The sequence below is a fragment of the Flavobacterium frigoritolerans genome (assembly GCF_025847275.1).
In the GTDB taxonomy this organism is placed as follows: Bacteria; Bacteroidota; Bacteroidia; order Flavobacteriales; family Flavobacteriaceae; genus Flavobacterium; species Flavobacterium frigoritolerans.
In genome coordinates this window covers 57,672-115,342 of sequence record NZ_JAOZEV010000007.1, presented here as the reverse complement: position 1 = coordinate 115,342, position 57,671 = coordinate 57,672, and the positions used below count along the sequence as shown (strand labels likewise).

The window sequence follows — 57,671 nt, the reverse complement described above, 5'->3', positions numbered from 1 at the left end:
AAAAAATCCTAGTCAAAAAATAAAAGGGGAATTAGTCAGAACCATTGAAAGAAAGTTTTATAAAAAGGAACTATCAAAAATTCTAAAAGTCCAAATTGAATTTCATAATGATATTTTTGGCGAAAGAAATCTTTATAAAAAATGTATTGATGAATTGTACAGACATAATGATTCTCATAAAAATAACATCAAAGACAAAGGATTTGACTATTTATTTTTAGATGATATTATCTTTTATCAACGTCCCCTTAAAAATAAGACTTCATTGATTAGTGATTGTAGTTTGGAATTTATTCCAATAAAAGATAAAAAAGGTGTTTTAGTAAAAGATGCTAACGGAAAACAAGTTGTAAAACCTTTAAAATGCATTGCAAAATCAAATCCTATTTTTCAGGAATTCAGATTGTTACAATTTGTGAAAAATCTAAAAATTTACAAGAAAGAAATTATAAATGAAATCGACGTTACGGATGATTATTTAAAAACGGAGGGAAATTGGGTAGAACTATTTAATTGGTTAAACGATAAAGCTGAAATTAGTCAAAAACAATTTTTGGCGTACCCAAAATTCAAATTAAAAGAAGACAAATTTAGATGGAATTTTGTAGAAGACAAAATCTATCCTTGTAACGAAACAAGAAATCAATTTTTGAATGCAATCGCAAAAATTGACGTAGATAAATCCTTTTTTGACAATAAAAACACCCAAGATTTATGGCATATTTTATATTCTGTTACTGATAAAATTGAAATCACAAAAGCAATTACAACTTTTGCCAAACGACATAATTTGCCTAATGAATTTATAACAAACTTTTCGAAATTAAAACCATATAAAAAAGATTATGGCTCTTATTCTGAAAAAGCGATGAAAAAATTATTGACTTTAATGAGAAGAGATGAAACTTGGAATCAACATGTAATTTCTGATAAAATTACAGCCAAAATAAGTGCTATTAAAGAAAGATTGGAATCTATAAATTATGACGCATCAATTCTTGAAAAAGTATCTGACAGCGATATTCCGAAACAAGTCTTAAAAAGTTTTATAAATTGTACTGAATTCAATAAAGGTTTAAATACCTATCAAGCATCCTATTTAATATATGATAAACATAGTGAAGCTAGTGATGTTTCAAAATGGAAAACCCCTGCAGATATTGAACACTTTTTAAAATATGATTTTAAACAACATTCCCTGCGCAATCCAATTGTAGAGCAAGTTATTACAGAAACGTTGCGAGTAGTAAAGGATATTTGGCAACATTTTGGAGAGGGAAAAGAAAATTTCTTTAATGAAATCCATATTGAATTGGGGCGTGAAATGAAAAACAATTCTGCAGATAGAAAAAGAATTACCGAAAATATAAATCAAAACGAAAACACAAACTTACGAATCAAAGCCATTTTAACCGAATTGAAAAATGATGGCATAAATGATGTTCGTCCTTATTCACCAAGTCAGCAAGAGATTTTAAAAATTTACGAAGAAGGAGTTTATAGTAGTGAAATCAGAAAAGAAAAATTAGAGGACATTGATAAAATTAGAAAAATTGCAAAACCAACTACTTCTGAAATTATCAAATACAAACTGTGGTTAGAACAAGGTTATATTTCTCCATATACTGGAAAGTTAATTCCATTAAGTGAACTTTTTACAACCAAATATCAAATTGAACATATTATTCCACAATCAAGATTATTTGATGATTCGTTTTCAAATAAAGTTATCTGCGAATCTGAAGTTAATGATTTGAAAGGAAATAAGACTGCATTAGAATTCATTCTAAAAAATGAAGACAGAATTGTAACCTTAACTGGAGGAAAAACAGTTAAAATTTTCACTAAAGAAGCCTATAGCCAACACATCACTAGTTATTACAGCAAAAATAAAAACAAGCAAAAAAGATTATTAAGTGAGGAAATTCCTGAAAAGTTTATCGAAAGACAATTAAATGACACTAAATACATCAGTAAAATTGTAAAGAATCTTTTGAGTAAAATTGTTAGAGATGATGATGAACAGGAAGTAACCTCAAAACATATCGTTTCTTTGAATGGATCAATCACTTCAAAAATGAAACAAGATTGGGGTTTGAATGATGTTTGGAATAACATTATTACACCTCGTTTTGAGCGTTTGAATGCGATTACTAATTCTAGTGATTTTGGTAAATTAGAACTCAAAAAAGATGAATTTGGAAACAGTGGAAAACAAGTTTTTCAAACCACCGTACCAGATGCAATTGCAAAAGCTTTTTCTAAAAAAAGAATTGACCATCGCCATCACGCTTTAGATGCTTTGGTAATTGCCTGTGTAACAAAAGATCACGTCAATTATTTAAACTCTATCAATTCAGAAAGAACAAATTATTCATTAGTTTCTAAGCTACGTAGAATTGAAGAAATTCAAATTAACGGAAAAACACAAAATATCGCAAAAGATTTTCACAAACCTTGGGATAATTTTACAAAAAAAGCAGAAGACCAATTAAATCAAACCATAATCAGTTTCAAGCAAAACACCAGAGTTATCAATAAAACGGTAAACAGATACCAAGTTTGGAAAGAAGAAGATAGTACGATGAAAAAAGTCATTATTAAACAAACTAAAGGAAACAATTGGGCAATTAGAAAACCAATGCACGCAGAAACTGTAAGTGGTAAAGTCTTTTTAAAGCGAATCAAACAAAGTCATATTACTATTGTAAATGCAACTGATCAAGTAGAACTTATTGTTGATACAGAAGTTAAAAAACAACTGAAAGAAAAAATCAAGCGACACCCAAACAATAGTGAAGGATTAAAAAAACACCTCAAAGATTTTCCTATAATGGTTGATGGAAAAGTTATTGACAAAGTTCAAATTTATGAAAATATAGAAGCCACAGCAACAAGAAAAACCCTTGATATTACCTTTGATGAAAAAAGAATTGAGAAAATTACTGATACAGGTATTCAAAAGATTCTATTAAATCATCTTCAACAAGAAATCTATCAAAATGCTACTGATGAAAATGGAAAAAAAATGCCCGCTAATGAAGTTGCTTTTTCTGAAAATGGTTTGGATGAACTCAATAAAAATATTACAGCATTAAATAATGGTAAAAAACATCAACCAATTAAAAAGGTTAGGGTTTTTGAAGAAAGCGGAAGATTTTCTCTTGGAGACACAGGGAATAAAAAAGACAAATTTGTAGAAACTGCATCAGGAACTAATTTATTCTTTGCTATTTATAAAGGTAATGATGGGAAAAGAAATTACAAAACTATTCCACTGAATGAAATAATTGAAAGTCAAAAATTAGGTGCTTTTGAAAAACTAAAAATAAATGAATGTTCTGTTCCAAAAAATTATATAGATGAAAAAACTAAAGAATTATCTCCACTACTTTTTTATTTAAATCCTAATGATTTAGTATTTGTCCCCACTATTGAAGAAATTGAAAATCCTAGTCAAGTAAACATTAAAAACTTTACAAAAGAGCAAACTGAAAGAATATATAAATTTACTGATAGTAGTGATACAACATGTAATTTCATTCCAGCTAGCACTTCAAGTTTAATATTTAATATCAATAAAAAAGACCAACAAAAAATAGGATTAAATTATCCAATACAAAATGAATATGGATTGGGAAGTCCTCAATCTAAAAATCAAAATACTATTAACGCTGTTCAAATTAAATCCGTTTGTTGGAAGATAGAAATTAATCGATTAGGTAAAATAATAAAAATTATCAAATGATAAAACGCACCCTTTTCTTCGGCAATCCCGCTTATTTGAGCACTAAAAATGAGCAAATTGTAATCTCTTATCCTGACAAAGAACAAGAGACCAAAACCGTCGCCATTGAAGACATAGGTGTTATCGTTTTAGAAAATCAACAAATTACAATAACCAATGGTTTATTAGAAAAACTCACTCATAACAATGTTGCTTTAATCAATTGTGACCAACAACATTTACCAATTGGTTTGTTAATGCCTTTAAGCGGACATACAGAACAAAGTGAGCGTTTCAAAAACCAGATTAATGCTTCTGTTCCGCTCAAAAAGAATTTGTGGCAGCAAACCATCAGTTCTAAAATAACCAATCAGGCAGGACTATTAAAAGAAAAGGGAATCCCAATGCGTAAAATGGAATTATGGGCAAAGGAAGTAACCTCTGGTGATTCATTAAACCATGAATCTAGAGCTGCTGTATACTATTGGCAAAGTCTTATAAAAATAGAGAATTTCACAAGAGGACAAAAAGGAATTCCTCCAAATAATTTACTCAATTACGGTTATGCGATTTTGAGAGCTATTACAGCAAGAGCATTAGTAAGTTCGGGAATGCTTCCAACATTAGGTATTTTTCATCGTAATAAATATAATGCTTATTGCCTTGCTGATGACATCATGGAGCCTTATCGGCCATATATTGATTTAATTGTATGTCATATTATGGAAACGGAAGATTCATATGAAGAATTAACAATCGAAATAAAAAAACAATTATTGAATATTGCAACAATGGATGTGAACATTGATGGTAAAAACAGCCCTTTAATGGTGGCTATGAGTAGAACAACCAATTCTTTGCATGAATGTTTTGAAGGAAGTTCCAGAAGAATTTTATACCCAATTTATGTATGATGAGCATTACACACGTTTAAATCAATATAGAAGTTTGTGGATATTAGTATTTTTTGATCTGCCCACCGAAACGCGCAAAGAGCGTAAAATTGCTAGTAATTTTCGTAAGAGATTATTAGACGATGGTTTTTCTATGTTCCAATTTTCGATATATATGCGCTTCTGTGCTAGTCGGGAAAATGCCGAGGTACATTTCAAAAGAATAAAAAACAGCTTACCTGAGCATGGAAAAATTGGTATGATGCAAATCACAGATAAACAATTTGGAATGATGGAACTGTTTTATGGAAAAAAACCTGTGGAAACAGAAAAACCATCTCAACAGCTAGAACTTTTCTAAAATTAGGATTGAAAAAGAACCTAACTAACTGAACTTCAACAGTCAAATTAATCGATTTTTTAATTTCAAAACAAACATATAACTACCAACATATCAAACGATTAACTCGCGGTATGTTGGGAATTATAAGTAAAAATACAATTTTGAAAGCAATTCACAACTAAACGCTGGTGCTGATATAGAGCTTTTAAGTTGGGAATTATAAGTAAAAATACAATTTTGAAAGCAATTCACAACTATGGCGTTGTTGCCGTTATTTCTGTTGCAGTTGGGAATTATAAGTAAAAATACAATTTTGAAAGCAATTCACAACTATTTGTTTGCGCTTTCATTAAGTCCATTTGTTGGGAATTATAAGTAAAAATACAATTTTGAAAGCAATTCACAACTCTCTTTCCTTACTTGCTCGATGAAGTGAGTTGGGAATTATAAGTAAAAATACAATTTTGAAAGCAATTCACAACTGTTAACGGTTCTTGACTTTTGTCGGCTTCGTTGGGAATTATAAGTAAAAATACAATTTTGAAAGCAATTCACAACCGAAATCGAATAGATTCCACGGGATTGATCGTTGGGAATTATAAGTAAAAATACAATTTTGAAAGCAATTCACAACGCCATCCTCTTGCTTTTTGTTTTTTGCATTGTTGGGAATTATAAGTAAAAATACAATTTTGAAAGCAATTCACAACATGAATAGCGCTACCATTGTTTCTATTGGGTTGGGAATTATAAGTAAAAATACAATTTTGAAAGCAATTCACAACTGTAGTTCGCTATTGCTCCTCCTACATTTTGTTGGGAATTATAAGTAAAAATACAATTTTGAAAGCAATTCACAACAAAACACTGGAGTATAAAAATCTGATAAAAGTTGGGAATTATAAGTAAAAATACAATTTTGAAAGCAATTCACAACACATCAAAGCAATTCTTTTCTACTTTTTCAGTTGGGAATTATAAGTAAAAATACAATTTTGAAAGCAATTCACAACCCACCCGACCACTCTAGTACAATACCCGATGTTGGGAATTATAAGTAAAAATACAATTTTGAAAGCAATTCACAACTGGTAATACATTTACTACCGATATGCCAAGTTGGGAATTATAAGTAAAAATACAATTTTGAAAGCAATTCACAACTCAAAGCACCTACGGAACAAACTTGCTCGTGTTGGGAATTATAAGTAAAAATACAATTTTGAAAGCAATTCACAACAGCATCTCTCTTTGGTGATGACAAATTACAGTTGGGAATTATAAGTAAAAATACAATTTTGAAAGCAATTCACAACTGTCAGAAGGTTCTTTAATTAAGGTTCTAAGTTGGGAATTATAAGTAAAAATACAATTTTGAAAGCAATTCACAACTAGCGACAAGGAAGGAAACAAAGATTTAATGTTGGGAATTATAAGTAAAAATACAATTTTGAAAGCAATTCACAACTAACATCAAATTGAAGTTTAATCCCTTCTGGTTGGGAATTATAAGTAAAAATACAATTTTGAAAGCAATTCACAACTTGGACGGTATTTAACTTTTGTCAATGTAGTTGGGAATTATAAGTAAAAATACAATTTTGAAAGCAATTCACAACTCTGTTATTGTTCCTTCTAAAGCTTTTTTCGTTGGGAATTATAAGTAAAAATACAATTTTGAAAGCAATTCACAACGGCATCTGTTTTAAACACGGTTTTGTTAATGTTGGGAATTATAAGTAAAAATACAATTTTGAAAGCAATTCACAACAAGCTCAGGATTTAAAATATATTAAATCTGTTGGGAATTATAAGTAAAAATACAATTTTGAAAGCAATTCACAACACAGTTCCAACGGCATACCAATAGGAAATTGTTGGGAATTATAAGTAAAAATACAATTTTGAAAGCAATTCACAACTAACCTTTGCAGATGCAGAGTTTATTGAAAGTTGGGAATTATAAGTAAAAATACAATTTTGAAAGCAATTCACAACTAATTCGCCGTTATCGTCCCCACTACATCTGTTGGGAATTATAAGTAAAAATACAATTTTGAAAGCAATTCACAACTAATGCCATAAAAGAAAAAGACACTAGTGGTTGGGAATTATAAGTAAAAATACAATTTTGAAAGCAATTCACAACCCTGCATTCTACGCATTTTCCGCATCCTATGTTGGGAATTATAAGTAAAAATACAATTTTGAAAGCAATTCACAACGGGCTAATATGTTCCAATCGATTTTATACGTTGGGAATTATAAGTAAAAATACAATTTTGAAAGCAATTCACAACTAATGTTATAGGCACTACAGCAAAAGATTTGTTGGGAATTATAAGTAAAAATACAATTTTGAAAGCAATTCACAACTCATAAATGTGAACGTTACCAAGAAACAAGTTGGGAATTATAAGTAAAAATACAATTTTGAAAGCAATTCACAACTGGACACAGTTCCATTGACAAATGAAGGTAGTTGGGAATTATAAGTAAAAATACAATTTTGAAAGCAATTCACAACAGGCAGGCTATGATGATGATTTAATAACTGGTTGGGAATTATAAGTAAAAATACAATTTTGAAAGCAATTCACAACCACGTTATGTTGTATGCTTCTTTTTCTGCTGTTGGGAATTATAAGTAAAAATACAATTTTGAAAGCAATTCACAACTTGCTCCTCCTACATTTTTTCCTTTTTTTTGTTGGGAATTATAAGTAAAAATACAATTTTGAAAGCAATTCACAACATAATTCTTCTCTCTCTTGTTCTGTCCATAGTTGGGAATTATAAGTAAAAATACAATTTTGAAAGCAATTCACAACGTGCGTTTGTTCCTGATTTTGTCATTATCTGTTGGGAATTATAAGTAAAAATACAATTTTGAAAGCAATTCACAACATAAACAACGCTACCATTGTTTCTATTGGGTTGGGAATTATAAGTAAAAATACAATTTTGAAAGCAATTCACAACCTAGTCTCCCTCCTTTGTGTCCGTTTCCTAAGTTGGGAATTATAAGTAAAAATACAATTTTGAACTATTTTATTTTGACAGAAAGTAAAATTATCTCTAAAAATCCTTTTTGGTTTTGGAAGGTAACCAAAATAGACTTTAATTCAATTAAAAGTATATCCATATTACAACCTCCAAAGACAGCAATTTCATTAGAAATTAAAATGGAGAATGCAACAAAACTTATACCCGCATCTAGCTTAAGAGATCATACTTGAAAAGAATTGAAAAAACATCTGATTAAAGAAAATATTGTGTTGTATGATAAAGTGGTTTTTTAGTAAGGAATTTTTTCTTGCTCATAATATAAAATTAAATTTTACAAGAGATAAAAAAATAGGAGTTAGAGCTTCCCATTTAAGGATTAGGGATAGTTTCTTTCTAACTAAAAGAACTTAGTTTATTCAGAAAACTAAGCCTGTCAAATAAAATTTAAATGATTGGCTTTCAGAAAAGAAATATGTTATTTTGTGAAATAAAATAGTCGATTTGTACCATATTTGTCCCATGTTTATGTAATGCATTGGTAATCAGTATTGTTATTTTCGAAGAAGTCAAATAATCTCTTTTAGATTATAGATTAAAGCCGAACTAGAAATAGTTCGGCTTTTTTTATGCCTTGTTGTTTTTAAACTAAAAAGCTAAAATAACATCGTATTATCTGCATTTCTGCATTAGTATTTGGTATCATTTATCGGAATAATTCATTTTCGGAAATGAAAAAATACGGTTGAGGTTAAAAAAATGATTATTCAGTCATTTTAGAAAGGATCTAAACGGTTAATTAAGGAACTTTACTCTTATAATTGTTTAAATGATATATTTATGATCTCACCCCTTACTATTATTGCCGCTACAAATTTTTCTGACATAGCAAATAATGCTGTTGCTTATGCAGCGGGACTTGCAAAAGCTACAAGTGCCAAGCTTATTTTGTTTAATTCTTTTTCTTTGGGTTTACATAGCTCTAATGCTCATATTACAGCCGAAGCTATGCAAAAGCAAATTGAGAAAGCTACCGAGAAATTAGAGACTTTTGGAAAAGAAATTTCGGATCGTTATAACATTGAAGTAAGTTGCTTTTGTAAATATTCTTTTTTAGAAGATCAGCTTTTATCGATAATTGAAGATACTAATGCTGAGCTAGTAGTTATGGGGATGGCAGAGCGGTCTTTTGAGCAGGAATTACTAGGTAATTCGACAACATCAGTAATAAAAAATTTAAATATACCTGTACTAGCAGTTCCTATAAATGCTCGTTTTCAGAAGATACAAAAAATACTCTACGCTTGTGATACTTTAAGTTTCTCTTCGATAAAAAGATTTAGTTGGTTAAAAGATATTGTAGGTAACCTTGGTGCCGAGCTAGAGTTTTTTAGTGTAGATAAAAAAATAGATAATCTTAAGCAAGAGCAGGGGGCGCAATTATTAAATTCGTCACTTGAAGAAGCGTTTAAAGAAGTTAAATACATTTATAAAACTGTTAAGTCTAATGCTGTAATTGATGAGATTAAGAAAGAAATCAAGAATTATAATGCAGATGTTTTAGTAATGGTACCACAAAGGTATGGTTTTTGGGATTCTTTGGTACATAAAAGTAAAATCAGAATTATGGCCGCAGGTTTAGATATACCGCTATTATCTTTTCCAAACTTCTGATGCTATTTTTATTTTATATAATGACAAAGTTTCGTTAGCTGATTTTTTATATAAAACAAGGAAGAAATAAAACAACATAATCAATTAAAAATGAATGCAACAATTACAGCTATAGGTGGCTTTGTACCAACTTCTATACTTAGTAATGAGACGATATCAGAAACAGTTGATACAACTGTAGAATGGATTGAAAAAAGAACCGGAATAAAAGAACGTAGATTGGCAACTAGCAAAGATCAAGCAACCTCAAACCTTGCTTGTGCTGCAATTGAAAATTTATTAGAAAACTATGATGTTGATCGAAAAGAAATAGACTGTGTATTATTGGCAACAACAACTCCTGACCATCTTTTGACTCCCACTTCAAGTAAAGTATGTGAAATAAGCGGATTGACGAATGCATTTGGACTTGATCTTAATGCTGCTTGTAGCGGTTTTCTATATGCACTCGAAATGGCTACGACTATGATTGAAAGTGGTCGATATAAAAAGATTATTGTGGTTGGAGCTGATAAAATGAGCTCAATTGTAGATTATGAAGATCGTAATACCTGTATCCTTTTTGGAGATGGAGCAGGCGCTGTACTTCTAGAAAAAACAGAATTAGGATACGGAATGATGAAAAGTATTTTGCGTACTGATGGTAGTGGTACATCAGCATTATTAGTACCTGCGGGTGGATCTAAGTTTCCTGCTACTATGGGAACTATTGTAAACCGAGATCATTATATTAAGCAAGAAGGAGCATTTGTATTTAAAAAAGCAGTTGAATCTATGAGCAGTGTTTCACAAGATGTTCTTGCAAGTAATGATTTAAGTGTCAAAGACATTGATTGGGTTGTGCCACATCAGGCTAATTTAAGAATTATCAACGCGGTAAGTGAAAGTTTAAATATTGGGATAGAAAAGGTTAAAGTTAATATTGAGAGATATGGTAATACAACATCAGCAACAATTCCGTTGTGCCTTTGGGATTTTGCAGCCGATTTTAAACAAGGGCAGAACATACTAATTACCACTTTCGGGGCTGGTTTTTCTTGGGGAGCTACTTGTATAAAATGGGGAGTTATGCGAAAACGTTTACCCGCAAAATCTTCCAAAAATGATTAAAAATCAGAATATACTTTTATGCATTAAGTAGGAGTAATTAATTACTGTAATAATTTTCTTAATTCAACAACTGTTCTTATATTAGCTTATGAATTCAAAGACACAAAATAAAACCAATGGTAAGAATTTTTTCTATAAATATTATAGAATTATCGTGATACCAGTTGTTTTTTTAGTGTATTTGTCGTCTTATTTTTTTTTAAATCCTTACCGGAATTTTGATGATGATACTTTATTTGATTTAGATTGGACTATTGATGTATTCTTAATTTTAGTGTATTGTGCTGTCCTGACAGAATTAAGTCTTTTTGTAGGACGCACACTAAATCACTGGATTAGTTGGGAGCAAAAACCTATTTTTAGAGCTTTTGTGCAATTTTTGTTTCTCATTATAGGCAATATTCTATTGAATTACCTATTCTCCTATTTTTGGTATTTTTTTTATCCTGGGACATCACTAAAAGAAAGTGAACTTCTTATTATATGGCAATCAAATTTGATGGCAGCTATATTATCACTTTTCATTAGCTTTATTCATACCAGTATATTTTTGCTTAATCGATGGCGCGTAACTTCTGAGGAAGCTGCAGAGCTAAAAATTAAAGCTTCTCAACTTCAGGAAGCTGTAACCCGATCTGAATTAGAATCTTTAAAATTACAGCTTGATCCACATTTTACTTTTAATAATTTTAGTACCCTTACCGAATTAATTCATGAAGACCCACTGTCGGCGGCATCATTTTTAGAGAATATTACAAAGGTGTACCGTTATATGATCTCTAATCTAAATAAAGATACAATTACAGTAAGAGAAGAAATAGAATTTTTAAATGCTTATTTTTATCTTTTAAAAAAACGACTTGGTGAGAAGGTTGAATTGAAACTGCAAGTTAATATGACTTGTCTGGATCGTCATTTACCTCCTTTAACACTGCAATTACTAGTTGAAAATGCTGTTAAACACAACGTTGCTACGGTATCTAATCCGCTTGTAATTTCTATTTATTCAGATGTTGGAGATATTGTTGTGAGGAATAATTTGCAGCCTACATCAGGTAAAAGCTTTGATTCTACAGGTGTTGGGAATAAAAATATTGAGTTTAGATATAAAATATTATTTGATCGAATGCCTATTTTTTCTGAGTCTAATGGTTTCTATTGTGTTCGTTTGCCTTTAATAAAATAATATGAAAATTTTAATTGTAGAAGATGAAATTATCAACGCCAATCGTCTTAAAAGACTGTTGGAAGAATTGGAACGTGACTGTAAAATTCTAGATATTATAGATACAGTTCAAGGTACAATAACATGGTTAAATGCCAATGCTATGCCCGATTTAATTACGATGGATATTCGTCTGGCTGATGGTATAAGTTTCTCAATTTTTGAAGAGGTGAAAATTACTTGTCCTATAATATTTACTACTGCTTATGATGAATATGCAGTGAGGGCTTTTAAAGTTAATAGTATTGATTATTTAATGAAACCGATTGAAAAATCGGAGCTTCAAGATGCTTTAACTAAATTTAAGTTTTTAGCAAGTGCTAAAAATGACAACGAGGATATTGCTGGATTCTTAAAAAAATTCATTCATAAACCTTCTTTTAGATTACGCTTTTTAGTTACTTATCGTGATGGATATAAAAGTGTAGATGTTACCGATATTGATTTTATATATTCGGAATTTAAAACGTCACATCTTTTTCTTAAAAATGGTACTATAATAGCAATTCCTCAAACAATGGAAGAGCTTGAAGAAGAACTTGATCCGGATATTTTTTTTAGAGCCAACAGGCAATTTTTTATACGAGTTGAAAGTATAAAATCTATTTCCAATTACTTCAATGCCAAGCTTAAAATACTACTTTACGGAGATTCTGAACGCGAGGTAATTATAAGCCGGGAAAAAGCACCATTTTTTAAACAATGGATGGATCGCTAGTACATTTAAAAATTAAGCTTAGCTTGTTATTTTAATAAGAACAAATCTTTTTGTTACAGGAATTACTTCTCATTTATTTAATGGTTGTGAAGCCAATCTACGTACACAAACCTGAAAAATAAGTTCGATTTTTATTCTTCATTGTAAATCGAATTAATAGCTCGAGAACAGATTGCAAATACAAATAGTATAAGCATTGCTAATGGTTTCAACCGTTGGAGCGCAATATATTATCGCAATCTGTATCATAAGGTAGAAATCGTTGGCTTGATTTTTTCCCTTTGGTAACTTACGTATTCGTTTCAGTATTGAAAAATTACGGTTGGGTAATCTTCCAACAATTAATGAGGGCTTTAGATTGTTATTTTGCATCAAATTCGATGTATTCATTAAAATGAAATAAAATGACAAAACAATTTTTCCAAAATAATAAAACACTCAGTAAGATGGTAGTTTTATTGATTATCATTAGCTTTTCTTCATGTGGAAAAGCTGGAGCAGAAGCTTTAGGAGCTCCAAAACCAGAAGTAGATTTTTTTCAAGCTAAATCTATGGCAGGTCAAGTAGAAAAAAAATACCCAGGAATTATCGAAGGTTCAGTTAATGTTGATTTAAAACCTCAGGTGTCAGGATATCTTGAAGCAATTTATGTAAAAGAAGGAGATTACGTAACTAAGGGACAATCGCTTTTTAAAATTAAATCGGATGTTTTTGTAGAACAGGTTAATAATACTCGTGCAGTATATAAGAGTGCATTAGCAAATCTAGCAAACGCCAAATTAGAAATTGAAAAGATTAAGCCTCTTGTTGATGCAAAAGTATATTCGGATATGCAATTAAAAACGGCACAGGCTAATTATGAAGCAGCTGTAGCACAAGTAGCGCAAGCAAAAGCAGCTTTAGGATCTTCGCAACTTAATGCTGATTTTTCTTTGATTAAAGCGCCGGTAAGTGGTTATATCAGCCGTATTCCTAACCGTGTAGGTAATTTGGTTACGCCAACAGATGCTGTTCCGTTAACTGTTCTTTCTGAGATTAATACAGTATTTGTGTATTTCTCATTGAGTGAATCTGATTATTTGTCTTTTTCAAAAGATTCACAATTAAATCAATCAGTAAGCTTGATTTTGGCAGATGATAGTTTATACGAACATCAGGGAAAACTAGAAGTTGCCAGTGGTAATATTGATCGTACTACAGGGACTATTGCATTAAAAGCAGTTTTTCCAAATCCAAAAAAACAGTTACGTTCAGGAGGTTCTGCAAGAGTTGTATTGAATAGTAGTTTGGCTTCGGTAATTACCGTTCCAATGGCTAGTGTAAAAGATATTCAGGATAAATTTTTTGTTTATGTTTTAAAAGAGGGCAACAAAGTTACAATGGTTCCTATTGAAATTGCAGCTAATACTGGAACAAACTATTATGTAAAATCTGGTTTGAAATCAGGAGACAAGATTGCATTAAATAATATCGATGCACTTTATGACAGTATGGAAGTAGTTCCAAAGGTAGTTGCAAAAGCGTTGAGCAATAAATAATTTTTGATTTTAATATAAATAACATTTTCTATGTTAAAAAAAATAATAGATAAGCCTGTATTGGCTACGGTTATCTCCATTGTATTGGTGATATTGGGTATCATCGGTCTTACAAGATTATCTGTAACAAGGTTTCCAGATATTGCGCCACCAACTGTAATGGTAAGTGGTGTTTATCCTGGTGGAAATAGTGAAACAGTTATTCGTTCAGTGGTAACTCCGCTTGAGGAACAAATAAATGGAGTTGAGAATATGCAGTATATAAAATCTACTGCCAGTAATGATGGAACTTTTTCTATCAGTGTAATTTTTAAACAAGGGGTAGATCCTGATCAGGCTGCCGTAAATGTGCAAAATAGAGTACAGCAAGCTACTCCAAAATTGCCACAAGAAGTTGTCAGAATGGGGCTTACGACCTCTAAGCAGCAAAATAGTATGATTGTTATTTTCAATCTTTATACAGAAGATAATAGCAAATACGATGAGTTATTTTTACAAAATTATGCCAATATCAACCTTGTTCCACAAATAAAACGTGTACCAGGAGTAGGTCAGGTACAGATTTTTGGACAAAAAGATTACTCGATGCGAGTTTGGCTTGATCCACGAAAAATGGCAAATGCGGGCTTAGTACCGTCTGATGTAAGTCAGGCAATTGCAGATCAAAGTTTAGAATCGGCTCCAGGAAAACTAGGAGAAGAATCAAAGTCAGCTTTAGAGTATGTTATTAGATATAAGGGAAAGAAAAATAAGCCAGAGCAGTATGAAAATATTGTGGTTAAAACAGATGGTAATAACATTTTAAGACTTAGAGATGTAGCCAGAGTAGAATTTGGTTCAATTTCTTATAGTGGTGACAATAAGTCAAGCGGAAAAAATGCCGTTACAATGGCTATATTACAAACATCAGGTTCGAATGCAAATGATATCGAAATCGGAATTAATAAAGAAGTAGAACGTTTATCTAAATCTTTTCCTCCTGGTATTAAATATGTTAATGTAATGAGTACCAAAGAAAGACTCGATGAGGCAATAGGACAAGTAAAATCGACATTGTTAGAAGCTTTTATTTTGGTTTTTATAGTAGTATTTATATTCCTTCAGGACATTCGCTCGACTATTATTCCGGCAATTGCAGTTCCTGTAGCGATTGTAGGAACGTTTTTCTTTCTGTTAGTCTTTGGATTTACAATCAATATTCTAACACTTTTTGCTTTGGTATTAGCCATTGGTATTGTGGTCGATGATGCTATTGTGGTGGTAGAAGCCGTGCATAGTAAAATGGAAGAGGATTCAGGACTTTCGGCAAAAGAAGCTACCCATAGTGCTATGGCAGAGATTACAGGAGCTGTTATTTCGATAACATTAGTAATGTCGGCAGTATTTATTCCGATTGGTTTCATGACAGGATCGTCAGGGATTTTCTACAAGCAATTTGCTTATACACTTGCTATTGCGATTATTATTTCGGCAGTAAATGCACTTACGCTTACACCAGCATTATGCGCACTTTTATTAAAAAATGACCATAGCGGTAAACATGAAGGGAATGCTCATAAAACGGGATTTAAAGAGCGTTTTTTCGTAGGATTCAATACAGGGTTTAACAACTTAACGGGTAAATATATTAAAGGAGTTCGTTTTCTTATTGGTAGAAAATGGCTTGCAGGAGGATTAGTTGTAGGGATAAGTGCTATTGCCATTATGATGATGATGTCAACTCCAAAAAGTTTTGTACCAATGGAAGATGATGGGTTCATGCTTTACAGTTTATCAATGCCTCCAGGAACAGCATTGGATCGTACTACAGCAGTAGTTGAAAAGATTGAAAAAGAACTTTCGACAGTAGAAGCAATTGATAATAATACCAGTATTACAGGTTTTAATATTCTTAGTAATAGTGCCAGTCCTGCGTACGGATTAGGGTTTATAAAATTAAAACCTAAGAAGGATAGAGGAGCAGTTAAAGATATTGAAGAGATTCTTAATATGGTTAGCGGCAAATTATCGGGTATAAAAGAAGGTTCAATAATGGTGCTAAGAATGCCTCCTGTAGAAGGATTTGGAGTAACAAGTGGTGCAGAGATAGTACTTCAGGATAGAACAGCGCGTGATCCGGCTACATTAAAAGCTATGACCGATAAAGTGATCGGGCAAATTATGCAGCAACCAGGGGTTCAATATGCCTATACGACATTTAGAGCAGACTATCCGCAGTTTGAACTTGAAGTAGACGAAGAGAAAGCCAGCCAAATGGGGGTTAATATACGTGAGCTTTTAAATAATATCCAAACTTATTTTGCAGGAGATCAGTCGGCGGATTTTACAAGATTCGGAAAGTTTTTTAGAGTTAATGTCAAAGCCGATGGTATTTTTAGAACTGATCAAGATGCGTTTAATGAAATATTTGTAAGGAATGCAAAGATGGAAATGGTTCCTGTAAAATCTCTTGTTAAGTTGCATAAGGTTTATGGACCAGAATCGGTAAACCGTTACAATCTTTATAATTCGGTTAATATTACTGCGGTAGCATTACCAGGATTTAGTAATGGAGAAATTATGAGTAATCTAGAAACAGTTTTAGATAAACTTCCGTCTGATTATAGTTATGAATGGACAGGGTTGAGTCTTGAAGAGAAAGAAGGAGGTAATCAGACTATCGCGATATTTGGCTTATGTCTTCTATTTGTTTTCTTTTTGTTGGCAGCACAGTACGAAAGTTATTTATTGCCTCTAGCTGTATTGCTTTCTATCCCAACAGGTATATTAGGAGCTTTTGCGGGCGTTAAAGCAGTAGGACTTGATAACAATATTTATGTTCAGGTTGGTTTAATTATGCTGGTCGGGCTTTTGGCCAAAAACGCCATTCTTATCGTAGAATTTGCTCTTCAAAGACGTCATGCAGGATTGTCTATTGTAGAAGCAGCTATCGAGGGAGCCAGATCGAGATTAAGACCAATTATTATGACATCTCTGGCTTTTATTGCAGGTATGATACCATTAATGTTTGCCACAGGAGGAACTGCAGTAGGAAACAGATCAATAAGTGTAAGTGCTGCTATCGGAATGTTTAGTGGCGTTGTTTTGGGAGTTTTTGTAATTCCGTTACTTTTTATACTATTTCAATACCTACAAGAAAAAGTGTCAGGTAAGAAGATTGTAATTAAAACTATAAAAGAATAATAATGAGAGTACTATATAAAATTGGGATTTCTTTATTTGCAGGTGTTTTGTTAACATCCTGCGTAGTAGGGAAAAAATATTCTCGAGCAGATTTAAATGTACCCGAAAAATATCGTGAAGAGATAACATTAACCGGTGATACTATTTTGCATCCCTGGAGAAATTACTATAAAGATCCATTGTTGGTTGATTTGATAGAAAAAGCCCTCGTTAAAAATAACGAGGTGCTTGTCGCTATGAAAAGTATGGAGCAGCTAGATCTCAATTATAAACAAGCTAAATTATCATTATTACCAACGCTGGATTTTGATGCAAATGCAAGTCGTAGTTATCAGTCTAAAAATTCACTTAATGGTTCTTTGAGTGCACAATTTACCAGTAAAGATTACATGGATGACTATAGCTCAAATCTTCGTTTGTCTTGGGAAGCAGATATATGGGGAAAAGCAACTATGCAGAAGAGAGATGCCAAAGCTAGTTACTTTGCTCAAAAAGAGAATCTTTCGGCCTTAAAGACTAGAATTATTGTTCAGGTTGCTCAGTCTTATTATAATCTTTTAGGATTGGATGAACAGCTTAAAATAGCACAGAAAAATATTGAATTAAGTGATAGCACTTTAAAGATGATGAAGTTGCAATATAATTCAGGAACGATTAGTTCTTTGGCACTTCATCAGACAGAAGCACAGAAAAAAACAGCCGAATTATTGGTTCCTTTAGCGAAAACGAATATTGCGGTTCAAGAAAATGCATTGCAAATTTTATGTGGAGAATATCCAGATAAAATAGTACGATCAGGAAATCTTGAAGCGGTAGAATTTAGTGTTGGTTTACCTTCTGGGATTCCTGCATCGCTTTTAAGCCGAAGACCAGATGTAAAAGCTGCTGAATATGCTGTTATGTCAGCTAATGCTAAAACAGGATTGGCTAAAGCTACAATGTATCCAACACTGAGTTTAAGCCCATCAATCGGGAAAAATTCGTTTGAGTTTGATACTTGGTTTAACTTTCCAGGTTCAGTCACCAAAACTATTGCTGCTAATTTAGCACAGCCAATATTTAGAAAACGTGCGTTAAGAACGGCTTATGAAGTAGCAGTTATAGAACAAGAAAAAGCAGTTATTCAGTTTAAGCAATCCTATATAACTGCAGTTGGAGAAGTGAGCGATGCCATGTCTCAATTAAAATATGCAGATGAACGTATGCAACTTGCAACTGAAAAAGCAGTTTCTTTAGATAAAGCAACTTCTGATGCTACATTACTATATAAAAGTGGTATGGTAACCTACCTGGATGTTATTGTAGCACAAAATGGTGCTTTACAAAATGACCTTGATGTTGTTGCTATAAAATTAGAAAAACTAAATGCTGCAATAAGTTTATATCGTGCCTTAGGAGGCGGAGTAGAATAGAAAGTTATTAAGAAAAAGCAAACCTTTTAGATATAATAATATTTAACACATAGTTAGAATTATGTGAAAGAAATGTATTTCTTTTTGAGCTCTTAATTACATATAAAATCTATGTTTTTATGTATTAAATGAAATTTTCAAGACGCAAAGAAGGGAACATACGAAGTAATTGCACCCAACGGGTTAAAATAGTCCATCATCTTTATAATTATTTGTAGAGATGATGGATTTTTTTTTGCCCATTATGCTAGGGATACAGCGTATATTCCGTTTTATTTTCTCAAATTTTACAGAAATTAAAAACCAAACCGAATGTTATAGCGTAAATGACTTTATAACTAAAAATTTAAATCATGAAAACGAAAAGCATTTTAGCAACAGCATTTTTTGCATTAGTATTTGGAGCAACTTCTTTCGCTCAAAAATCAGTTATGGTTGGTGGAGCAGCAATGTACCCAAACAAAAATATTATTGAAAACGCAGTAAATTCAAAAGACCACACCACATTAGTAGCAGCAGTAAAAGCAGCTGGTTTGGTAGAAACATTAGAAAGTAAAGGACCCTTCACTGTTTTTGCTCCAACAAATGAAGCATTTAACAAATTGCCAAAAGGAACAGTTGAAACATTATTGAAACCAGAAAACATTAAAACGTTGCAAAATATTTTGACCTACCATGTTGTGGCTGGAAAAATGAATGCATCGGATATTGCCAAAGCAATAAAAATGGGTGGAGGTAAAGCAACATTAAAAACTGTAAGTGGTGGGACACTAACAGCTTGGATGAAAGGAAAAGATTTGTATATAAGCGACGAAAGTGGTAATAAAGCTAAAGTAACCATCGCCGACGTAAACCAATCAAATGGTGTAATTCACGTAATTGATACGGTGTTATTACCAAAAAAATAATAACAAAACGATTGTCCCAATAATCAAAAAAAAGTCCTGTATGTTGTACAGGACTTTTTTTTGATTTATAGGAATGTATAGATTTAATCTAAAGCACGCTTTGTTACAAAGTAACGGTAACCTATTAACGCCATTTGCCATTTTTTTGCTTTTGTAATATCAAGTCCTTGCTTGGTAAAACTGGGTAAAATCAATTTATTTATCTGGGCTAGAATTTTATACATAAGAGTAGGATTTTTTTCAAAGATATAAAAAAAGACCTTGTAGTGATACAAAGCCTTTTTTCATTGAATTTTAACCCATTGGGTGCCTCGGGTCGCAAAATTTCATTTAACACATAGAGACATAGATTTCATTTGTAATTAAGAGCTCAAAAAGAAATACATTTCTTTCACAAAGCTAGTTATGTGCGTTTAAAACAAGTGTAATGCCTTTTTTGAGCGTGCAAAACCTATGTTTCTATGTGTTAGTTAATTACACCCAACGGGTTTGAATTTTAAACAAGTTTTAAATATTATTTTGCAAGTAGTTTATCTATTTTAGCTAGCATTTCTTTAGCGTTTGCGTTTTCTGGCGAAAGCGCAAGAGCTTTTTGATAAGTCTGTTTAGATTTTTCAAGCTGATTGTTATTAAAGTAGCTTTCGGCGAGGCTATCAAATGCATTTCCTGATTTAGGATTTTCTTTTGTATTTAATTCAAATACTTTTATAGCATCGTTTATTCTTCCGTAATTCATACATGTATACCCGATAACATTTAATCTGTCTTCAAACTTCCATTCAGGATGATTCTTTTTTAAGACAAGATAATTTAGCTCAGCTTTAGTAAAGTCTAATTTTAAAAAATCTTGAGTTATCTTTTCGTCAGCCAGTAAGTAAGCATCGACTAGGGTTTTATCTACAATTCCTGCTACATGATTTACCACTTGAGATTGTACATATAAATTGTCATATTTATGACCATTGGATAAAAAGATGATAGTTATATCGTTTTTAACGAATTTTCTAAAAGCTGTTTCATTTCCTCCAGTAAAGCCATACGAAATAACTTTGTTTACAGGATAAAAATCCCAACCATACCCAAAAGCTTCTTTGCTCTTAGTGTACTGAAAAGGCTCCCACATCGAATATTTTGTTTCGCTTTTTAAGAACGTATTTTTATCCAAATTTTCATTCCAACGAATAAATTCAGGTAGTGTAATATTTAAACCATTTGCAGAATGACCGTCGGCACCACTGTTTAAGGTGTTTTTTACATACTGATTAGTTTTGGTATTAAAGTTATATCTAAACGCACTATTCGGAACTGCTTTGCCAAAGTCTGATGAAAAATAAACACCCGATTTTACCTCTGGAAATTGATTTTGTAAGATGTATTCTTCAAAAGTCAAACCAGTGATTTTTTCAATAATCTTAGCAAGAAAAAAGTAATTGGTTTGATTGTAGCTATATTGTGCTCCAGTTACAAACTCCATTGGTTTCGTTGTTAATATTGCAATTTTTTCATCATAGGGTAAAGTAATCGGTATATCTTCGAACATTACAATGTCTGGTAAACCAGAAGAATGAGTTAATAAATTTTTTACTTTTATACTTTGCCATTCTTTGGGTAGATTATCTAGATATTTAGAAATAGGATCTTCTGGAGATAATTTCCCTTTCTCTATAAGTTGAAAAACGCCAACATTTGTTATTAATTTGGTTGTAGAGAAAATCTTAAAAGCTGTGTTTTTATCGACTGGTTGATTATCCTCAAAAGAAGCTTTTCCAGAGTATTTTTCGTAAATAACTTTTCCGTCTTTAATAACAGCTAGTGCCACTCCAGGAATTTCATTTATCTCAATAACTTCATTAATGTAGTTATCAATTTTTTGTTTTACTTCTTTTTGATTAACGTCTGTTTGTTGACCAAAACAGATGCTGAAAATGAGTAGAAATACTGAAATTAAAAATGTTTCTTTCATAGTAACAATTGAAGGGAAATGTATGTGTTTATATGATTTTTTATAACAGATTTGAGACGTTCTTATTTTTATTTATTTTCTTTTTCAAACGTCTTCATATCCTTCTCATGTTGTTTCATGTCTTTCTCATGTTGCTTCATGTCTAGATTGAATTTTTCCATTTCCTTATTAAATTGTTGCATTTCAATGTCGAATTTGGCCATTTCTTTTTCAAAAATAGCTTCTCGCTTTGCCATTACTACTTCAACTTCTTTTTCGTAAGCAGTCATATCTGGTTCAAAAGCTTCCATCTTTTTTTGAAATTCTGCCATTGCTTTGTTGAATTTTCGCATTGCTTTCTCATCGTTTACATCTTTTGGATGTACGGGAGGTTTTGGCATTTTAGACATGTCAACATTAGCAATAGGCATTGCGCCTTCTGGAAATGATGGTGGGGTTGGAGGTGTAGGCGGGGTAGGAAAATCTCCATTGATATTGTAATCGTCGGCTCCATCTGGACTTTCACTCATAGTTACAGGCTGATGGGTTTTTTCACCAGTTTGTAAATTAATAGATTCAGTACCATCTTCATTTTTTATTATAACAACACCAAAAGGTTTTATGGCTTCATTACCGCTAGTTTGCATGATTTGTGCTTTGCCATTTTTTCTTTTTATGTCAACTCTTATTCCAGTTAATTCATTAGCCGAATTTCTTGTTATATCACTAAATGCAATGATTACTTCATGATTTGTTTTTAATTTTTGTACAATTTCATCTAATTCCTTATCAGTTGTATTCTTTTTAATTTTGTACACTAATACATCTTTAGGATCAGATTTTGTATTTATAACAATATCTTCTTTTACTTCTTTTTGTTCTTTTTCCTGTGCAATAACTTTTACTTGAAATAAGAATATAAATGCTCCTAATACAGGAAGAATTAAGGCATACTTTAAATAATTCTTCTTTTTTGATTGATTTTTGTTTAACATGACGATTCGTTTTTTGATTAATGATTGATAAAAATGATTGGTGATTGCAACACAATTTTCGTGTGTTGTTATTTTTAAAAGAGTGTATTGATACGCCTTTTTATCGGCTATTTTTTTCAAGGCTTCGGCATCGGCAATGAATTCTAAATTTTGCATGATGGCTTTTTTATATAGCCAAACAATTGGGTTAAACCAGAATACAATACAGAATATCCTTGAAATCAATACATCTGTGGTGTGATTTTGTTCGCTGTGAATTTTTTCATGTTCAAGAATGTTTTCCAATTCTGTAGAATTGTACAATGATGAGTTGTACACAATATAACTGAAGAATGAAAAAGGAGCAATATTCTCTGAAACATCCACAAACTTAAAATCAGATTGATTTTGAATGGTTTGTCCTTTAATAACTCTTTTTAAACTATAAAAGTCGAAAGCAAATTTTAATAATAATATAGAGATGATCGAAACATACAATAGTACTAAGCACAAATTTAAATGTGTGTCAAACCAACTCTGTTCAACAGGAATAGTTTGCGTGGTAGTATTTATTGGCAAAGTAAAATTTGTACGAATAGGAGCAACCCAAACTATTTTGGTATAAACTACAAAAGGCAATACAATCGATGTGATTAATCCCGATAATAAAAACCATCTATTGCTATTAAAAAAAGTTTCTTTTCGCAATAAGAAGTAATACGCCAAATAAAACAAGGTGATTAGCCCACTAGTTTTAAGAATATAGATGAAAATTGCCTCCATAAATTATTATTTTTTGTTTTCTATCATATCTAAGATTTCACGTAACTCATCAGCCGAAATTTTTTCTTCTTTGGCAAAAAAGGAAACCATATTCTTGTATGAACTATTAAAATAATTGTCAATTGCAGTATTCATAAAGCGTTTGCTATATTCTTTTAAAGTCACGACAGGATAGTATTGATGCGTGTTCCCAAAAGGAGTATGCGCTACAAAGCCTTTTTCTTCTAGGTTTCGTACAATAGTCGATAGCGTGTTATAATGCGGTTGATCCTCAGTAATTTCTGCTTGGATTTCTTTTACAAAAGCTTTGTTTAGCTTCCATAAAATGTGCATTATTTCTTCTTCTTTATTGGTTAATTTTTGCATGTTTTTAGTTTTATTTTAGATGCAATCAGGAATGTTATTTTTTGGTTACAATTTCAATTACACCATTTTCACCCTGAGTTCCATATTTGGCTATTGCTTCTGATCCTTTAAATACGCTCATTGATTTGATATTTTGCGAATCAAGTTCATCCAGACTTATATCAGAAACTATGACACCATCTATAATTATTAGTTGTTCTGATTTTTTTGAATTTCCTTTTTTTGCAGAAGATACTTTAATGGTAGTTTCAGTTTTAGTATCAGTATTTACCTTATTTGCGCTAGCAATTTTATGGATTTTAATACTGGTAAAATTACTACTATTAGAATCAGAGTTTTTACCGTCTTTTGATTGAATAGTTATATCATGAGCATCTTCATCATTATTTTTAATAGTAATGTTAGCATTATTGCCGTTAGTAGTAGTCGAAGTAGTTTTAAAAACACTAGCGTTAGTATTACTATTGTTGTTTGGCTCATTTTTAAGTTCTTCGGCTATTTTTTTATCATCAATTTTATTATCAGTAGTAAAAACAACTTTTTTAGAGCCATTTTTGTATGTCATTACTATAATTCCGCAGTTTTTAATAGCTTTACTTTCATTCACAAGATAGGTTTGAGCTAATTCAGAGCCTTTTTTTACTTCTATTTTAATAGCTTTTAACAGGTTTTCAGAATTGCGTTTTAAATCTGAGAAAACAGCATCAATGTTGTGATTTTGTTTTAGAGTTTCGGCCATTACTTTTAATTCCTGATCTGTTATACTGTTTTTGATTTTGTAAATATCTACGGCAGTAATTTCTTCTTTTGGATCTACTTTCAGGGTTTCTTTTTTACTTAATCCTTTTTCTTTTGCTATAATTTCAACTTGAAATAAAAGCACAAAAGCTGCAAGTGCTGGAATTACAACATAGTACTTCCATGAGTTTCTCTTTTTTGATTGATTTTTGTTTAACATAATGATTCGTTTTTTGATTAATGATTGAAAAAAATGATTGGTGATTGCAACACAATTTTCATGTGTTGTTATTTTTAAAAGCGTGTATTGGTAAGCTTTTTTGTCGGATATTTTTTGTGCAGCTTCGCTATCTGCTATGAATTCAAGATTTTGTAAAATAGATTTTTTATAAAGCCAAATAATGGGGTTGAACCAAAATAATATGCAAAATATTCTTGATACCAGAACATCTATGGTATGATTTTGCTCACTATGCACTTTTTCATGCTCAATAATACTTTCTAGTTCTAAAGCGCTATACAATGATGAGTTGTAAACGATATAATCAAAGTAAGAAAATGGAGCGATGTTTTCTTTTATATCAATAAATTTAAAATCAGCTTGTTGTTTTATTTTTTTGCCTTTTAAAACAGAATTTAAACTATAAAAATCGAAGGCAAATTTTATTAAAAGAGCCAGGAATCCAATACCATAAATAGCAATTAAAGCAAAATTCCAATCGACAAGAGATATATCCAGATCATTTTGCGGTGTATAAATTTGATAATTGCTGATGTCTGAAGTTGGAGTAGAAGCAATCCAAACTGTTTTAGTATAAACAATAAAAGGTAATACAACCGAGGTAATTAGTCCCGTTAATAAAAACCATCTATTGCCATTAAAAAAAGTTTCTTTTCGCAATAAAAAATAATATGCCAAATAAAATACGGAGATTAATCCGCTAGTTTTAAGAATATAAATAAAAATTGCTTCCATAAATTATTATTTTTTGTTTTCGATCATTTCGAGGATTTCACGTAATTCGTCAGCTGAAATTTTTTCTTCTTTGGCAAAAAAGGAAACCATATTTTTATACGAACTATTAAAATAATTATCAATTGCTGTATTCATAAAACGTTTACTATACTCTTTTAAAGTCACTACAGGATAATATTGATGTGTGTTTCCAAATGGAGTATGAGCTACAAAACCTTTTTCTTCTAGGTTTCGTACAATAGTCGATAGCGTATTATAATGCGGTTGATCCTCAGTGATTTCAGCCTGAATTTCTTTTACAAAAGCTTTGTTTAGCTTCCATAAAATGTGCATTATCTCTTCTTCTTTATTGGTTAACTTTTGCATGTTTTCTAATTTTAAATCAAACTTACAACTATTTTTATAGTTACACAACTAAAAAAGCAGTTATTGAACTATTTTTTTAGTTACGATATAGTTTAAAGAAGTATAATTAGAAACGTATTTCTGGTTTAAAATATTGTTTAACAGGTTGTTAGTTTGTTTTTGGAGTGGTTTAAATGCTGTTTTCTTTTTGTAATTCTTTCTGAATCCAAAAACAACAAGCAGTTGCAGCTAGTCCGATAGTTCCCATTATGAACCAATTAGACTGATATCCTAATCGGGTAATGAATTCAAAACCTACTTTGGAACTAATAATATGTGCCAAACTAAAGCTCATTGTGTATAAAGCCATGTAGCGTCCTTCTTGACCGCGTGGAGCTCTGCTTAAAGCAAAAGCATTAGAGAATGGGAAAGCTAATATTTCTCCCAATGAAACTATAATCATTGCAAATACAAGCACTCCAGCCCAAACATTAATTAATAATAAGTAGAAGCTTGAAGCCATTAATATAGTACCGTAGATAATAATCTTTATTTTATGAATGGCATTTCGCTCTAAATAGCTCACAATTGGCATTTCGAGTGAAAATATCATAAGCCCGTTTAGCGTCATTAACAATCCTGTTTGCAATTCGCTTAAGCCAAATTTTTCATTGTGATATAATGGTAGCGTTGTAAAAAGCTGAAAGAAAATTATAGCAGTTGCAAAACTTACAAATAAAAACATCCAAAATATTTTGTCTTTAAATACCGATTTTGGTTCGCTTATTATATCATGACTACTATCATGAACTGGTTTTTTCTTTTCTTTTACTAATAATGCAAAAATTGAAATTGCTAGAATACAGGAAGCTCCATCTACCCAAAATAATCCTTGGTAACCAATTCCCATAATAATTAAACCTCCTAATGCTGGACCAGCAGCAAAGCCAAGATTTACTGCAAGACGTACCAGGGTTAAGGCACGAGTTCTGTTTTCGGGTTTGGCATAAGCACTTAGAGAAACATACATAGCTGGACGAAACATATCGGCGATAACCATAATACTAAACATTGCAAAGCACAATGCCCAGAAAGTGGTTATATATTGTAAAAAGAATAAGGAGATTCCGCTGGTAAATAAACTAAATACCATTATTTTGTAAAAGCCTATTTTATCAGATAACTTACCACCAAGCCAGGAACCCAACATAGAACCTAGCCCAAAAGCGACCATAATCCAACCCACTTCATTGTATGTAAATTGAAGGTCTTCTTTTAAGTATTTCGATAAAAACGGAAGAACCATTGTTCCGGCACGATTAATAAACGTAACAAGTGTAAGTATCCAAATTTCTCTAGAAAATCCTCTAAAATTGTTTATGTAGCGTTGAAAGGCGGTGATTAGCATTATAAATGGGTTATATGCACAAAGTTATAAAACTTTGTAACTTACAGTCTTTGTTGCTTTGTTACTTTTAAACTATTTTTGCTAAAATTTATAAGATGAAAAACCTAATTCTGTTTTTAGCCCTTTTTGTATTCAACTTTGGCATTGCCCAAGAAAAATTTGATCGTGTTGCTGCCGAAAATTTTCAAAAGACAATTAATAGTGAGTATGCAGATGTAAAAACAAGTCCATTGCTACCTGAAGATCTAAAAACTTTCGAGACATTAGATTTTTATCCAATAAATGAAAAATATGCTGTTGTGGCTAAATTTGTAAAAGCCAAAAAAGAGAAGCCTTTTGAGATGAAAACTTCTACAACAAGAAAACCAATGTATATAAAATATGGAACTGTATATTTTACCATTGATGGAGTTGATTTACAATTAAATGTATATCGCAATATTGACCTTTCTAAAAAAGAGGAATACAAAGATTATCTGTTTTTACCTTTTTCGGATTTAACTTCTGGAAAAGAAACTTATATAGGAGGAAGATATATCGATTTAAAAATTCCAAAAGGAAATACAATTGTAATTGATTTTAATCAGGCATATAATCCGTATTGTGCTTATAATCATAAATATTCTTGCCCGATTGTACCTTTAGAGAATGATTTGAACGTGGCGATAGAAGCAGGCGTTAAAAAGTTTCATGATTAATGCAATTCTTTAATTTCCATACACATAAATCAGCAAATCGTCAAGATGTTTTTGATATAGTTAATCAATATCCTAATGAGTTTGACGAAAGCACAGCTTTTTACTCTATAGGAATTCACCCTTGGTATATTGTAAAGGAACGAATTGAAGCTGACTTGGAAATTATAAATCAAAAATTGACTGCCAAGAATTGTTTAGCCCTTGGCGAATGCGGTTTGGACAAACGAGCAGAAGTTCCGTTTGAATTGCAGGTAACTGTTTTTGAAAGGCAATTGCATTTGGCAGAAAAACACCAAAAGCCTGTTGTGGTACATTGTGTAGCAGCTTTTCAGGAAGTAATAGCTTTGAAGAAAAAATTAGGAATTACAGTTCCTATGATTATTCATGGTTTTTCTAAGAATGAGCAAGTAGCGAAGCAACTTTTAGATAATGGATTTTATCTTTCTTTCGGAAAATATTTAATTAAGAATCCTTATTTAGAAATTGTTTTTAAAAGTATTCCTAATAATCGATTTTTTCTGGAAACCGATACAATCGATGAAACTATAGAAATAGTGTATGCTCTAGCAGCAAAATATAAAAATCTAACAGTTGATGAATTGCAGCAGTTAATGGCTAGTAATTATAAGACAGTATTTGACAAATAAAAAAAGGTTCAGATTTTAAAAACCTTAAGAATAGTAAACTTTAAACAAAATTATATGGCAGAGTGGACCGAAAGAGCCGAATTATTATTTAAAAAAGAAGGATTAGATAATCTTAAAAATTCACATGTTCTTGTTGTAGGATTAGGTGGAGTGGGGTCTTTTGCAGCCGAGTTTTTGGCAAGAGCAGGAGTAGGAACAATGACTATTGTAGATGGAGATGTAGTAGATATTACCAATATAAACAGGCAATTACCAGCTTTGCATTCGACTGTTGGGCAACCTAAAGTTACAATTGTAGGAGATCGTTTGATGGATATTAATCCAGAATTAAAATTAATACGTGTTCAGGAGTTTCTTTCGCCAGAACGTGCTTTTGAGATAGTTACAGAAGAGTTTGATTATGTTTTGGATTGTATCGATAGCGTTACTCCAAAACTAAATTTGATTATTGCTGCCAAACGCAAACGAGTAAAAATTATTAGCAGTATGGGAGCAGGTGGGAAAATGGAAGCTTCAAAAGTAAAAGTTACAGATATTTCTAATACTATAAATTGCTATTTTGCTAAAACAATTCGCAGAAGATTAAAAGAAGCCAAAATAGATAAATTGAAGGTGGTATTTTCATCAGAGATTCAGGATGAAGCAAGTTTAAAAATGACCGATGGATCTAATTTTAAGAAATCATTTTATGGAACAAATAGCTATATGCCAGGATTATTTGGTTTATACGCTGCCGAAACAGTGATTCGTTATTTGCTAAAGAAGTAGTTTTCAGTCGCAGTTTCAGTTTTCAGTACCAGTATTAAGTATTAAGATGTTCATTATAAACTTTGAGAATTAAGAATCTATATAGGGTATAATCTATCTCATAGTAAATACACTAAATCAATATTTTTAACATAATGCAAAACTTTTGAACCTTTGCTTCTTAGTGCCTCAGTACCTTAGAAAGAACCTTAAAAAGAAAAAAAAATGATTAAAACAGTAATTTTCGATATGGACGGTGTAATTGTAGATACAGAACCCGTACATTATTATGCCTATCACAAACAATTTTCGGAATTAAATATTGATGTAACCGATGAGGTTTATGCATCGTTTACAGGATTTTCGACGCGAAATACGTTTCAGAAATTGAAAGAGACTTTTGTAATAGAACAAGAGGTAGAAGATTTGATTCAGAGAAAAAGAACTATTTTTAATGATGCTTTCGATACCAAGGAAGATTTATACTTGTTAGATGGTGTCGAGGATTTAATTAAGGATCTATATGCTAATGGAATGCAATTGATTTTGGCATCGTCAGCTTCAAAAGTAACTATAGAACGTGTTTTTACACGATTTAATTTACATCAATATTTTACAGATATTGTTAGTGGAGAGGACTTCCCGCAATCAAAGCCTAATCCAGCAATATTCTTGCATGCAGCATCATTGTCTAAAGCACCAAAAGAAGATTGTATTATCATTGAAGACAGTACTAATGGTGTGAAAGCAGCAAAAGCAGCAGGAATATATTGTGTGGGATATAATAGCGAACATTCTAAAATGCAGGACTTATCAGATGCAGATGAGGTTATTAATCATTTTGATGAATTAAATTTTGAGAAAATAGTAGAAATAAAGTCTCCTATTAGGTAATTATTAACATTTCGAATTGAACGAATTCGTAATTTTGGGAAAACAAAAAAACTATAAATAATGAAAAAAGTACTTATTGCCTTAGCAATTGTTATTGCTCCATTTGTAGCAGAAGCACAAATAAAAACTCCTCAAGCGAGTCCGAAAGCAGTTGTAAACCAGATTGTTGGTTTAACAGATGTAGAAGTTACTTACTCAAGACCAGGTGCAAGAGGTAGAGCAGTATTTGGAAATTTGGTTCCGTTTGGTAAATTATGGAGAACGGGTGCAAACGAAAATTCAGTAATATCATTTAGTGATGATGTTGTAATTGATGGTAAAACGTTGAAAAAAGGGAAATACGCTATCTTTACTGTTCCAAGAATTGAAAGCTGGGATGTTATTTTCTACTCAAAAACAGATAACTGGGGATTGCCAGAAAATTGGAGTGATGCTGACGTAGCTTTAAAAACTACTGTAAAAGAAGATGCTTTAAATAAAGCAGTTGAAACATTTACAATAGGAATTAATAATTTAGATGCTAATTCAGGAACTATTGATATTGCTTGGGAGAACTCTTCTGCATCAGTAAAATTTGAAGTTCCTACAGATAAATTGGCTTCAGAAAGTATCAAAAGAGTATTGGCTGGACCATCATCAAATGATTATTTTGCAGCAGCACAATATACTTTCCAAGCAAAAGGGGGAGATATCGCTAAAGCAAGAGAATATGTTGATAAAGCAATAGAGTTAAGCGCAGATAAGCCTTTCTATTTCTACAGACTTAAATCATTAATCCAAGCAAAACAAGGAGATAAAAAAGGAGCTATCGAAACGGCTAAAGTTTCACTAGCTGCTTCAGAAGCTGCTAAAAATCAGGATTACGTAAAAATGAATAAAGACAGTATTTCTGAATGGAGTAAATAATAATTTATTCTATTACTGAAAAATCCCATTTTGATACTATTTCAAAATGGGATTTTTTATGTCTTATTAAAATTTAATCAACATATCGCCAGACGAAAGGATTCGTGCGGGAGCAGGGATTAATTCCCTCTCAAAGTTACATCAATTCTTTTTTTTTTATCGATTTTTACATCAGTCCAACTGAACTTAATTCTTTATTAGTTTTAAATAGATAGTATCATTCTTATGTTTATTGTTTTCTAGCCCTAGTTAGAATCTCGTGGTAGGATTTATTCCATAAAAAAATGCTGTAAAACTTATGTCTTACAGCGTTTATAGTAATTTGATATTGGCTAAGCTACTATTTCTTTTTGTTTTCTAAAGATAGTAAGTTGCATTATCATGGATAAGAATATGGTTAACATGGCACCAATAAAGTTGAGCCATAAGTAGCCTAGTTTTTCTTGACCGCTTGGATAAACCCATATGGTGTAATAGAAGATTATAAAAATGGTAATCTGGCTAATAAGTGCGCTATAAAATACCGCTTTAGACTGAACACGTTTGATATAAAAACCAATCAGGAATATTCCTAAAACAGTTCCGTAAAATATTGATCCAATGATATTTACAAGTTGTATTAAATTTTCGAATAAGGTTCCTATACAAGCAAATAGAATAGCAATTATTCCCCAGAACAGAGTAAAAAATTTAGTGGCATAAAGATAATGCTTATCTGATTTTTGGGTTTTAAGGTTACGCTTGTAAATATCGATTGCTGTTGTTGATGCCAAGGCATTTAGTCCTGAAGCGGTAGACGACATTGCTGCCGAAAGTATTACTGCTAATAACAATCCTATTAATCCTTTTGGTAAATAGTGCAGGATAAAATGAAAGAATACATAATCTTTATCATTTGTTTCGCTATTGCTGTCGGCTTTTAAGATAATTTCTTTCGCTCTTTCGCGTAAGTCTCTTTCTTTATTAGATAGTGTTACTAATTCTTTTCGTAGAATCGGATTGTCGTAATCTTGATTTAATTGATCAATGTATAATAAGTTAATTACTTTTTTATCTTCAGAAAGTACATCGAGTTTTTTCTCTAGTGTGTGATATTCGTTTTTATACGCAGATTTCTCGATTATAACTTTGTTGTTGGGATTAAAGTTTAAGGGAACAGGATTAAACTGAAAGAATACAAAAACCATTATTCCGGTTAGTAAAATAAAGAATTGCATTGGAACTTTTAAAAGTCCATTCATGATTAATCCCATTTGGCTTTCCTTAACTGACCTACCAGATAAATAACGGCCTACTTGCGATTGATCTGTTCCAAAATAGGCGAGGGCAAGAAAGAATCCACCAGTAATTCCGCTCCAAAAGGTATATTTTTCTTCGGGATTAAAAGAGAAATCTACGATATTCATTTTGTCATTAGCTCCAGCAATATGCATAGCATTGGTAAAAGTCATATCATTTGGTAAGTAATGTAATATCAAGAAAAAGGTGATAAACATTCCCGACATGATAACAAACATTTGTTGTTTTTGGGTAACGTTTACTGCTTTTGTTCCTCCTGAAAATGTGTAGATAATTACTAGTACTCCAATCATCACATTCATTAAAGTAAGATTCCATCCTAATAGTGCCGATAATATTATAGCAGGAGCATAAATGGTTAATCCAGTTCCTAAACCTCGTTGAACCAAGAATAAGATTGCTGCAAGAGAACGAGTTTTTAAATCGAATCGTTTTTCTAGGAATTCATAAGCAGTATATACTTTGAATTTATGATATAATGGTATGAAGGTAACGCAAATAACAATCATTGCAATTGGCAATCCAAAATAGAACTGTACAAAACCCATTCCATCATGGTAAGCTTGTCCTGGAGTAGATAAAAATGTAATGGCGCTTGCTTGTGTTGCCATAACCGAGAGCCCAACAGTGTACCAAGGAGTTTCATTATTGCCTAAAATAAAATCTTCGACATTCTTACTTCCTTTGGTTTTCCATGAGCCGTAACCAACAATAAATAAAAGTGTAACTATGAGTACAATCCAATCAAATAGTTGCATATGTTATGAGTATAATTGCATTATTAAGTAAAAAAATAGAATATAAATAGCATTGGCTACAAGCACATAGGTGTAGCTTTTTTTCCATGTTTTTATTTTTTTTGTCGTCATATTAAAAAGCTATTAATTTTTGATTTCTTTATTTGGTATTTGTACTGGTTGTTTTAATGAGATTATATTTGAGAACAATCGATATGCCCCGGGAACTCCTTCGGGTAATTCTCTAAAAAAACTTAAACCAGTGTAAATGTAATATCCTTTTCCGTATGGAGCGACTAATAAAGCGCCCTTTTTGGCGGATTCTCCTTTATCATGTGAGGATAAGATAGGAGTGAAAGCTTTGTCATATTCATTTGGATAATACAATCCCTGTTCTTGTTTCCAGCCTTCAAAATCTTTAGCTGTAATTTTATTTGGCGTACTTAAAACGGGATGATTTGGTGCTAGAAAGGTAACTTCAGCATTTTCTTCGGTTACTCTATCTCTAGAAATTTTTAAAGGATAAGGAGCAATACTATCAGTTACCACATCGCCCGCTGTATTGTATTGTACAATCATTGTTTTTCCATTTTTAACAAAATCAAAAAGTACAACTTGTTTATTAGCAAGTGCCTGAATTGTGTTGTAAGCACGGATTCCTGTAATTACCACATCAAAATTGTCAAGTCGAGTAGGAGTTATTTCTTCGGGTTTTAAGATGGTAACTTTATACCCCATTTGCGCTAGGCTATTTGGGACTTCATCACCTGCACCCATAATGTACGCAATTGAATCTTCTGTTGTTTTTAAGTCAAATCGGATGCATTTGGCTTCAGATGGAGCCAAAACTTGCTGTTTGGCAATATGGTTATAATCAATAATTGTTTGATCTTTATCGTAACGTTTATTGCCTACAATTGCAACACTTTTTAATGTAGCATTTTCAGAATTAACAGGAGGTGTAACTTCAAAATAAACAGTTTGTTCCATTCCTTTTTTGGCTAAACTAAAAGGAATTTGTTTTGGAGATATAATCCAGCTTTTAGGTAATTCTAATTGTAAATTACCGTTTACAACATCTTTTCCTGCTTTAATTTTTACGGCAACAGTTTTCGTTTGTGTGTCTTTAAACAATAACACTTTTTCAAGAATAGTGGTAGTGACTTCTGGAACAATATCTAAAAAATCATACATTTCACCTTTTACATCATCATTGTATTTATAAACGACAGTTCGTTCAAACGGAATCTCGACATTGTTTATTTTAACATTAAAAATAACTTTTACATCACGAATAATATCCGGAATACCAATGTTTTCCTGATTCGAAACGGTGTACATTCCTACGGTGGCTTTTTCGGCTAACCAATACGGTTGTGTATAGGGAATTGCAGTAGGTAATTGGATTTTTAAATCGAATTTTTGATCTTTATTATTAGTTAAATTAATGTTTTTTGGCGTGTTTTTTTGATCTGGTAAAGTTGTTACATTTACTAATTCCATAGCAACAGAGCTACGATTAATAGCTTCTAGATTAAGGTTAACAGTACCTCCTTGTATCGTTTCTTGTTGTTGGGCAACTGCTTCAAGGTATAAGCCAGAACTGGCTGCTATAATTTTTTTAATTTCTTCAGATTTTACAACTTTCCAATGATTTTCGTTTAGAGATTGAATCATTGTGTAGGCTTTTACCAAATCGGGTATGCTTGCTGCTGGATTATTAAAATTGTATTGTGATAAGATTGTATTAATTAATTCTCCAATAGGTTTTCCGCCCTTAATACGGTTCCAAGTGGTATCAATGCCATCAAAAATAGTAGTTGGATCTTTTGGAGCATCGCCGTTAATGAACTCTAAATATTCGGTATCCTGACCACGACTTCCGGTTGCTCCAAATCCTTGGGATTGATGGCGACTGCGACTCAATGCAGCAATTTCCTGATTAGATTTTCCTATTCCGGCATAATAAACGCCAGTTTGCAAGGTTGTGAATTTTGATTTATTAGCTGCTTCAAATTTTTCCTGACTACCATAAAACCACCATGAGGTATTAAAATATTGACGTTTAGGTTGCCAAGGAGTTACGTATTTTAATTGTTCAGGATAGATATTAGGATTATTGGCTAAATCAAAACTCTCGACGCTTAACATTGCCGATGCTGTATGATGTCCGTGAGTTGTACCAGGTGTACGATGATCAAAACGATTGATGATTACATCGGGCTGAAATTTACGAACAGTCCATATTATATCAGCAAGAACTTTTTGTTTATCCCAAATAGTCAATGTTTCATCTGGCGTTTTGGAGTAGCCAAAATCATTTGCACGTGAAAAGAACTGTTCGCCACCATCAATTTTTCTAGCTTCAATAAGTTCTTGAGTTCTAATTACTCCTAATAATTCTCTTAATTGTGGCCCTATTAAATTTTGACCACCGTCACCTCGAGTTAAAGATAAGTATCCTGTTCTGGCATTAACTTCATTAGATAAATAAGAAATCAATCTAGTATTTTCATCATCAGGATGTGCAGCAATATAAAGTACTGAACCTAAGAAATTTACTTTTTTTATTTGATTGTAAATTTCAACTGAATTAGGCTTTTGCGGTTTTTGGGCAAAAGTTGCTTGGAAGCTAATAAGAAGTAAAAGAATAATTTTTAAACGAAGTTCGTGCATTTGAGAATTATTTAATTTAAGGATTATTTTCAAAAATAGTAATAATTGAAACTGGTAGTTGTTAATGAGTTGTAAAGATCTTAAAAATTTTATCAAAAAAAAGAGAGTGCCTTTTATTAGGCACTCTCTTTACATTTTGAAAAGTGGTTTAATGTCTTCCATGTCCATTACCACGCCCTCTGTCATGGTCGTCATCATGGTCGTCACGGTCATGTTTATTGTGTTTGTTGTGTTTGTCGTGACGATCATTTTTGTAATAATCATGACGATCTTTTTTATAATAACCGTATGTTCTTTGAGGATTACCACGATATCCTTTGCAATATTTAACTTTATGTCTGTCAAAATAAGCATAAGGAGTTCTACCGTGATAATCGTTTAAAACAACTTTGTATCCTCCGTACAAATCATAATTTCTATATTGTCTAGGCAAACGGCTTGATCTGATCCATTTTCCTCCACCAAAATAAATAAATTGTGTAGCACGAACATCATAATAAGCTTCAATGTCTGGCAAATAATAGTATTCCATTTCAGTATATCCTACAGGACCCCATTGCGGTGGAGAACCAATGTTTACGTTTATTGAAACTTGAGAATGGATGGTACTTGAAATAAAAAGAAATATTCCGAAAGTAATAATTTTTAATGTTTTCATTTTTTCTGGGGTTTTTGGGATTCCTATTCTAAATGTTGAAATGATTGATTATTTCGACATCTGATTTGTAAAAACCAAAAGTTATGCCACAATATATTTTTTAAACAGCAACAAAAGGTAAAATTTAATAATGATATAGTAAAAGTATTGATATGTAGTGGATTATGTTGAAGGGCTTTTAAATAAAAAAAACATAAGATATGAGAATATTCTGTTCTTTATTTATAATCGACTAATCTAGGTTTAGCCAATTCGAAATTTTGTAATCCAAAATCGGTAGTTTCAAATGTATTTGTTTTAAAAACACGATCTCCTTCAAAAGGAATCGATGGATAATAAGAAATAGACAGCTGAAAGGAGCTAAACACCAAATAATCATTACTTATCAATAATCCCAAAGTTATTTTAGAATAGACTTTGTTTCTCATCATTGCATCACCAGGACCTCCTAATATAGCAGCGGTGTAATTAAAGAATGGATTCACACGAAATCCCCACAGTGCATGCGGAGCATAAGTTTGTGTTTGTAATGATAATACCATTTTGCTAGTGCCATATAGAGCACTGCTAAAACCTTGTAAACCATTGTCTTGATTTATATTTAGTTTATCACCAATAGAATTTTCCCGATTAGAACCAATAATTAGTGCGGGTTTTACAAATTGCCTTAATTTCCAGTTTCCTATTTTTACCAGATTAGTAAAATAATTGGCTTCAAATACAAATGCACTTTGGTATGTTTTAGATTGATGAAAGAAAGTCCCAAACTCAAAATCAGCGCTCAGATATCCCCATTTATTGTAATCCCCAAATGAAGCTTGTGCGCCTAAATAAGAGCGCCAGGATGTGTTTTTATATTGATAACCAGCTGTTATCCCAAATATCCTACCAGTTGCTACATCTTCAGTAGCACCATTTCTAAATATATAGTTGTCTTTAACAAATTCTCGGGTATTAATTCCGATTCCGGTAAGTAATAATTTTTCATCTGAATAAAAACTCGCTGGATCGTATTCAGGAGTGGGAGTTTCGATATAATCTACATTCAAGAAGCGACCCGATAAAATTAAGTTTGTTTTTCTTTCTTTTTCTTTAAAAATAGGAAATGCTTTTGCTAGCCATATATCTTGAGAGTTGGATTTAAAATTCTGAAATTCATATTTTAAATCGGGACCTTGTAAGCTATCTTTTCTAAAATTCTGTCCAAAATATACTCCACCTGCCCATTTCGCCAAGGGAGAGTAGAAAGGGCGCTCCAAAGCAATGCTTTTATTGTAATTGTTATCTAAATCGATATTATATTTAGCAGTTGCATTAACAAAAGAGTTTCTAATATTAGGAACTGTATAGGTGAAATTATTCGCATTTTTCCCATCACTAATACGATTGGTGAATTTATATTCTAACTGCTGACCTGTTCCAAAAAAGTTTTTATCTTTTATTCCTACACCAACCTGACTGCTAGAAATCGAAAATTTAGGGATAGAGCTCCAGGAATCCAGAACACGAATAGTTACATCTACTGAATCGGATTCTACATTTGGTAATTGCCCCTTAATACTCACTGTATTAATGTATCTTTGAGATCGGATTATACGCTCAGATTCTTGTATTTTGTAGGCATCGTACGGAGTGTTTTTTTTGAATAATAATAAATTGCGTATTGCGAATTTTTTTGTTTTCAGATGTAGTTTATTTCCAGTTCTTTCTCCCCAATTTCTTGGTGTAATAGTTGTATCACTTTCAGAGTATCCAAAAGGATCTAAGACTACAATATTAATTTTACGTATGATTTTTCCATTATAATTTGTTGTATCTACTTTTTTAATTAGTTCATTATCTTTTTTTGGACGTGTAGATCTAAAAACTAAGCGATGAAAGAAATTTGTAAATTTATGCTTTTTAGTATAAGACTTAATTTTAGAATACATTTCAGTACTATCTTTTTTAGTTTCTTTTACCTGCGAAAAAGAGCTAGTATAGCAAAAGCATACCATAATAAGTGATAGAAATGTTTTATATTGAAATAGTTTTATAATCAAAGTGTAATATTTATAAATTCATTTTAGATAGTATATAAAACAGTATTCTATTCTTCTAATTTTATTTTTTTGATTTTCCAGCTAAATTTTTTTGGCAAATCATTACCTATCAAATATCCCCAAGGTTCAAGAGATTCAATCCTGTCAAAAATTATTTTAAGAATAGCTAATAATGGTATTGCCAGAAACATTCCGGATATGCCTGCAACTCCACCCCCTATAATGATTCCGACGATAGAGAAAAATGCATTTATTTCTACTTTAGTATTTATAATTAAAGGTACGAGAATATTATTATCGATTAGCTGAACAATTATGTTTACTATAAGGATTCCTAAAATAATTGATATTCCAGGAGTTCCTGTTAATGATGCTAAAACTGTTAAAACACCTGCAATAAAAATTCCTATGTATGGAATCATATTTAAAATCCCTGTAATAAGACCTAATAAAATAAAATATTTTACTCCAATGATATAAAGACCTATGCTGGTTAATATAGTAACAACAAGCATTTCTATAATAAGACCAACAATATAATTGTTTATAGATACTTTTATTTGGGTTAGGATTTCTTTTAATTTATCATGATGTTCTTTCTTGAATAGTTTTGCTAAAAATAGAATGAAATGTTTTTTATATAGTAAAAACAGAAAAATAAAAATTGGGATTATAGTGCAATCTAAAAGAACATCCGAGAGAGAGCCCAAGGCAGTACTTATTTTTTGACCGCCATTTTTTACAGAATCAGAAGTGACATTTTCAAGATATTTTTTTTGTTCTCCAGTGCTAATGTTAAAATTGGCTTTAATAAAGTTTTGAAAATCATTAAAAACAGCGAGTGCATTTTTCTTAATTATAGAAAAGTCGTTGGCTATATCACTAATCTGATAAGATATAAAGGTAAGTATTCCTATTATGATTAACACAAAAATGAGAACTGTGACTATAGATGCCAGGAAATGAGGAAAGCGTAATTTTACGTGCAATAATGTAAATAATGGTAGCAATAGCACCGAAAATAAAAAAGCTAATAATATTGATGTTAGGATATCTTTACCAATAAAAAATATAAATCCAATACAAATTATACTTATTAAAACACACATTAGTTTTACATAAAAAGGCAATTTAACTGTTTCCATAACTAATTTATTGAGATTAAAAGCTCTTATTACGACTAATAAAAACTAAGTTAAACAAATGTTATGTTTTATTTACTTTTTTACGTTCTACATTTTTAAAATTAGCTTATAAAATTCCCATAAAGTTTAAAATCATATAAGCTATTTAAGTAAATATAAGTTTTAAAGTCCTTCCCTTAAATGAGCTTACATAGCTTATATGGTTAGTAATTTTTAATCAAAAAACTCTTTGTCTTCAAATTGAGCAGATATAATCGAGATTCCTTTTTGCAAAAGCAAGTTATTAGGATAGATTATTTTTTCCCCTTCTTTGGTTTTTAAACTTACGTGAAAAGCATTTATATCTTCGATTTCGGCCTCGATTGGGAAGTCTTTATCATGAATTTTAATAGAATCTCCAATTTTAAATGGAAAAGAGAAAAACAAAATAACTCCAGAGGTAATGTTGCTTAAAATAGACCATTGTGCAAACATTGCTACACCAATAACAGTTGCTATAGAAGATACTGTGAGGAAAATATCATCGGTTTTGACTCCCCAAACAATAAATAACCCTATTATGAATAAAATATTGGTGAGTAAATGGATATACTTGATTATTAAAATGGTTCGATGTTCTAAAAAATGTTCTTTTCTAGCATATCTTCGAACTATTTGAGTAACAATGACTCTTGTAGAAATTGTTACAGCAATAAGAATTCCTGTTGCAAATATTTCTTTGGCATAATCGGTAAAAAAAGTCATCATATAATTTATTTTAATCTAATGTACTTAAATATTCGTAAACTTTGTGTGTAGGTAAGCCCATAACATTGGTGTAAGAGCCTTCTACTTTTGCAACAGCCATAAAACCAAACCATTCCTGAATGCCATATGCACCAGCTTTATCGTATGGTTTGTAATTTTTAAGATAATATAAAATAGCCTCGTCACTCAATTCAACCAAAGTAACTTTAGTAGTTTCGTTTATAATTACCGATTTATCACTGGTTTTAAAACAAACAGAAGTGATCACATCATGAGTTGCATTCGATAGCGATTTTATTATATCAAAAGCGTCTTTTTCATCTTTTGGTTTACCTAAAGCTTTGTTATTATGCCAAACAATGGTATCGCTTGTAATCAGGATTTCGTTTGGTTTCAGCTCACCTTCAAAAGCAGCCGCTTTAAGCTCAGCCAGATAATCGGTAATTTCACTTCCCTTTAATTCTGGTGGATATATTTCCTCAACATCTTTTAATCGGATTTCGAAATCTAAATCTAAGTCTTTAAAAAATTGCTGACGTCTTGGAGAACCAGAAGCCAGTATTAAAGTATATTTTTCTAATTTTTGTTTAAGCATTGTATTTAATATTAAGATTGATGATTAAAATTGATAAAATTCCGAAGAATAAAATCCATTTTAAAATAGAGCTCAAGTTGTGAAACTCTTTTTTTGTTTTAGCAGTTAAAATTTTTGCCATAAAGTAAAGTAGCGGAGCAAGTACAAATACAAAGGCATATAGCGTAGCGATATAAAGATTGTAGGCAACAAAATAGTTATTGATATAAATTAATAAAAAAATAACTGGAATAATTGAAAGAGCAAAAACAATTTTGGCAGTTCGGCTAGTGCCAATAGCAATAGGCAATGTGTTCATTCCTTGGTTATAATCCCCATTTACATCTTCGATGTCTTTTACAATTTCTCGTATAAAATTAATCATAAAAGCAAAAATGGCATAATCAAAAAGGATAGAGAACATACTTGCCATTTGTGCTCTGTTTTCAGTATCAGTAGCAGGAAATAGGTCAAATACACCAATTATTATAACACTAAAAGATAATAATAAAGCAACAACAATATTTCCTAAAATCATAATTTGCTTTAGGGTTGTAGCGTAAAAATAAAGACTAGCTGCGACTAGAATAAAAACGGTTGCAAAACCAGGTCTCATAATTACATTTGATAAATAAAAACCAATAGCAACGCCACTAATATTAAGAGCAACATATATATTATAGGCTGCAGTTTCAGAAATGCTTTTGCCAACCACAACATCACTTGGTTTATTGATTAAGTCGGTTTCCTGATCAAAAATATTATTAATCACATATCCGGCAGCAGCAATTAAAACGGTACTTAAAACCAATAGCGCATATTGCCAATGAGCTAGTGCCAAAGGGATATTTTGCAATTTTAAGAAACCATAACGAAATAATAGTTGCATAAAAGCAAGCATCAATAGGTTTTGGTAACGAATAAGTTTGAGGTATTTCATTTTTTCTTTTTAAGGTACTAAGGTTTCTTTTAAGGGATTAAGGTTCTGATTAACAAAGGTTCAAAGGTTTTCTGTAGAAGACACACAGCAGTACGTCTTTATACGAGAATCTAAGGTTTAAAAGGTTCTTATATTGTGAACCATCAGGTAGATTATTAAACCGCAAAGCCTATAATGAACTTAATACATAACCCGTTGGGTGCAATTACTTCGTCTACTCGCTTAGCTCGGGTCGTAAAATTTCATTTAACGCATAGAAACATAGATTTTATTTGTAAAAAAGAAAACAAAAAGAAATACATTTCTTTCACAAAGCTAGCTATGTGCATTTAAAATAAGTGTAACGCCTTTTTTGAGCGTGCAAAACCTATGTTTCTATGTGTTAAAATTAATTACCCCCAAGGGGTTAATACATAATATTAAAACTGTAAACTGTTACTGAATATTAATCGTGTTTCCCATTAAAGTGCTCCATCCATTTTCCTTGTACTTTCATAACTTGTTCGATTACATCACGTGCAGAACCTTTTCCGCCTTTTACGTGTGAGATATAACGACAAATTGTTTTTATCTCAGGGCTTGCGTCTTGAGGACAAGTAGGCAGTCCTACCAATTTCATTACATGATAATCAGGGATATCATCACCCATGTACAATACTTGTTCAGGGTTAATATTATATAGCTCAGTATATTCTTTAAAAGTTTCTACCTTATCTGGAGTTCCTAAGTGGATATCTTTAATTCCTAAATTGCGTAATCGTACGCGCACGCCTTCATTGCTTCCGCCAGAAATAATACATACATTATACCCACTTTCAACAGCTGCTTTCATAGCATAACCATCACGAATATTCATCGTACGAAGAATCTCTCCTTCATTGGTTACAAAAACCGAACTATCAGTAAGTACTCCGTCAACATCGAAAATAAAAGTGGTGATGTCGTTCATTATTTCTTTATAACTTTTTGCCATTATTTTGTATAGATTTTGTTAGTAATGTGTATATTTTTTTTTGATTTTCATTTGATAAATAACTCAAATGTGATTCGATTGTTGTAATGTCATTGCGTTTTGCAGGGCCAGTTTGAGCATCAATAGGCGAAAGCGTATTGATTTTATTGGCAGTTTCGGCGATTAAAGGTTTTAATATATCAAATGAAACCTGATGTTCTTCGCAAATTTCTTGTCCGATTTGGTATAAATGATTGGTAAAATTATTTACAAATACAGCTGCAACGTGCAATGCTTTGCGTTGTTCAGAGTTGATAGGATATACCGCATCCGATATGCTTTTAGCAACTGTTTCAAGTACCAAGTAGTCGGTATTATTTTCAGCTTCTAAACAAAGCGGAATCACTTTAAAATCGACTTCTTTATTCTTAGTAAATGTTTGTAAAGGATAAAAAACACCACTTCGGTTTTTTAGATTAATTGACTGTAATGAAGCAGTTCCAGAAGTGTGAGCTACCAGTTTATTTTTAAAAGGCAATTGTTCAGAAACCATCGATATTGCATCATCAGAAACAGCAATAATATACAAATCGGCTTCTTTTAAAAGAGCAAGATTAGTTACAATTTTATTAGAATCGAGTAGTGGAGATATTTCTTTTTTGGTTCTAGAATATACTTCAATAAGTTCAATCGCACTGTTTTTTGCGAAAGCATTTATTAAATGTTGCGATACATTTCCGGATCCAATAAGTGTTATTTTAATCATATTGCAAAATTAGCAAATTTTTAAAAAGAACTGGTCTTGATTTTTTAGGATATTTTTTTGTCTTTGAATATTTAAAATAAAAGATGTCTTAATTAAATAATATAAGAATATGTCACTTGCTTTTATTTTTATATTTGTAGGAAATAATTCTAAAATTAAAATAATGAAAAAAATTGCAACATTACTTTTTACATCATTCTTAGTAATATCAGGATCAGCTCAACAAATAGGGGATGGTTTAGCAGCGCCTTACTTAACAGATTTTTCTGGTTTACTAAAGTCCGGAGTATATGGTGGGCATGCTCAAACTCTTGGTAAGGTTCCTGATGTTAGTGCAGATTGGAATCATTTATTTGTGATAAGACATGCTAATCCAGATAATAACTGTCAGCTACAAATTGGCTCATCATATGCAGAGAATGATAGATTGTTTTTCAGAAAGATTGCAAGTGACCTAACACCTTCAAATCCTTCTTGGGTAGAACTGGCTACAAGAGGAACTAATACTTTTATAGGAAATCAAATTATGAATGGAAATTTAGATATTTTTAATTATACAAATAAAATTACTGGGTTTGGTGACCCAAATAATTATTACATTGGATCTTTTCCTGTTGCTGGATCTGCAGGTTTAGATATTCATTATTATGGAGGCATTCGTTTTGGAGATTATACAAGCAATAGTGTTATGCAGATAGCTGATGGTAATGTCGGTATCGGCACAATAAACCCAAAAAACAAACTAGATGTAAACGGAACAATTCACTCAAAAGAAGTAAAAGTTGATTTATTAGATTGGTCTGACTTTGTATTTAAAAAAGAATACAAATTACCAACACTTGAAGAAGTAGAAAAGCATATCAACGAAAAAGGACATCTAGAAAATATTCCTAACGAAGATGAAGTTTTAAAAAACGGAATAAATTTAGGAGAAATGAATGCTAAGCTCTTGCAAAAAATTGAAGAGTTAACACTTTATATGATTGAAATGAAGAAGAAACAATCAGAATTAGAAAACACAATTAAAGAACTTAATACTAAATTAAAATAATGAAAAAAAGAATTACTCTAATTGCCCTCTTGTTTATCTCTTCATATGCTTTTTCTCAGCAAATAGGGGATGGATTTGCTCCTTTATATACTCCTGATTTTACTGCCCCGTTAAAGTCTGGTGTATATGGCGGTTTTAATGCCATAGGTAGTAATCCTGATTTAAGTTATTCCGGTCAGCAACATTTATTCGTAATAAGACACACTAGCCAAGTAAACAATCATCAATTACAAATATCATCTTCATTTATAACGAATGATAGGTTGTTTTTCAGAAAAATCGCAAATAATTTAGTAGCTTCAAATCCCGGATGGATAGAAATAGCAACAAGAGGAGATAATACTTTTGAAGGAAGCCAAAATATTAATGGAAATTTAGATATTTTTAATTATACAAATAAAATTACTGGGTTTGGTGACCCAAATAATTATTACATTGGATCTTTTCCTGTTGCTGGATCTGCAGGTTTAGATATTCATTATTATGGAGGCATTCGTTTTGGAGATTATACAAGCAATAGTGTTATGCAGATAGCTGATGGTAATGTCGGTATCGGCACAATAAACCCAAAAAACAAACTAGATGTAAACGGAACAATTCACTCAAAAGAAGTTAAAGTTGATTTATTAGGTTGGTCTGATTTTGTATTCAAAAAAGAATATAATTTACCAACACTCGAGGAAGTAGAAAAACACATTAACGAAAAAGGACATCTGGAAAATATTCCTAGTGAGGAAGAAGTTTTAAAAAACGGAATAAATTTAGGCGAAATGAATGCTAAGCTCTTGCAGAAAATAGAGGAGTTGACATTATATTCAATTCAGCAATCAAAAGAAATTCAGACTTTAAAGGAAGAAAATAAATCTTTTAAGACGTTATCCGAAAGGCTTTCTAAAATTGAGCAACAACTTAAATAGTTTCAATGTCTTAATCCAAATGTAATTAATAATTTTTTTAAAGGACTCCCGTTACTAGGTAAGTTCGTTCATAAAATGATTTTAGTAAGAAAAATAATGTTTTAGGTTCCGTAGAAGTGTTTTATTTTGGATTTAATTAACAAAAGCACGAATATTTGAGTCAACATTTTTAAGTACTTTTGTGCCACTTTATAAAACGTAATTCCTTAGTAATGGATAAAAAAATATTCTCCTTTTTGTTTTCTACACGATTAATGGCTGTCCTTTTTTTAACATTTGCAATTGCAATGGGAGTCGGGACTTTTATAGAAAGTAAATACAACACCGACACAGCTCGAATTTTTATATACAACTCATGGTGGTTTGAGGTCATAATGGTCTTCTTCTTAATTAATTTCTTTGGAAATATTAAAAGATATCAATTACACAAAAAAGAAAAATGGGCAACTTTACTATTGCACTTGGCTTTTATTTTTATCCTTTTAGGAGCTTTCATAACACGTTATATTAGTTATGAAGGGATGATGCCAATTCGCGAAGGAGCTGCCGAAAACCAAATATATTCAGATAAAACATTCCTTACTGTTTTTGCAGACGGGGAGTTTAAGGGCGAAATGAAACGTCGTGTTTTTGAGAAAAACTTACTATTATCTCCAGTAGCTAATAATGATTTTAGTATTTCAGGTAAATTCGATGAAACTCCATTTGAAGTTGAATATAAGGATTTTATCATGGGAGCTAAAGAGGTTGTGAAACCAGATGCTAACGGAATTTTATATTTAAAATTGGTGGAAGCCGGTGAAGGCGGGCGTGAAGAGCATTTTCTTAAAGATGGTGAAGTGCAAAATATTCATAATGTTTTATTTGCATTAAATAAACCTACAGAGGGAGCTATTAATATCAATACAACAGGTGAAGCTTATACGATTCAAACCCCATTTGAAGGAGATTTTATGCGTATGGCAGATAAACTTAAAGGAAAAGTAACCAAGGATAATGTACAGCCATTAATGATGCGTTCATTGTATAGCATCGGAGATATACGTATTGTATTTCCAGATCCAGCTGTAAAAGGAGTTATTGCTTATGAATCAAATAACGATTACAAGGCAAAAACACATGAAGATGCTTTGACAGTAACGCTAAAAGCCGAAGGACAGGAAAAAGAAGTAACATTATTAGGATCAAAAGGTAAAATTGGAGATTTTAAAACAGTTAAAATTGGAAAAATTGATTACACTTTCTTCTACGGAAGTAAAGCTTATATACTGCCATTCAAGGTTAAATTGAATGACTTTATTGCTCAAAAATACCCAGGAACAGAGAAAAGTTACTCTTCTTTTGAAAGTAAAGTTACTGTTATAGATTCAACTAAAACATTTGATGCCAGAATTTATATGAACAACGTATTAGACTACAGAGGATATAGATTCTTTCAATCTTCATTTGATCCAGACGAGAAAGGAACAGTTTTATCAGTAAACCACGATTTCTGGGGAACTAATATCACCTATTTTGGTTATTTTCTGTTGTATTTTGGATTAATGGCAATCATGTTTACTAAACATTCTCGTTTTGCAGATTTAAAACGCAAACTAGAAGTAGTAAAAAATAAAAAAGCAAAATTTATTACTATTTTAGTTTTAATGTTGAGCTTTAACGGATTTGCACAAGAGCAACATGACCACGATCACGATCACGACCATGATCATGCAGCACATAGTACTGATCCGAATCATGACCATGCAAAAGATCATGACCACAATCATGCAGCAGAGACAAAGGATCCAAAGAATCATGCAAATCATGTTACAAAACCACCAAGTCAAAAACAACTTGATTCATTAATAAATATCTACAAAGCACCAAAAGAACATGCAGCCAAATTTGGTCGTTTGATTATTCAGGATGCAGGCGGAAGAATGAAGCCTATTAATACTTTCTCATCAGAATTATTGAGAAAAGTAAGTCATGATGATACTTATAACGGAATGAATTCTGATCAGGTATTTTTATCAATGACACAATACGCTCAGGTTTGGATAGAAATTCCGATTATATACATTAAGTCAGGAAACGATAGTATTCGTAAAATTATCGGAGTCGATAAAGATGCAGGGTTTGCTCCATTTATTAAATTCTTTGACGAAAAAGGAAACTATAAATTATCACCTTATTTAGATGCAGCTTATAAAGCAGCAAATCCGAATCAGTTTGAGAAAGATTTTATCGAAACTGATAAAAAGGTAAACTTAATGGAATCGGCTTTAAGCGGAAGTATATTAAAAATATTCCCTTTACCAAATGATCCAGGTAATAAATGGATTTCATACTTAGAGATTAGCAATGCTGGTTTAAAAGGAATGGACGAAACATATGTGAAGCAAATTTTACCAATGTATTTTGCAGCTTTAAATAATGCTTCGATTACCAAAGATTTCAAACAAGCCGATGAATTGCTAGAAAGTATCAACGGATTCCAAAAGAAATTTGGTAGTAAAGTTCGTCCAAGCGAAGAGAAAATAACATCGGAGTTATTGTATAATAAATACGATGTATTCAAGAAACTTCCGTATTGGTATATAACGGCTTCAATTTTAATGTTTATTTTTACTATAGTAAATATATTCTTTGAGAAAAAAGCGTTGCGTATTACGATAAATGTTTTTCATGTAATAATTGGGGCCTTATTTGGTTTACATACATTAGGATTAATAGCACGTTGGTATATTGCAGAACACGCACCATGGAGTAATGCGTATGAGTCCATTGTTTATGTGGCTTGGGCAACAATGTTCTTCGGGTTGGCTTTTGATAGAAAATCAAAATTAACCGTTGCATCATCTGCATTTGTAACAGCAATGATTTTAATGGCGGCTTACATGAACTGGATTGATCCAGAAATAGCCAATTTACAGCCTGTTCTTAACTCTTACTGGTTAATGATACACGTAGCGGTAATTGTTGCTAGTTACGGACCATTTGCATTAGGAATGATATTAGGATTTGTATCGTTGTTATTAATTTTCTTTACCAATAAGAACAACAAAGCCAAGATGGATTTAAATATTCAAGAAATTACATACATCAATGAAATGGCATTGACTATCGGTTTGATTATGCTAAGTATAGGAAACTTCCTTGGAGGACAATGGGCAAATGAAAGCTGGGGACGTTACTGGGGATGGGATCCAAAAGAAACTTGGGCATTAATTAGTATTATGATTTATGCATTTGTAATTCACGCTCGTTTTGTACCAGCTTTACGCGGAAAATGGTTTTTTAACCTAATGAGTATGTTTGCATTTATTTCTATCCTGTTTACTTATTATGGGGTAAACTTCCACTTAGTAGGATTACACTCTTATGCAAGCGGAGAAGCGCATTCATTAGATTGGATTTGGTATTCATTAGGAACAATTACCTTGATAGGAGCTGTGACTTACCCAAAATACCGAAAGTATTATAAAAAATAAGAGATTATTAATTCACATAAAAATGGTTCAACTTTGCAGTTGAACCATTTTTTTTTATTTAACATTTGTCATCTTGAGCGGAGTCGAAAGATTTCCAGTTCCAGTTCCAGTTCCAGTCTCAGTTTCAGTATAGCTTTGCGAACTCTTTGCGGTAAAAAAATCTCAGAACCTTAGTGTCTTAGCTCCTTAGAATCTCTATTCATAAAATAAGAAGCTATTTCCTGCTGTCCACTATATCTTTTTATTTTTAAAGAAAAAACAAAAAGGATGCCGTTGCCATCAGGGCTAGGACATTCATTTTCATAATAAACTAATCAATATAAATTTGCTCAATCTGCTCAATCTGCGGGAGTCATTGAGAAAGAAATTTCACTGCTAGTAAACAGTTGTGGTAATGGCTCTCCAAACTGTGTAAAATTAACAGCAAAGAGCGCAGTCCCGATAGCTATCGGGATACGCAAAGTTCACAAAGGTTTATACACAAACTAAGCAACCTTAGAACCTTTGTTACTTAGCGCCTCAGAATCTTAAAGAAATCCGTTTTTATCCGCGTTTTCGTCTATGCGAATCCGTTTAATTCGCGTCCAAAACCAGAGTAAGTTGTTCAATAATAATAATAATAATAATAATAATAATACGATTCTAAGAAATTAACCGCAAAGAGCATGAAGATTTTCGCAAAGTTCACAAAGTATTATCGCAATTATTTTATACACAAACAAAGCAACCTTAGAACCTTTGCAACTTAGAGCCTTAGCACCTTAAAAAAAGAACCTTTTTCTAAACCAAAAAGCAACATTAACCAAGGCAATCAAAGCAGGAACTTCTACCAGAGGACCAATTACGCCAGCAAAAGCTTGTCCGCTATTGATTCCGAAAACTCCAATGGCGACTGCAATTGCAAGTTCAAAATTGTTACCTGTAGCTGTAAATGCAATAGCTGTAGCTTTAGAATAGTCGGCACCAAAATACTTGCCAGTAAAAAAGCTAAATACAAACATTATTACAAAATAAAGTACCAGAGGAATAGCAATTCGTATTACATCCATAGGAATTTGAACAATTAATTCTCCTTTTAGACTGAACATGATTAAAATGGTAAACAACAATGCAATTAATGTAATAGGAGAAATTGTAGGTACATATTTAGTCTCAAACCAAGTTATTCCTTTTAGCTTAATAAGAACATAACGGCTGCTAATACCAAGTGCAAAAGGAATACCTAAATAAATACCAACGCTTTCGGCAATTTGACCAATAGAGATGTTTACATTAAAACCAGTATAACCAAAATAGGGCGGTAAAACAGTAATAAAAAACCAAGCATAAACGCTATAGAGCAAAACTTGAAAAACACTATTAAGCGCAATTAAGCCAGCGGCATATTCACGATTTCCATCAGCAAGGTCATTCCAAACAACAACCATTGCAATGCATCTGGCCAAGCCTATTAAGATTAAGCCAATCATATATTCAGGATAACCATTTAAGAATAATAAAGCTAAACCAAACATTAAAAAAGGGCCTACAATCCAGTTAAGAAATAGAGAAGCGCCTAAAACTCTGGTGTTTTTAAAAACGTCTCCTAAGAGTTCGTATTTAACTTTTGCCAGCGGAGGATACATCATTAGTATTAATCCAATTGCAAGCGGAATATTAGTAGTTCCGCGCGAGAAAGAATTGATAAAATCTCCGCTAGATGGAATAAAATAACCAATTGAAACACCTATAGCCATAGCGAGGAAAATCCAAAGCGTTAAAAAACGGTCAAGAAAACTTAGTTTTTTCCTTTCGGCAGTTGGGGAGCAAGTATTAGCAGACATATTATTTGTTTATTTGTGAGAAAACATAAAACATTTCGGTAGTAATTTGTACACTACGTTCTTGATATTTCTTTAATTGTTGAGGTGTATTATCAAATGCTTTTGGATCATCATAAGTAATCGGAATACGTTTTTCTGCACCAGCAATAAACGGACAACCCTCGTCGGCCTGCGAACACGTCATTATAGCTGCAAATTCACTTTCGGGATTAAAATTAGCATCAAATGATTTAGAAAATCCAAGAATAGGATGTTCATTAGATGCAAATTTTATCGAGTAAATAGGGTTTTTACCTTCTGAAAGAGCTTCGACTTTAAAACCCGATTCTTCCAGCGTTTTAGCAACCACAGGAAATAAAGCAGTCGCTTCAGTTCCTCCCGAATAGCAAGAAACATTTTTTATACCAAAATGTGCAGCAGCAGTCTGCGCCCAAACTTGTGCTAAATGGCTTCTTCTCGAATTATGAGTACAAATAAAATTCAGTCTAATTTCTTGTAGCGTATTCACTCTATTTTGTATAAAAACTACCAAAGGGAGCAAAATATCTTTGCGCTCAGCAGAAATGTTTTTAAAATCAAAAGAACGAATTGTGTTTTCGATTTCGGGAAATAGTGTGCTCATATTTAAGATATTTTAAAAATTAGCAACAGCTTCCGCCTGGAGTACAAGAGTTGGATTGATTTGATATATCCGAAAGATTTACTTTTTGTTTTTCAGATGGAATTCCGCATTGATCCATAGCAAGGCAAGCCGTTTGTTTATTTAGTAAAACAAAATCTTTACCGTTAAAGTCTAAATCGTATTTGCCGATAGTAGTATCTTGGTATTCAACTTCAATTTCAAAATCTTCGATGCCTAAAACCTTTTCCGAAAGCTCGATGATATGAACTAGTTTTTGAGGTTTTAATCTGTGTTCGTAATCATTAGCATCCCAAAGCTGAAAATTGACAACTGTTTCCTTGCGAACCGTCCCGCCACAATCGATAAAGTTTTTGGTTATTAAGCCAACTTCGGTTACGTGAAAATATTCGGGTACAAAAGTCCCATTTGGAAGCTGAAAATTAATTGCTTCAACTGTTTTTAATATGTTTTTAATTTCTGAAAGTTTCATAGTTTTTATTTTTTAATAGTTAGCAACATTCATTATTTCTTTTCTCCAAATGCGTTTCAATATGTTGGAAAAAAACTTTAATTTTTTCAAAGCCAGATTCATTAATACAATAGCAAATTGCATTTCCTTCGATACTTCCTTTTATCAATCCCGCATTTTTAAGCTCTTTAAGGTGCTGAGAAACTGTTGGCTGAGAAAGAGGTAATTCGTTTACAATATCACCACAAATGCATGCATTTACCTTTAGTAAGTATTCTATAATAGCAATTCTTGCAGGATGTCCTAATGCCTTTGTCAGAATAGCCAGTTCATTTTGATTGTCTGTAAAGAAATCAGATTTAGTTGCTCCCATTGTTATATTTTTATATTGCAATATTACGATATAGATTCATGTGACAAAAGAAAATTAAGATAAATTTATTATAATTGGTTTGTATTGATGTGTATAGACTTAAAAAGGTATTACAATAAATAGTATTCTTTAGATCGCTTTTAGCCGATAATAGTAGTTATTTAGGGCAAGAAATAAATTATGAATTAAGTATTTTTGTGTACCGATTAAAAAAGTGTGCTTATAAATTAAATTTAGCGTAGCAATAACTAATTAAAAAATATGATAAAACAAGTTGCTGAAAAACTATTAGGACGTTCATTAACAAATAATGACGGATTTGATGTAAAAATAATTGAAAATGCAGAAGCTAGGCTAGGGCATACTATACCAGCAATATTGAAAGAATTTTATATTACAGTAGGTAAATTAGATGTTTTTATGTCTTCATTTCAGCGATTCCTAAAACCCGAAGATTTGTTTTATGAAGATGGAAAATTAGTTTTTCTAGAAGAGAACCAAAAGGTTTGTTATTGGGGAGTTGACAAAGAAAGCAAAGAAAATAATCTTCAAGTCTATCAAGTTCAAAATATAGACAAAGCAGTATGGTATCCAGAAGAAATTTTACTTTCAGACTTTTTACAAATGATAATGTACGGACAATGTGCAGAAGGAGGGTATCCGTTTTCTGGGGCAATTTACGATATGGGTCAGGATGAATTACCAGAATTTATAGAAGAGATTACCACTAATAATTGGCAAAAAGTTGTAGACCATAATAACTGGATCATTTATGAAAATGACAGGAAGCTAATTTGGTATTATACAGATGATAATGGAGATTTATCAGAAGATTATCCCTTATTTGTTTCTACTCAAACCAAAGAAGACTTTTTAGAGATGGAAGAAGATTTTGGTTTTTCAGATTTGGATTAATTTTTTTTTAAAGTACTATGGTTCTGAGTTGCAAAGGTTCAAAGGTTGCTTAGTTTGTGTATATGCTGTAACCTTTTGAACCTTATAATCTTTTAAAAACAATAAATAAAAATCCGTTTAATCCGCGTGCAAAAAAAGAGCAAGTAGCTCTATAAGCTATATCGAGCTACTTAATGAGACCCTTCCTCCGTCTGGGTTGACAAAATTGAGAGATGCTGTGACTAAACAATGCAAAGAACGCAAAGTTCACAAAGCACACTCATAAAGATTTATACACAAACTAAGAAACCTCAGAACCTCCAAAAAAACCTTTTGGAAACATAATTGCCAATAAAACGCAAATCAGTAAAAAGTTATATTCCATTCCGTTTCTTCCACCGCCTACAACAAACCAACCTTCTTTAAAATGTACTAAAATAATCCCCATAATAAGTACTAAAATAGTAACGATTGCTGCAAAGTTGATATATTTATTGATAAGCAAAAGTACAGCAGCTACAATGTGCGATAATTTTATAGACCAAGCGAGGAATACGCCAAAAGGAGCAAACCCAATTTGGTTTAAATAAAGATTTCCAAAATCATTAATACCATTGTCGAATATTCCGAAAACGCTATGTGTAAGTAAGATTATAGCAACTGCAACTCTTAAAATTAAAGTACTGTTCATAAATTAAATAGGTTTAGTATTGGTTAGTTTCGATTTTAAAAATAATAAAAAAACGCATATTAAGTTGTTTTAATATGCGTTTTTAAATTTGTAATAAGTTGAATTTTAGACTTTTCCTAAAGTGTACAATTGATCCATTGTAGGACTTGGACTTCCGCCTTCAGGCTCAAGCGTGATTCCAAAAGCTTCGGCATAACCCGTATTTTCTACCTTGAATATTTTTTGATTATTAGCGTCAAAGTCAGTTAACAAACCAATGCTTGTAGGAGTAAGTACAGGACTTAGTTTTAAAGCCCAAACCTGATATACTTTGCCTTTTGGAGGTTTTGGTAATCCAGCAGCATCAATATAGGTTACTTTGGTGTCTTTGTTCCAATATGCTTTGGCAAAAGATTGTGGTGCCACAGCTTGTCCGCCTAGTGTAACTCCAGTGTTTTTTATATCCCTTACAATGGCTAAACTTTGCTCAGTAACTTTATTTTCTTGGTCTAAAAGTGCATAATCATTTTTTAATTTGTCTTTTTCGCCTCCAACAATTGCTATTGCTTCTTTAGTTTGAGTAAGTTGCACATATTGGTAAGCAAAACCTAATAAGAAGAGTACAGCAGCAGCCCAGCCTAGGTATTGCGACCAGCTTGTAGCAGGTTTCATATCGACAACTTTGCCGTGTTTAAGTTCTAGTTTCGCTTTTATTTTTTCAAAATTAGCTACCGAATGAAAAGGAGAAAAGCTAGAAGATAGCGCTACAATTGCTTTTTCGATGGCTATAATCTCATCGTTAATTTCTACATGTTTTTTGGCCATAGCAGCTACTTCCATGCTTTCAGATTCGGTAAGTAATCCATAAACATAAAGCTCTAAAATACCTGATTCTATATATTCTTTTGTTTCCATTATAATTTCAAATAAATTCGTAAGTCATTAATACAGTTTCTGTTTTGTGTTTTTATAGTTCCCAAAGGTATCGCCAACTCTTCTGAAGCTTCTTGTTGGGTATATCCTTTAAAGAATAATAAATCAATTATTGCAATACATTTTGGTTTTAGTTTTTTTACAAACTCTTGAATTCCAATAGTATCAATTTTATTGACGAGTTTATTACTGTCGTCTAATAGATGTACGAAATTATCTGAAGAAAGGTTTTTTTGACTGTTATTAAAGTTTTTAGAACGAAGCTTGTCAATAGACGTATTTCGGGCAATATTAAGGATCCAGGTGTAAAAACGACCTTTGTTTTCATGGTAGGAATCGATGTTTTTCCAGATTTTTACAAATACTTCTTGAAGCACATCTTCGGCTTCTTCTCTATTTTTTATAAGAACATTGATAACGGCAAATAAACTTTTGGAATACATATCATATAGATATGTAAAAGCCTTTTCGTCTTTCTTATAAATTAATACCAATAATTCGTCTTGACTCATATTTTGTAGATTTAGGGTGAAAAAACTTGTATTTTTTAGTTTAAAAACTATGAATATTGTTAAAGCTGGTATAAATATAATTCAAAAATTTAAAGAAATTGTAATTTATTTATAACTATAATGCTTTTAAAAAGTGATAAAAAATAAAATATTAACTTTTTTTGATTTTTTAAAACCAAGCATGAACTAATCTCGTATATATAAATTATGATAGTCTAAATGGGGGATAATTTAGACTAGAATAATTGGTTAAATAAGGGATAGGTTTCCATTCTAATGCGATTTAGGAATAGTTAAGGCAAATATGGGGGATAATATTTAGCCCGATTCTAGAAAAAAAATGATGGAACGAATTTGGAAACCTTTTCCTATTTTATGATTTTAATACAAGTAGCATACGGCTAAAGTTTCTTTTTTAAAAGAAGAATTTAATGAGAATAATTTAATTTGTTTATTGAAGAAGCCTAATGTTTAAAAGCATTAGGCTTCTTTGATTAATTAACAATTGTTCAATCATAAAATAAAGTGAAGAAAGAAATCAGGTAAATCAATTTTGATTAATTTTATAAAAAAATAATTATGAAAAAAATATTGTTTCTATTCTGTGGAGTTATGTTTTTATTTAGCTGTCAGAATCAAGCACAAACTAAAAAAAATAAAAATAGCAAAAGCGAAAACGTCATGGAAAAACAAACTATTTATCAGTTTAAAGTAGAAGATTTATCGGGAAATCCATTTGATTTCGCTTCTTTAAAAGGAAAAAAAATAATGATAGTAAATACAGCTTCAAAATGTGGATTAACACCGCAGTACAAAGATTTAGAAGCAATTTACAAAGAATATAAAGATAAAGGTTTTGTAATTGTTGGGTTTCCAGCAAATAATTTTGCATCACAAGAACCAGGAACAAATGAAGAGATTGGAGCTTTTTGCCAACAAAACTATGGTGTAACTTTTCCTATGATGGACAAAATATCAGTAAAAGGAGATGATATGAACGAAGTATATAAGTTCTTAACTCAAAAAGCTAAAAACGGATTACAAGACTCAGAAGTAGAGTGGAACTTCCAGAAATATTTGATCAATGAAAAAGGAGAATTGGTAAAAGTAATTGCGCCTAAAACGTTACCAACAGATCCAGAAATTATCAATTGGATTAAAAGCTAATAAGCGTTAAAAATCAAATCAAAAGCGGTTTTCATTATTGGAAATCGCTTTTTTTATTGCTATAAAGGATAGCTTGTTAATCGCAAATAGCGCAGGGTTCGCAAAGTTTTTTTTCAATATTGTCATTGAGCAGAGTCGACGAATCTCCGTTTGTGACAAAAATAATAATTGGAAATCCCTTTAATCTTCAGAACTCAATCTAAAATCGTTTATTTTTTATACTTTTAAAATTATGTTTGAATCATTACGTAAAAATATAGCACGACATATCGAAATAACCGATGCAGAATTTGGAAATTTTTGTGGTTATTTCCATCCGATTTCAATAAAAAAGAAAGATTTTTTACTCAAAGAAGGTGCAATATGTACTTTTGAAGCTTTTGTTACCAAAGGATGTTTCCGAATTTTTTATACAGGAGAATCGGGTAGTGAGCAAATTTTATACTTTGCTATCGAAGATTGGTGGGCAACTGATATTGATAGTTTCATGAATCAGGTTCCATCGATTTTTAACATAGAAGCTTTAGAGGATTGTGAGGTATTGATTATTTCAAAACAAGATAAAGACAGTTTATACGACCAACTACCAATTGTAGAGAAATTATTTCGTATCATGAATCAGAAAACATTGGTGGCTTTTCAACGCCGACTTATTTCTTCGCATGGACAAACGGCAGATAAACGATATCTAGAATTTTTAGAAAAATATCCGTCATTAGAACAACGTATTACGCAGCAACAAATAGCAGCATATCTAGGAATCTCACATGAGTTTTTGAGTAAAATCAGAAAGAAAATACACAAAAGGTAATAATGTTTTAAAGTGCTTTTTTGAACTAGTTCAAAGTTTTCCTGATTACTGTGAGTTACTTTTGCTTAATAAATTTAAAAACAGTAATTATGAAAAAAGCACTTGTACTTATCGACATTCAAAATGACTATTTTGCTAATGGAACACATACTTTATATCAGCCAGAAATAGCTTCGGCTAATGCCAAAAAAATCCTGGAACACTCTCGTGATAATAATATAGACGTTATCCATATTCAGCATTTAGCTATCAACGA

The 57,671-nt window shown here is 31.6% G+C and carries 47 protein-coding genes and 1 CRISPR repeat array (2 of these 48 cut by a window edge); of the genes, 23 read left to right on the top strand and 24 right to left on the bottom strand.

The features are described from left to right. From cas9 to OIU80_RS11140, 11 genes are all read left to right on the top strand, one after another. A protein-coding gene (gene cas9, locus OIU80_RS11190) for a type II CRISPR RNA-guided endonuclease Cas9 (protein WP_264287087.1) crosses the window boundary here: on the top strand, positions 1-3,748 show its 3' portion. The gene continues 932 nt to the left of window position 1, outside the view; only the last 3,748 of its 4,680 coding nucleotides appear in the window; its start codon lies beyond the left edge, outside the window; it ends in the stop codon at positions 3,746-3,748. Beyond that, positions 3,745-4,641 carry a type II CRISPR-associated endonuclease Cas1 gene (cas1, locus tag OIU80_RS11185; RefSeq protein WP_264287086.1) on the top strand — a complete coding sequence of 299 codons (897 nt, stop codon included), beginning with the start codon at positions 3,745-3,747 and terminating at the stop codon, positions 4,639-4,641. Before cas9 ends, cas1 begins: the two co-directional genes overlap by 4 nt. Continuing rightward, positions 4,634-4,981 carry a CRISPR-associated endonuclease Cas2 gene (gene cas2 / locus OIU80_RS11180; RefSeq protein ID WP_264287085.1) on the top strand — a complete coding sequence of 116 codons (348 nt, stop codon included), beginning with the start codon at positions 4,634-4,636 and terminating at the stop codon, positions 4,979-4,981. The genes cas1 and cas2 overlap by 8 nt, the downstream gene beginning before the upstream one ends. 115 nt (positions 4,982-5,096) lie before the next feature. Beyond that, positions 5,097-7,945: a CRISPR direct-repeat array (repeat unit 46 nt; unit sequence GTTGGGAATTATAAGTAAAAATACAATTTTGAAAGCAATTCACAAC). A gap of 864 nt (positions 7,946-8,809) precedes the next feature. After that, the gene (locus OIU80_RS11175; RefSeq protein WP_264287084.1) at positions 8,810-9,643 is read left to right on the top strand and encodes a universal stress protein; all 834 of its coding nucleotides are present in this window, start codon (positions 8,810-8,812) and stop codon (positions 9,641-9,643) included. Between the two features lie 90 nt (positions 9,644-9,733). Then, positions 9,734-10,753, top strand: a complete 1,020-nt coding sequence (locus tag OIU80_RS11170; protein ID WP_264287083.1) for a 3-oxoacyl-ACP synthase III family protein — start codon at positions 9,734-9,736, stop codon at positions 10,751-10,753. A gap of 88 nt (positions 10,754-10,841) precedes the next feature. Further along, entirely contained in the window at positions 10,842-11,939 is a 1,098-nt protein-coding gene (locus OIU80_RS11165; RefSeq protein ID WP_264287082.1) for a sensor histidine kinase, read from the top strand. 1 nt (position 11,940) lies between these two features. Next, positions 11,941-12,696 carry a LytR/AlgR family response regulator transcription factor gene (locus OIU80_RS11160; RefSeq protein ID WP_264287081.1) on the top strand — a complete coding sequence of 252 codons (756 nt, stop codon included), beginning with the start codon at positions 11,941-11,943 and terminating at the stop codon, positions 12,694-12,696. 404 nt (positions 12,697-13,100) lie between these two features. After that, positions 13,101-14,234 carry an efflux RND transporter periplasmic adaptor subunit gene (locus tag OIU80_RS11155; RefSeq protein WP_264287080.1) on the top strand — a complete coding sequence of 378 codons (1,134 nt, stop codon included), beginning with the start codon at positions 13,101-13,103 and terminating at the stop codon, positions 14,232-14,234. 30 nt (positions 14,235-14,264) lie between these two features. Continuing rightward, complete coding sequence (locus OIU80_RS11150) at positions 14,265-17,417, top strand: efflux RND transporter permease subunit (protein ID WP_264287079.1); 3,153 nt, start codon at positions 14,265-14,267, stop codon at positions 17,415-17,417. A 2-nt stretch (positions 17,418-17,419) separates the two neighbouring features. Next, complete coding sequence (locus OIU80_RS11145) at positions 17,420-18,829, top strand: efflux transporter outer membrane subunit (RefSeq protein WP_264287078.1); 1,410 nt, start codon at positions 17,420-17,422, stop codon at positions 18,827-18,829. A gap of 353 nt (positions 18,830-19,182) precedes the next feature. Then, positions 19,183-19,737, top strand: a complete 555-nt coding sequence (locus tag OIU80_RS11140; RefSeq protein ID WP_264287077.1) for a fasciclin domain-containing protein — start codon at positions 19,183-19,185, stop codon at positions 19,735-19,737. An 83-nt stretch (positions 19,738-19,820) separates the two neighbouring features. Here OIU80_RS11140 and OIU80_RS11135 read toward each other — a convergent pair whose 3' ends face one another. The 7 genes from OIU80_RS11135 to OIU80_RS11105 all read right to left on the bottom strand — a co-directional run bounded on the left by OIU80_RS11135 (position 19,821) and on the right by OIU80_RS11105 (position 27,269). Continuing rightward, positions 19,821-19,961, bottom strand: coding sequence for a hypothetical protein (locus OIU80_RS11135; RefSeq protein ID WP_035621632.1), 141 nt, complete (start codon positions 19,959-19,961; stop codon positions 19,821-19,823). A gap of 290 nt (positions 19,962-20,251) precedes the next feature. Beyond that, positions 20,252-21,700: a serine hydrolase gene (locus OIU80_RS11130; RefSeq protein ID WP_264287076.1), complete on the bottom strand. Its 1,449-nt coding sequence runs from the start codon at positions 21,698-21,700 to the stop codon at positions 20,252-20,254. A 68-nt stretch (positions 21,701-21,768) separates the two neighbouring features. After that, entirely contained in the window at positions 21,769-23,436 is a 1,668-nt protein-coding gene (locus OIU80_RS11125) for a M56 family metallopeptidase (RefSeq protein ID WP_264287075.1), read from the bottom strand. 6 nt (positions 23,437-23,442) lie between these two features. Continuing rightward, positions 23,443-23,802: a BlaI/MecI/CopY family transcriptional regulator gene (locus tag OIU80_RS11120; RefSeq protein ID WP_129538193.1), complete on the bottom strand. Its 360-nt coding sequence runs from the start codon at positions 23,800-23,802 to the stop codon at positions 23,443-23,445. A 34-nt stretch (positions 23,803-23,836) separates the two neighbouring features. Next, complete coding sequence (locus OIU80_RS11115) at positions 23,837-25,516, bottom strand: M56 family metallopeptidase (protein WP_264287074.1); 1,680 nt, start codon at positions 25,514-25,516, stop codon at positions 23,837-23,839. Positions 25,517-25,522: 6 nt separating this feature from the next. Then, entirely contained in the window at positions 25,523-25,882 is a 360-nt protein-coding gene (locus tag OIU80_RS11110; protein WP_129538195.1) for a BlaI/MecI/CopY family transcriptional regulator, read from the bottom strand. Between the two features lie 169 nt (positions 25,883-26,051). Further along, a complete protein-coding gene (locus OIU80_RS11105) occupies positions 26,052-27,269 on the bottom strand; it encodes an MDR family MFS transporter (RefSeq protein WP_264287073.1) in 1,218 nt (405 codons plus the stop codon). Positions 27,270-27,364: 95 nt separating this feature from the next. On the opposite strand from OIU80_RS11105, the gene OIU80_RS11100 reads away from it, so the two are divergent. The 5 genes from OIU80_RS11100 to OIU80_RS11080 all read left to right on the top strand — a co-directional run bounded on the left by OIU80_RS11100 (position 27,365) and on the right by OIU80_RS11080 (position 31,161). Beyond that, on the top strand, positions 27,365-27,967 hold the full coding sequence (locus OIU80_RS11100) for a DUF1684 domain-containing protein (protein WP_264287072.1): 603 nt from the start codon (positions 27,365-27,367) through the stop codon (positions 27,965-27,967). Beyond that, positions 27,967-28,614, top strand: coding sequence for a TatD family hydrolase (locus OIU80_RS11095; RefSeq protein ID WP_264287071.1), 648 nt, complete (start codon positions 27,967-27,969; stop codon positions 28,612-28,614). The genes OIU80_RS11100 and OIU80_RS11095 overlap by 1 nt, the downstream gene beginning before the upstream one ends. Before the next feature lie 54 nt (positions 28,615-28,668). Beyond that, entirely contained in the window at positions 28,669-29,382 is a 714-nt protein-coding gene (locus tag OIU80_RS11090) for a tRNA threonylcarbamoyladenosine dehydratase (protein ID WP_264287070.1), read from the top strand. A gap of 204 nt (positions 29,383-29,586) precedes the next feature. Continuing rightward, complete coding sequence (locus OIU80_RS11085; protein WP_264287069.1) at positions 29,587-30,255, top strand: HAD family hydrolase; 669 nt, start codon at positions 29,587-29,589, stop codon at positions 30,253-30,255. Between the two features lie 60 nt (positions 30,256-30,315). Further along, complete coding sequence (locus tag OIU80_RS11080) at positions 30,316-31,161, top strand: DUF2911 domain-containing protein (protein WP_264287068.1); 846 nt, start codon at positions 30,316-30,318, stop codon at positions 31,159-31,161. A gap of 332 nt (positions 31,162-31,493) precedes the next feature. Here OIU80_RS11080 and OIU80_RS11075 read toward each other — a convergent pair whose 3' ends face one another. The 10 genes from OIU80_RS11075 to OIU80_RS11030 all read right to left on the bottom strand — a co-directional run bounded on the left by OIU80_RS11075 (position 31,494) and on the right by OIU80_RS11030 (position 43,697). Beyond that, the gene (locus tag OIU80_RS11075; protein WP_264287067.1) at positions 31,494-33,218 is read right to left on the bottom strand and encodes a sodium:solute symporter; all 1,725 of its coding nucleotides are present in this window, start codon (positions 33,216-33,218) and stop codon (positions 31,494-31,496) included. A 123-nt stretch (positions 33,219-33,341) separates the two neighbouring features. Then, a complete protein-coding gene (locus tag OIU80_RS11070) occupies positions 33,342-35,873 on the bottom strand; it encodes a PIG-L family deacetylase (protein WP_264287066.1) in 2,532 nt (843 codons plus the stop codon). A 148-nt stretch (positions 35,874-36,021) separates the two neighbouring features. Further along, positions 36,022-36,531, bottom strand: coding sequence for a hypothetical protein (locus tag OIU80_RS11065; protein ID WP_264287065.1), 510 nt, complete (start codon positions 36,529-36,531; stop codon positions 36,022-36,024). 218 nt (positions 36,532-36,749) lie between these two features. Beyond that, complete coding sequence (locus OIU80_RS11060; protein ID WP_264287064.1) at positions 36,750-38,462, bottom strand: POTRA domain-containing protein; 1,713 nt, start codon at positions 38,460-38,462, stop codon at positions 36,750-36,752. 158 nt (positions 38,463-38,620) lie between these two features. Beyond that, on the bottom strand, positions 38,621-39,718 hold the full coding sequence (locus tag OIU80_RS11055) for an AI-2E family transporter (protein ID WP_264287063.1): 1,098 nt from the start codon (positions 39,716-39,718) through the stop codon (positions 38,621-38,623). A 213-nt stretch (positions 39,719-39,931) separates the two neighbouring features. Continuing rightward, on the bottom strand, positions 39,932-40,462 hold the full coding sequence (locus OIU80_RS11050) for a mechanosensitive ion channel family protein (protein WP_264287155.1): 531 nt from the start codon (positions 40,460-40,462) through the stop codon (positions 39,932-39,934). A gap of 13 nt (positions 40,463-40,475) precedes the next feature. After that, positions 40,476-41,060 (bottom strand): Maf-like protein, encoded by a 585-nt coding sequence (locus OIU80_RS11045; protein ID WP_264287062.1) that lies wholly within the window; start codon positions 41,058-41,060, stop codon positions 40,476-40,478. Beyond that, positions 41,053-41,979 (bottom strand): geranylgeranylglycerol-phosphate geranylgeranyltransferase, encoded by a 927-nt coding sequence (locus tag OIU80_RS11040; RefSeq protein WP_264287061.1) that lies wholly within the window; start codon positions 41,977-41,979, stop codon positions 41,053-41,055. The genes OIU80_RS11045 and OIU80_RS11040 overlap by 8 nt, the downstream gene beginning before the upstream one ends. Positions 41,980-42,424: 445 nt before the next feature. Further along, the gene (locus tag OIU80_RS11035) at positions 42,425-42,952 is read right to left on the bottom strand and encodes a KdsC family phosphatase (protein WP_264287060.1); all 528 of its coding nucleotides are present in this window, start codon (positions 42,950-42,952) and stop codon (positions 42,425-42,427) included. Further along, positions 42,936-43,697 carry a Rossmann-like and DUF2520 domain-containing protein gene (locus OIU80_RS11030; RefSeq protein WP_264287059.1) on the bottom strand — a complete coding sequence of 254 codons (762 nt, stop codon included), beginning with the start codon at positions 43,695-43,697 and terminating at the stop codon, positions 42,936-42,938. Before OIU80_RS11030 ends, OIU80_RS11035 begins: the two co-directional genes overlap by 17 nt. Before the next feature lie 163 nt (positions 43,698-43,860). Between OIU80_RS11030 and OIU80_RS11025 the strand changes: the two genes are divergently transcribed. From OIU80_RS11025 to ccsA, 3 genes are all read left to right on the top strand, one after another. After that, positions 43,861-44,748, top strand: coding sequence for a hypothetical protein (locus OIU80_RS11025; protein ID WP_264287058.1), 888 nt, complete (start codon positions 43,861-43,863; stop codon positions 44,746-44,748). After that, the gene (locus tag OIU80_RS11020; protein WP_264287057.1) at positions 44,748-45,665 is read left to right on the top strand and encodes a hypothetical protein; all 918 of its coding nucleotides are present in this window, start codon (positions 44,748-44,750) and stop codon (positions 45,663-45,665) included. Before OIU80_RS11025 ends, OIU80_RS11020 begins: the two co-directional genes overlap by 1 nt. A gap of 212 nt (positions 45,666-45,877) precedes the next feature. Next, the gene (gene ccsA, locus OIU80_RS11015) at positions 45,878-49,141 is read left to right on the top strand and encodes a cytochrome c biogenesis protein CcsA (RefSeq protein WP_264287056.1); all 3,264 of its coding nucleotides are present in this window, start codon (positions 45,878-45,880) and stop codon (positions 49,139-49,141) included. 761 nt (positions 49,142-49,902) lie between these two features. Here ccsA and arsB read toward each other — a convergent pair. The 4 genes from arsB to OIU80_RS10995 are packed head-to-tail and all read right to left on the bottom strand — an operon-like array spanning position 49,903 to position 52,428. Continuing rightward, on the bottom strand, positions 49,903-50,964 hold the full coding sequence (arsB, locus tag OIU80_RS11010) for an ACR3 family arsenite efflux transporter (protein ID WP_264287055.1): 1,062 nt from the start codon (positions 50,962-50,964) through the stop codon (positions 49,903-49,905). Position 50,965: 1 nt separating this feature from the next. Then, positions 50,966-51,586: an arsenate-mycothiol transferase ArsC gene (locus OIU80_RS11005; RefSeq protein ID WP_264287054.1), complete on the bottom strand. Its 621-nt coding sequence runs from the start codon at positions 51,584-51,586 to the stop codon at positions 50,966-50,968. A gap of 19 nt (positions 51,587-51,605) precedes the next feature. Then, complete coding sequence (locus tag OIU80_RS11000) at positions 51,606-52,076, bottom strand: DUF6428 family protein (RefSeq protein WP_264287053.1); 471 nt, start codon at positions 52,074-52,076, stop codon at positions 51,606-51,608. Between the two features lie 19 nt (positions 52,077-52,095). Further along, positions 52,096-52,428 (bottom strand): ArsR/SmtB family transcription factor, encoded by a 333-nt coding sequence (locus OIU80_RS10995; protein ID WP_264287052.1) that lies wholly within the window; start codon positions 52,426-52,428, stop codon positions 52,096-52,098. A 261-nt stretch (positions 52,429-52,689) separates the two neighbouring features. Here OIU80_RS10995 and OIU80_RS10990 point away from each other — a divergent pair, with 261 nt between their 5' ends. Then, entirely contained in the window at positions 52,690-53,343 is a 654-nt protein-coding gene (locus tag OIU80_RS10990) for a hypothetical protein (protein ID WP_264287051.1), read from the top strand. Positions 53,344-53,623: 280 nt separating this feature from the next. On the opposite strand, the gene OIU80_RS10985 is transcribed toward OIU80_RS10990, so the two are convergent. The 3 genes from OIU80_RS10985 to OIU80_RS10975 all read right to left on the bottom strand — a co-directional run bounded on the left by OIU80_RS10985 (position 53,624) and on the right by OIU80_RS10975 (position 55,437). After that, complete coding sequence (locus OIU80_RS10985; protein ID WP_264287050.1) at positions 53,624-54,013, bottom strand: DoxX family protein; 390 nt, start codon at positions 54,011-54,013, stop codon at positions 53,624-53,626. 105 nt (positions 54,014-54,118) lie between these two features. Continuing rightward, positions 54,119-54,907: an anti-sigma factor gene (locus tag OIU80_RS10980; RefSeq protein ID WP_264287049.1), complete on the bottom strand. Its 789-nt coding sequence runs from the start codon at positions 54,905-54,907 to the stop codon at positions 54,119-54,121. Then, positions 54,907-55,437, bottom strand: coding sequence for an RNA polymerase sigma factor (locus tag OIU80_RS10975; RefSeq protein ID WP_195736209.1), 531 nt, complete (start codon positions 55,435-55,437; stop codon positions 54,907-54,909). Before OIU80_RS10975 ends, OIU80_RS10980 begins: the two co-directional genes overlap by 1 nt. 579 nt (positions 55,438-56,016) lie before the next feature. Between OIU80_RS10975 and OIU80_RS10970 the strand changes: the two genes are divergently transcribed. The 3 genes from OIU80_RS10970 to OIU80_RS10960 form a co-directional block, all read left to right on the top strand. Then, positions 56,017-56,604, top strand: coding sequence for a glutathione peroxidase (locus tag OIU80_RS10970; RefSeq protein ID WP_264287048.1), 588 nt, complete (start codon positions 56,017-56,019; stop codon positions 56,602-56,604). A gap of 232 nt (positions 56,605-56,836) precedes the next feature. Beyond that, the gene (locus OIU80_RS10965) at positions 56,837-57,415 is read left to right on the top strand and encodes a Crp/Fnr family transcriptional regulator (RefSeq protein WP_264287047.1); all 579 of its coding nucleotides are present in this window, start codon (positions 56,837-56,839) and stop codon (positions 57,413-57,415) included. 89 nt (positions 57,416-57,504) lie between these two features. Continuing rightward, positions 57,505-57,671: the 5' portion of a cysteine hydrolase family protein gene (locus tag OIU80_RS10960; RefSeq protein WP_264287046.1), read on the top strand. It continues 388 nt past the right edge of the window; 167 of the gene's 555 nt are visible here — the first part of the coding sequence; the start codon lies at positions 57,505-57,507; its stop codon lies beyond the right edge, outside the window.

Excerpts from the sequence above, each read along its gene's own strand:
- cas1 (WP_264287086.1), top strand. The coding sequence starts at position 3,745 with ATGATAAAACGCACCCTTTTCTTCGGCAATCCCGCTTATTTGAGCACT.
- cas2 (WP_264287085.1), top strand. The coding sequence starts at position 4,634 with ATGTATGATGAGCATTACACACGTTTAAATCAATATAGAAGTTTGTGG.
- OIU80_RS11175 (WP_264287084.1), top strand. The coding sequence starts at position 8,810 with ATGATCTCACCCCTTACTATTATTGCCGCTACAAATTTTTCTGACATA.
- OIU80_RS11170 (WP_264287083.1), top strand. The coding sequence starts at position 9,734 with ATGAATGCAACAATTACAGCTATAGGTGGCTTTGTACCAACTTCTATA.
- OIU80_RS11165 (WP_264287082.1), top strand. The coding sequence starts at position 10,842 with ATGAATTCAAAGACACAAAATAAAACCAATGGTAAGAATTTTTTCTAT.
- OIU80_RS11160 (WP_264287081.1), top strand. The coding sequence starts at position 11,941 with ATGAAAATTTTAATTGTAGAAGATGAAATTATCAACGCCAATCGTCTT.
- OIU80_RS11155 (WP_264287080.1), top strand. The coding sequence starts at position 13,101 with ATGACAAAACAATTTTTCCAAAATAATAAAACACTCAGTAAGATGGTA.
- OIU80_RS11150 (WP_264287079.1), top strand. The coding sequence starts at position 14,265 with ATGTTAAAAAAAATAATAGATAAGCCTGTATTGGCTACGGTTATCTCC.
- OIU80_RS11145 (WP_264287078.1), top strand. The coding sequence starts at position 17,420 with ATGAGAGTACTATATAAAATTGGGATTTCTTTATTTGCAGGTGTTTTG.
- OIU80_RS11140 (WP_264287077.1), top strand. The coding sequence starts at position 19,183 with ATGAAAACGAAAAGCATTTTAGCAACAGCATTTTTTGCATTAGTATTT.
- OIU80_RS11135 (WP_035621632.1), bottom strand. The coding sequence starts at position 19,961 with ATGTATAAAATTCTAGCCCAGATAAATAAATTGATTTTACCCAGTTTT.
- OIU80_RS11130 (WP_264287076.1), bottom strand. The coding sequence starts at position 21,700 with ATGAAAGAAACATTTTTAATTTCAGTATTTCTACTCATTTTCAGCATC.
- OIU80_RS11125 (WP_264287075.1), bottom strand. The coding sequence starts at position 23,436 with ATGGAGGCAATTTTCATCTATATTCTTAAAACTAGTGGGCTAATCACC.
- OIU80_RS11120 (WP_129538193.1), bottom strand. The coding sequence starts at position 23,802 with ATGCAAAAATTAACCAATAAAGAAGAAGAAATAATGCACATTTTATGG.
- OIU80_RS11115 (WP_264287074.1), bottom strand. The coding sequence starts at position 25,516 with ATGGAAGCAATTTTTATTTATATTCTTAAAACTAGCGGATTAATCTCC.
- OIU80_RS11110 (WP_129538195.1), bottom strand. The coding sequence starts at position 25,882 with ATGCAAAAGTTAACCAATAAAGAAGAAGAGATAATGCACATTTTATGG.
- OIU80_RS11105 (WP_264287073.1), bottom strand. The coding sequence starts at position 27,269 with ATGCTAATCACCGCCTTTCAACGCTACATAAACAATTTTAGAGGATTT.
- OIU80_RS11100 (WP_264287072.1), top strand. The coding sequence starts at position 27,365 with ATGAAAAACCTAATTCTGTTTTTAGCCCTTTTTGTATTCAACTTTGGC.
- OIU80_RS11095 (WP_264287071.1), top strand. The coding sequence starts at position 27,967 with ATGCAATTCTTTAATTTCCATACACATAAATCAGCAAATCGTCAAGAT.
- OIU80_RS11090 (WP_264287070.1), top strand. The coding sequence starts at position 28,669 with ATGGCAGAGTGGACCGAAAGAGCCGAATTATTATTTAAAAAAGAAGGA.
- OIU80_RS11085 (WP_264287069.1), top strand. The coding sequence starts at position 29,587 with ATGATTAAAACAGTAATTTTCGATATGGACGGTGTAATTGTAGATACA.
- OIU80_RS11080 (WP_264287068.1), top strand. The coding sequence starts at position 30,316 with ATGAAAAAAGTACTTATTGCCTTAGCAATTGTTATTGCTCCATTTGTA.
- OIU80_RS11075 (WP_264287067.1), bottom strand. The coding sequence starts at position 33,218 with ATGCAACTATTTGATTGGATTGTACTCATAGTTACACTTTTATTTATT.
- OIU80_RS11070 (WP_264287066.1), bottom strand. The coding sequence starts at position 35,873 with ATGCACGAACTTCGTTTAAAAATTATTCTTTTACTTCTTATTAGCTTC.
- OIU80_RS11065 (WP_264287065.1), bottom strand. The coding sequence starts at position 36,531 with ATGAAAACATTAAAAATTATTACTTTCGGAATATTTCTTTTTATTTCA.
- OIU80_RS11060 (WP_264287064.1), bottom strand. The coding sequence starts at position 38,462 with ATGTATTCTAAAATTAAGTCTTATACTAAAAAGCATAAATTTACAAAT.
- OIU80_RS11055 (WP_264287063.1), bottom strand. The coding sequence starts at position 39,718 with ATGGAAACAGTTAAATTGCCTTTTTATGTAAAACTAATGTGTGTTTTA.
- OIU80_RS11050 (WP_264287155.1), bottom strand. The coding sequence starts at position 40,462 with ATGACTTTTTTTACCGATTATGCCAAAGAAATATTTGCAACAGGAATT.
- OIU80_RS11045 (WP_264287062.1), bottom strand. The coding sequence starts at position 41,060 with ATGCTTAAACAAAAATTAGAAAAATATACTTTAATACTGGCTTCTGGT.
- OIU80_RS11040 (WP_264287061.1), bottom strand. The coding sequence starts at position 41,979 with ATGAAATACCTCAAACTTATTCGTTACCAAAACCTATTGATGCTTGCT.
- OIU80_RS11035 (WP_264287060.1), bottom strand. The coding sequence starts at position 42,952 with ATGGCAAAAAGTTATAAAGAAATAATGAACGACATCACCACTTTTATT.
- OIU80_RS11030 (WP_264287059.1), bottom strand. The coding sequence starts at position 43,697 with ATGATTAAAATAACACTTATTGGATCCGGAAATGTATCGCAACATTTA.
- OIU80_RS11025 (WP_264287058.1), top strand. The coding sequence starts at position 43,861 with ATGAAAAAAATTGCAACATTACTTTTTACATCATTCTTAGTAATATCA.
- OIU80_RS11020 (WP_264287057.1), top strand. The coding sequence starts at position 44,748 with ATGAAAAAAAGAATTACTCTAATTGCCCTCTTGTTTATCTCTTCATAT.
- ccsA (WP_264287056.1), top strand. The coding sequence starts at position 45,878 with ATGGATAAAAAAATATTCTCCTTTTTGTTTTCTACACGATTAATGGCT.
- arsB (WP_264287055.1), bottom strand. The coding sequence starts at position 50,964 with ATGTCTGCTAATACTTGCTCCCCAACTGCCGAAAGGAAAAAACTAAGT.
- OIU80_RS11005 (WP_264287054.1), bottom strand. The coding sequence starts at position 51,586 with ATGAGCACACTATTTCCCGAAATCGAAAACACAATTCGTTCTTTTGAT.
- OIU80_RS11000 (WP_264287053.1), bottom strand. The coding sequence starts at position 52,076 with ATGAAACTTTCAGAAATTAAAAACATATTAAAAACAGTTGAAGCAATT.
- OIU80_RS10995 (WP_264287052.1), bottom strand. The coding sequence starts at position 52,428 with ATGGGAGCAACTAAATCTGATTTCTTTACAGACAATCAAAATGAACTG.
- OIU80_RS10990 (WP_264287051.1), top strand. The coding sequence starts at position 52,690 with ATGATAAAACAAGTTGCTGAAAAACTATTAGGACGTTCATTAACAAAT.
- OIU80_RS10985 (WP_264287050.1), bottom strand. The coding sequence starts at position 54,013 with ATGAACAGTACTTTAATTTTAAGAGTTGCAGTTGCTATAATCTTACTT.
- OIU80_RS10980 (WP_264287049.1), bottom strand. The coding sequence starts at position 54,907 with ATGGAAACAAAAGAATATATAGAATCAGGTATTTTAGAGCTTTATGTT.
- OIU80_RS10975 (WP_195736209.1), bottom strand. The coding sequence starts at position 55,437 with ATGAGTCAAGACGAATTATTGGTATTAATTTATAAGAAAGACGAAAAG.
- OIU80_RS10970 (WP_264287048.1), top strand. The coding sequence starts at position 56,017 with ATGAAAAAAATATTGTTTCTATTCTGTGGAGTTATGTTTTTATTTAGC.
- OIU80_RS10965 (WP_264287047.1), top strand. The coding sequence starts at position 56,837 with ATGTTTGAATCATTACGTAAAAATATAGCACGACATATCGAAATAACC.